52 protein-coding genes and 1 pseudogene are annotated in these 56,439 nt (G+C 72.8%); 30 read left to right on the forward strand and 23 right to left on the reverse strand.

The genetic code is table 11. From position 1 onward, the window contains the following. Positions 1-125: 125 nt before the first annotated feature. Positions 126-2,144: an NPCBM/NEW2 domain-containing protein gene (locus tag AB0472_RS27160; protein WP_366359896.1), complete on the reverse strand. Its 2,019-nt coding sequence runs from the start codon at positions 2,142-2,144 to the stop codon at positions 126-128. Positions 2,145-2,412: 268 nt separating this feature from the next. On the opposite strand from AB0472_RS27160, the gene AB0472_RS27165 reads away from it, so the two are divergent. From AB0472_RS27165 to AB0472_RS27195, 7 genes are all read left to right on the forward strand, one after another. Beyond that, positions 2,413-2,604: a hypothetical protein gene (locus AB0472_RS27165; RefSeq protein WP_366359898.1), complete on the forward strand. Its 192-nt coding sequence runs from the start codon at positions 2,413-2,415 to the stop codon at positions 2,602-2,604. Positions 2,605-2,749: 145 nt separating this feature from the next. Further along, the gene (locus tag AB0472_RS27170) at positions 2,750-3,790 is read left to right on the forward strand and encodes an NUDIX domain-containing protein (protein WP_366359900.1); all 1,041 of its coding nucleotides are present in this window, start codon (positions 2,750-2,752) and stop codon (positions 3,788-3,790) included. A gap of 256 nt (positions 3,791-4,046) precedes the next feature. Then, a complete protein-coding gene (locus AB0472_RS27175) occupies positions 4,047-5,864 on the forward strand; it encodes an ABC transporter family substrate-binding protein (protein WP_366359902.1) in 1,818 nt (605 codons plus the stop codon). A gap of 72 nt (positions 5,865-5,936) precedes the next feature. Continuing rightward, a complete protein-coding gene (locus AB0472_RS27180) occupies positions 5,937-6,923 on the forward strand; it encodes an ABC transporter permease (protein WP_366359904.1) in 987 nt (328 codons plus the stop codon). Continuing rightward, the gene (locus tag AB0472_RS27185) at positions 6,916-7,836 is read left to right on the forward strand and encodes an ABC transporter permease (protein WP_366359906.1); all 921 of its coding nucleotides are present in this window, start codon (positions 6,916-6,918) and stop codon (positions 7,834-7,836) included. The genes AB0472_RS27180 and AB0472_RS27185 overlap by 8 nt, the downstream gene beginning before the upstream one ends. Then, on the forward strand, positions 7,833-8,954 hold the full coding sequence (locus AB0472_RS27190; protein ID WP_366359908.1) for an ABC transporter ATP-binding protein: 1,122 nt from the start codon (positions 7,833-7,835) through the stop codon (positions 8,952-8,954). Before AB0472_RS27185 ends, AB0472_RS27190 begins: the two co-directional genes overlap by 4 nt. After that, the gene (locus AB0472_RS27195; protein ID WP_366359910.1) at positions 8,951-10,003 is read left to right on the forward strand and encodes an oligopeptide/dipeptide ABC transporter ATP-binding protein; all 1,053 of its coding nucleotides are present in this window, start codon (positions 8,951-8,953) and stop codon (positions 10,001-10,003) included. The genes AB0472_RS27190 and AB0472_RS27195 overlap by 4 nt, the downstream gene beginning before the upstream one ends. Here the strand turns inward: AB0472_RS27195 and AB0472_RS27200 are convergent. Next, on the reverse strand, positions 9,976-11,031 hold the full coding sequence (locus AB0472_RS27200) for a protein kinase family protein (protein ID WP_366359911.1): 1,056 nt from the start codon (positions 11,029-11,031) through the stop codon (positions 9,976-9,978). The genes AB0472_RS27195 and AB0472_RS27200 overlap by 28 nt on opposite strands. Positions 11,032-11,176: 145 nt before the next feature. Continuing rightward, a complete protein-coding gene (locus AB0472_RS27205) occupies positions 11,177-12,532 on the reverse strand; it encodes a dipeptidase (RefSeq protein WP_366359913.1) in 1,356 nt (451 codons plus the stop codon). Between the two features lie 220 nt (positions 12,533-12,752). Between AB0472_RS27205 and AB0472_RS27210 the strand changes: the two genes are divergently transcribed. Both AB0472_RS27210 and AB0472_RS27215 read left to right on the forward strand, forming a co-directional pair. Further along, the gene (locus tag AB0472_RS27210) at positions 12,753-14,039 is read left to right on the forward strand and encodes a geranylgeranyl reductase family protein (RefSeq protein WP_366359915.1); all 1,287 of its coding nucleotides are present in this window, start codon (positions 12,753-12,755) and stop codon (positions 14,037-14,039) included. A 189-nt stretch (positions 14,040-14,228) separates the two neighbouring features. Beyond that, positions 14,229-14,471, forward strand: a pseudogene (locus AB0472_RS27215) (WHG domain-containing protein); the annotation flags it as partial. A 37-nt stretch (positions 14,472-14,508) separates the two neighbouring features. Here the strand turns inward: AB0472_RS27215 and AB0472_RS27220 are convergent. Beyond that, positions 14,509-15,003: an FBP domain-containing protein gene (locus AB0472_RS27220; protein ID WP_366359917.1), complete on the reverse strand. Its 495-nt coding sequence runs from the start codon at positions 15,001-15,003 to the stop codon at positions 14,509-14,511. 88 nt (positions 15,004-15,091) lie between these two features. Here AB0472_RS27220 and AB0472_RS27225 point away from each other — a divergent pair, with 88 nt between their 5' ends. Both AB0472_RS27225 and AB0472_RS27230 read left to right on the forward strand, forming a co-directional pair. After that, positions 15,092-15,664 (forward strand): WHG domain-containing protein, encoded by a 573-nt coding sequence (locus tag AB0472_RS27225; RefSeq protein ID WP_366359919.1) that lies wholly within the window; start codon positions 15,092-15,094, stop codon positions 15,662-15,664. A 49-nt stretch (positions 15,665-15,713) separates the two neighbouring features. Beyond that, positions 15,714-16,919: a GDSL-type esterase/lipase family protein gene (locus AB0472_RS27230; RefSeq protein ID WP_366359921.1), complete on the forward strand. Its 1,206-nt coding sequence runs from the start codon at positions 15,714-15,716 to the stop codon at positions 16,917-16,919. A gap of 136 nt (positions 16,920-17,055) precedes the next feature. On the opposite strand, the gene AB0472_RS27235 is transcribed toward AB0472_RS27230, so the two are convergent. Continuing rightward, positions 17,056-18,192 carry a medium chain dehydrogenase/reductase family protein gene (locus AB0472_RS27235; protein WP_366359923.1) on the reverse strand — a complete coding sequence of 379 codons (1,137 nt, stop codon included), beginning with the start codon at positions 18,190-18,192 and terminating at the stop codon, positions 17,056-17,058. Positions 18,193-18,391: 199 nt separating this feature from the next. On the opposite strand from AB0472_RS27235, the gene AB0472_RS27240 reads away from it, so the two are divergent. From AB0472_RS27240 to AB0472_RS27250, 3 genes are all read left to right on the forward strand, one after another. Beyond that, positions 18,392-19,054 (forward strand): TetR/AcrR family transcriptional regulator, encoded by a 663-nt coding sequence (locus AB0472_RS27240; RefSeq protein ID WP_366359925.1) that lies wholly within the window; start codon positions 18,392-18,394, stop codon positions 19,052-19,054. 131 nt (positions 19,055-19,185) lie between these two features. Beyond that, a complete protein-coding gene (locus AB0472_RS27245; protein ID WP_366359927.1) occupies positions 19,186-20,622 on the forward strand; it encodes a sensor histidine kinase in 1,437 nt (478 codons plus the stop codon). Continuing rightward, on the forward strand, positions 20,619-21,284 hold the full coding sequence (locus AB0472_RS27250; protein WP_366359929.1) for a response regulator transcription factor: 666 nt from the start codon (positions 20,619-20,621) through the stop codon (positions 21,282-21,284). The genes AB0472_RS27245 and AB0472_RS27250 overlap by 4 nt, the downstream gene beginning before the upstream one ends. A 196-nt stretch (positions 21,285-21,480) precedes the next feature. Here the strand turns inward: AB0472_RS27250 and AB0472_RS27255 are convergent, their stop codons facing one another. Next, on the reverse strand, positions 21,481-22,956 hold the full coding sequence (locus AB0472_RS27255; protein ID WP_366359931.1) for an MFS transporter: 1,476 nt from the start codon (positions 22,954-22,956) through the stop codon (positions 21,481-21,483). Positions 22,957-23,042: 86 nt separating this feature from the next. On the opposite strand from AB0472_RS27255, the gene AB0472_RS27260 reads away from it, so the two are divergent. Then, positions 23,043-23,444: a MarR family transcriptional regulator gene (locus AB0472_RS27260; protein ID WP_366359932.1), complete on the forward strand. Its 402-nt coding sequence runs from the start codon at positions 23,043-23,045 to the stop codon at positions 23,442-23,444. 36 nt (positions 23,445-23,480) lie between these two features. Here AB0472_RS27260 and AB0472_RS27265 read toward each other — a convergent pair whose 3' ends face one another. The 3 genes from AB0472_RS27265 to AB0472_RS27275 all read right to left on the reverse strand — a co-directional run bounded on the left by AB0472_RS27265 (position 23,481) and on the right by AB0472_RS27275 (position 25,300). Beyond that, positions 23,481-24,215: a maleylpyruvate isomerase family mycothiol-dependent enzyme gene (locus tag AB0472_RS27265; protein WP_366359934.1), complete on the reverse strand. Its 735-nt coding sequence runs from the start codon at positions 24,213-24,215 to the stop codon at positions 23,481-23,483. A gap of 133 nt (positions 24,216-24,348) precedes the next feature. After that, complete coding sequence (locus AB0472_RS27270; protein ID WP_366359936.1) at positions 24,349-25,062, reverse strand: CPBP family intramembrane glutamic endopeptidase; 714 nt, start codon at positions 25,060-25,062, stop codon at positions 24,349-24,351. Positions 25,063-25,075: 13 nt separating this feature from the next. Continuing rightward, on the reverse strand, positions 25,076-25,300 hold the full coding sequence (locus tag AB0472_RS27275; RefSeq protein WP_366359938.1) for a hypothetical protein: 225 nt from the start codon (positions 25,298-25,300) through the stop codon (positions 25,076-25,078). Between the two features lie 91 nt (positions 25,301-25,391). Here AB0472_RS27275 and AB0472_RS27280 point away from each other — a divergent pair, with 91 nt between their 5' ends. Next, positions 25,392-27,137: an alpha/beta hydrolase gene (locus AB0472_RS27280; RefSeq protein WP_366359940.1), complete on the forward strand. Its 1,746-nt coding sequence runs from the start codon at positions 25,392-25,394 to the stop codon at positions 27,135-27,137. Between the two features lie 8 nt (positions 27,138-27,145). Here the strand turns inward: AB0472_RS27280 and AB0472_RS27285 are convergent, their stop codons facing one another. Beyond that, positions 27,146-28,312, reverse strand: a complete 1,167-nt coding sequence (locus tag AB0472_RS27285) for an MFS transporter (protein ID WP_366360206.1) — start codon at positions 28,310-28,312, stop codon at positions 27,146-27,148. A 533-nt stretch (positions 28,313-28,845) separates the two neighbouring features. Here AB0472_RS27285 and AB0472_RS27290 point away from each other — a divergent pair. After that, a complete protein-coding gene (locus tag AB0472_RS27290; protein WP_366359942.1) occupies positions 28,846-29,100 on the forward strand; it encodes a hypothetical protein in 255 nt (84 codons plus the stop codon). A 354-nt stretch (positions 29,101-29,454) separates the two neighbouring features. Here AB0472_RS27290 and AB0472_RS27295 read toward each other — a convergent pair whose 3' ends face one another. Further along, on the reverse strand, positions 29,455-30,177 hold the full coding sequence (locus AB0472_RS27295; RefSeq protein WP_366359944.1) for a TetR/AcrR family transcriptional regulator: 723 nt from the start codon (positions 30,175-30,177) through the stop codon (positions 29,455-29,457). Positions 30,178-30,235: 58 nt separating this feature from the next. Here AB0472_RS27295 and AB0472_RS27300 point away from each other — a divergent pair, with 58 nt between their 5' ends. From AB0472_RS27300 to AB0472_RS27310, 3 genes are all read left to right on the forward strand, one after another. Further along, a complete protein-coding gene (locus tag AB0472_RS27300) occupies positions 30,236-30,913 on the forward strand; it encodes a class II aldolase/adducin family protein (protein WP_366359946.1) in 678 nt (225 codons plus the stop codon). Beyond that, positions 30,910-31,839, forward strand: a complete 930-nt coding sequence (locus tag AB0472_RS27305) for a carbohydrate kinase family protein (protein WP_366359948.1) — start codon at positions 30,910-30,912, stop codon at positions 31,837-31,839. Before AB0472_RS27300 ends, AB0472_RS27305 begins: the two co-directional genes overlap by 4 nt. Positions 31,840-32,043: 204 nt before the next feature. Then, a complete protein-coding gene (locus tag AB0472_RS27310; protein WP_366359950.1) occupies positions 32,044-32,439 on the forward strand; it encodes a luciferase family protein in 396 nt (131 codons plus the stop codon). 36 nt (positions 32,440-32,475) lie between these two features. Here AB0472_RS27310 and AB0472_RS27315 read toward each other — a convergent pair whose 3' ends face one another. Both AB0472_RS27315 and AB0472_RS27320 read right to left on the reverse strand, forming a co-directional pair. Further along, entirely contained in the window at positions 32,476-33,255 is a 780-nt protein-coding gene (locus AB0472_RS27315) for a DeoR/GlpR family DNA-binding transcription regulator (RefSeq protein WP_366359952.1), read from the reverse strand. 204 nt (positions 33,256-33,459) lie between these two features. Further along, positions 33,460-34,590 (reverse strand): methyltransferase, encoded by a 1,131-nt coding sequence (locus AB0472_RS27320; RefSeq protein WP_366359954.1) that lies wholly within the window; start codon positions 34,588-34,590, stop codon positions 33,460-33,462. A 67-nt stretch (positions 34,591-34,657) separates the two neighbouring features. Between AB0472_RS27320 and AB0472_RS27325 the strand changes: the two genes are divergently transcribed. The 3 genes from AB0472_RS27325 (at position 34,658) to AB0472_RS27335 (ending at position 37,146) form a co-directional block, all read left to right on the forward strand. Further along, positions 34,658-35,308, forward strand: coding sequence for an alpha-ketoglutarate-dependent dioxygenase AlkB (locus tag AB0472_RS27325; RefSeq protein ID WP_366359956.1), 651 nt, complete (start codon positions 34,658-34,660; stop codon positions 35,306-35,308). Positions 35,309-35,410: 102 nt separating this feature from the next. After that, on the forward strand, positions 35,411-36,646 hold the full coding sequence (locus tag AB0472_RS27330; RefSeq protein ID WP_366359958.1) for an ROK family protein: 1,236 nt from the start codon (positions 35,411-35,413) through the stop codon (positions 36,644-36,646). A gap of 209 nt (positions 36,647-36,855) precedes the next feature. Further along, a complete protein-coding gene (locus tag AB0472_RS27335) occupies positions 36,856-37,146 on the forward strand; it encodes an SHOCT domain-containing protein (RefSeq protein ID WP_366359960.1) in 291 nt (96 codons plus the stop codon). Positions 37,147-37,195: 49 nt separating this feature from the next. Here AB0472_RS27335 and AB0472_RS27340 read toward each other — a convergent pair whose 3' ends face one another. Together AB0472_RS27340 and AB0472_RS27345 are read right to left on the reverse strand one after the other, a co-directional pair. Further along, on the reverse strand, positions 37,196-37,798 hold the full coding sequence (locus tag AB0472_RS27340) for an ATP-binding protein (protein ID WP_366359962.1): 603 nt from the start codon (positions 37,796-37,798) through the stop codon (positions 37,196-37,198). A 214-nt stretch (positions 37,799-38,012) separates the two neighbouring features. Beyond that, positions 38,013-38,336, reverse strand: a complete 324-nt coding sequence (locus AB0472_RS27345; RefSeq protein ID WP_366359964.1) for a hypothetical protein — start codon at positions 38,334-38,336, stop codon at positions 38,013-38,015. A gap of 368 nt (positions 38,337-38,704) precedes the next feature. Here AB0472_RS27345 and AB0472_RS27350 point away from each other — a divergent pair, with 368 nt between their 5' ends. Then, a complete protein-coding gene (locus AB0472_RS27350) occupies positions 38,705-39,829 on the forward strand; it encodes a PLP-dependent cysteine synthase family protein (RefSeq protein WP_366359965.1) in 1,125 nt (374 codons plus the stop codon). Between the two features lie 4 nt (positions 39,830-39,833). Here AB0472_RS27350 and AB0472_RS27355 read toward each other — a convergent pair whose 3' ends face one another. Both AB0472_RS27355 and AB0472_RS27360 read right to left on the reverse strand, forming a co-directional pair. Then, on the reverse strand, positions 39,834-40,304 hold the full coding sequence (locus AB0472_RS27355; protein WP_366359967.1) for an SRPBCC family protein: 471 nt from the start codon (positions 40,302-40,304) through the stop codon (positions 39,834-39,836). A gap of 88 nt (positions 40,305-40,392) precedes the next feature. Next, complete coding sequence (locus tag AB0472_RS27360; protein ID WP_352362967.1) at positions 40,393-41,211, reverse strand: DeoR/GlpR family DNA-binding transcription regulator; 819 nt, start codon at positions 41,209-41,211, stop codon at positions 40,393-40,395. Positions 41,212-41,600: 389 nt separating this feature from the next. Between AB0472_RS27360 and AB0472_RS27365 the strand changes: the two genes are divergently transcribed. Further along, positions 41,601-43,850 (forward strand): hypothetical protein, encoded by a 2,250-nt coding sequence (locus AB0472_RS27365; protein ID WP_366360208.1) that lies wholly within the window; start codon positions 41,601-41,603, stop codon positions 43,848-43,850. Here AB0472_RS27365 and AB0472_RS27370 read toward each other — a convergent pair whose 3' ends face one another. The 4 genes from AB0472_RS27370 to AB0472_RS27385 all read right to left on the reverse strand — a co-directional run bounded on the left by AB0472_RS27370 (position 43,851) and on the right by AB0472_RS27385 (position 48,601). Beyond that, a complete protein-coding gene (locus tag AB0472_RS27370; protein WP_366359969.1) occupies positions 43,851-46,289 on the reverse strand; it encodes a right-handed parallel beta-helix repeat-containing protein in 2,439 nt (812 codons plus the stop codon). It abuts the gene before it with no gap. Between the two features lie 175 nt (positions 46,290-46,464). Continuing rightward, positions 46,465-47,070, reverse strand: coding sequence for a hypothetical protein (locus AB0472_RS27375; RefSeq protein WP_366359971.1), 606 nt, complete (start codon positions 47,068-47,070; stop codon positions 46,465-46,467). Positions 47,071-47,275: 205 nt separating this feature from the next. Beyond that, complete coding sequence (locus tag AB0472_RS27380) at positions 47,276-48,100, reverse strand: MOSC N-terminal beta barrel domain-containing protein (RefSeq protein ID WP_366359973.1); 825 nt, start codon at positions 48,098-48,100, stop codon at positions 47,276-47,278. Positions 48,101-48,142: 42 nt separating this feature from the next. Further along, entirely contained in the window at positions 48,143-48,601 is a 459-nt protein-coding gene (locus tag AB0472_RS27385; RefSeq protein WP_366359975.1) for a DUF6643 family protein, read from the reverse strand. A 279-nt stretch (positions 48,602-48,880) separates the two neighbouring features. Here AB0472_RS27385 and AB0472_RS27390 point away from each other — a divergent pair, with 279 nt between their 5' ends. Further along, complete coding sequence (locus tag AB0472_RS27390) at positions 48,881-50,203, forward strand: TerD family protein (RefSeq protein ID WP_366360210.1); 1,323 nt, start codon at positions 48,881-48,883, stop codon at positions 50,201-50,203. A gap of 13 nt (positions 50,204-50,216) precedes the next feature. On the opposite strand, the gene AB0472_RS27395 is transcribed toward AB0472_RS27390, so the two are convergent. Further along, positions 50,217-51,410: a glycosyltransferase gene (locus AB0472_RS27395; protein WP_366359977.1), complete on the reverse strand. Its 1,194-nt coding sequence runs from the start codon at positions 51,408-51,410 to the stop codon at positions 50,217-50,219. A gap of 39 nt (positions 51,411-51,449) precedes the next feature. On the opposite strand from AB0472_RS27395, the gene AB0472_RS27400 reads away from it, so the two are divergent. Both AB0472_RS27400 and AB0472_RS27405 read left to right on the forward strand, forming a co-directional pair. Further along, on the forward strand, positions 51,450-52,241 hold the full coding sequence (locus tag AB0472_RS27400; RefSeq protein WP_366359979.1) for an aspartate/glutamate racemase family protein: 792 nt from the start codon (positions 51,450-51,452) through the stop codon (positions 52,239-52,241). A gap of 89 nt (positions 52,242-52,330) precedes the next feature. Then, positions 52,331-52,888: a hypothetical protein gene (locus tag AB0472_RS27405; RefSeq protein WP_366359981.1), complete on the forward strand. Its 558-nt coding sequence runs from the start codon at positions 52,331-52,333 to the stop codon at positions 52,886-52,888. Positions 52,889-53,032: 144 nt separating this feature from the next. Here AB0472_RS27405 and AB0472_RS27410 read toward each other — a convergent pair whose 3' ends face one another. Next, a complete protein-coding gene (locus tag AB0472_RS27410; protein ID WP_366359983.1) occupies positions 53,033-54,058 on the reverse strand; it encodes an O-antigen ligase family protein in 1,026 nt (341 codons plus the stop codon). Positions 54,059-54,264: 206 nt separating this feature from the next. Here AB0472_RS27410 and lnt point away from each other — a divergent pair, with 206 nt between their 5' ends. Continuing rightward, the gene (gene lnt / locus AB0472_RS27415; RefSeq protein WP_366359985.1) at positions 54,265-55,878 is read left to right on the forward strand and encodes an apolipoprotein N-acyltransferase; all 1,614 of its coding nucleotides are present in this window, start codon (positions 54,265-54,267) and stop codon (positions 55,876-55,878) included. Positions 55,879-55,945: 67 nt separating this feature from the next. Then, entirely contained in the window at positions 55,946-56,425 is a 480-nt protein-coding gene (locus AB0472_RS27420; protein WP_366359987.1) for an NUDIX domain-containing protein, read from the forward strand. Positions 56,426-56,439: the final 14 nt, after the last annotated feature.

Below are 56,439 nucleotides of genomic sequence, written 5' to 3' on the forward strand. Positions count from 1 at the left end.
GGGGGGGGGGGGGGGGGCGGGGGGTTGGGGGGGCGGGGGGGGGCGGGCGCGGCCGGCCCCTGGGGGCCCGCCCCCCCCCCCCGCGGCCCCGCCCCCCCCGGGCGGGGGGGCGGACGCGCGGGGACTCAGCAGGTGATCCGCGCGTCCGCCCAGTCCCCGTGGTCGGAGGTGATGCCGTCGCCGCCGTCGGTGACGACGAGACGGACCACCTCGGCGCCGGTCACGTCCGCGCTGAGCGGCTGGGCGGCCATGTCGGTGGTGAGCACGCCGGTCGAGGCGACCTTCGTGCCGTCCGCCCAGACCTCGAAGGAGACGGTGCCGTTGGCGGCTTCCTCGTCGTCCACCCCGACCTCCGCGGTGACCTTCTCGCACGCCTTCCCGGCGTAGTAGTCGACCTCGCTCTGCGCATGGGTGCCGAGCCCCTTGGCGTACACCACCCCGCCGACGGTGATCGGATGTCCGTCGCCCGCGGCGGTCTCCCCGTTGCTCGTGTCGCGCTCCACCGGCCCCCAGCCGTTGCTGGTCGACAGCCAGGGCAGGTCGCTGAGGTAGGAGCTTCCGGCCGGCGGTGGGTCCGCGACGGTCAGCGTGAGTGTCGCCGTGCTCTCGGCCCGCACTCCGGCCGGCGACCGGTAACTCGCCTTCAGGGTGAGGTCGTACGCCCCCCGCGGTGTCCCCGCGGGCGCGCTCACCCTCCAACCGGTGCGCAGGGCGCGGCCGGTCGTCAGTGCGCGGGCCTTCGTCGGCGAGGCCGCCCGGACGCTCCAGCCCGCGGGGCCGGTGAGGGACACCGACACCTTCCCGGCCGTGGTACGGCCGAGGTCGGTGACCGACGTGGTGAGTGCGGACGTGCTGCCCGGCTCGGTGAACGGGCTGCCGTCCAGGCCGAGTTCGACGGCCGGCGGGTTGGCGGCCCAGCGCCGGTCGGCGGCGACCCGCACCAGGACCGTGCCGTGCGCCGGGACCAGCGCGGAGACGGTGCCCGCGGTGTTGTAGCTCCGGTGCTGCCACAGATCGCGCAGGGTGTAGGCGGGGGCCTTCGGCAGGCCGACGGCCGTCGCCGAGGTCGCGATGCGCCGGGGTGAGCCGTTCTCGTTGAACAGGGCCACCGCGCGACTGCCGTCGCTCATCTCCTTGGCGACCACCCAGCTCCCGTCCTCCGCGGAGACCACCGTGCCCTGCTTGCCCAGCGGGTCCTGGTCGACGGCGATGACCTCCTTGTTGTCCAGGATGTCGAAGGTCGCCGCGGACGCTTTGCGCAGGTCGGTGCCGATGAGCAGCGGGGCGGCCATGACCGACCACATCGAGAAGTGCGAGCGGTACTCGGTGTCGGTCATCCCGCCGTTGCCGACCTCCAGCATGTCGGGGTCGTTCCAGTGCCCGGGGCCCGCGTACGGGGCGAGCGGCAGGTTCTGCTTCAGGATCGACACCATCGAGCCCCAGCTGTCGCTGATGTCCCCGGTGGTCCGCCACAGCTGGCCGACGTCGGCGGCCCACTCCCAGGGCTTGTTCTCGCCCCATTCGCAGATGCTGAGGACGATGGGGCGGCCGGTCGCCCGGAGCGCGTCGCGCATGGTGGTGTACCGCTGCCTGGCGTCCACGCCCTGGTTGTTGCAGTTGTCGTACTTGAGGTAGTCGACGCCCCAGTCGGCGAACTGCTGTGCGTCGCTGTACTCGTGCCCCAGGGCGCCGGGGAAGCCCGCGTCGTTGCAGGTTTTGGTGCCGGCGCTGGTGTAGATGCCGAGCTTGAGGCCCTTGGCGTGCACGTAGTCGGCGACGGCCTTGATCCCGTTCGGGAACCGGGCCGGATCCGGGACGAGCTTGCCGTCCGCGTCCCGGTCGGGCAGGGCCCAGCAGTCGTCGAGGTTGACGTACCGGTAGCCGGCGTCCTTGAGGCCCTTCGCCACGAAGAGGTCGGCGATGCCCTTGACCATGGCCTCGTCGAAGTCCGCACCGCAGTGCGTGGAGTTCCAGTTGTTGAAGCCCATCGGCGGGGTCGGCGCGAGGCCGTCGGCCGGGGCGGGGGACACCGGCTTCGGTTCGGCGACGGCGGGTGCGGCGAGGCCGGCCGTGCACAGCAGGGCCGCGGCCAGTGCTCCGATCACTCTTCGGCGGGTCGTGCGGGTGTGAGGGTGACGCGTCATTACGTTCCTCCGACTCGCGCATGGTGCGATGACGGCATGTACGTGTCATCGCTCTGTGTGTTTACGTTAGAACCCGTCTGACTGTGTTGGAAAGAGAGCGGTGGTGATGGTTCGATGTTTCGTCGGGAGCAGGCTTGGTCCGGACCCGCGCGAGAGGGGTGGTCCGATGTCCAACCGGTCGGCCACCGGGGTCCCGCCGGGGCGTACCGCGTTGCTCCCCTCGCGGGTACGCCCGTGACCCCCGGCCGTCGGCGCAGTTGAAACGGGCATGAAGAAGCGCAGCATGCTCGCCATCGCCAGCCTGGCCACCGGATTCGTCGTGGCCGCCATCACCCCGTCCCACGCGGCCGACGAAGGCCCGCTCGGCGACCTGTACGTGTCGGACGTCGTGGAGCACGTCGGCCACGTCGTCGGGGAGGACAGCTTCCAGACCGACCCGGACTTCCTGGGTCAGGAATAGCCCGGCGGAGCCCGAGCGGACGACAGTGCCGGTGTTCCGGGCAGCGGACACCGGCACCGTCGTCTGCGCGCCCTCAACGGGAACTGGTTTCCGTGGCAGTGTGGAGCGGGCAAGCCACAGGGGGCCAACAGAAGAGGGGGAGTCCGTGATCGTCTGGGTCAACGGCGCGTTCGGTGCGGGTAAGACCACCACCGCACGTGAACTGATCGAACTGATCCCGAACAGCACGCTCTTCGACCCCGAGCTCATCGGCGGGGCGCTGACGGACCTGCTGCCGGCCAAGCATCTCGCCGAGGCCGGCGACTTCCAGGATCTGCCGATCTGGCGCCGGCTGGTGATCGACACCGCGGCCGCGCTGCTCGCGGAGCTGGGCGGAACCCTGGTGGTACCCATGACACTGCTGCGTCAGGAGTACCGCGACGAGATCTTCGGCGGCCTCGCCGCCCGCCGGATCGCGGTCCGGCACCTGTGCCTCACGCCGGCGGAAACGATCCTGCGCGAGCGAATAGCCGGCCGCGAGATCCCGCCCGGCCTGCCCGACGGGGAGATGCGGATCCGCCAGTGGTCGTACGACCGGATCGAGCCCTACCGCGCCGCCCTCGCCTCCTGGATCAGTGCCGACGCCCATCTCGTCGACACCAGCGCGCTCAGCCCGTACGAGACGGCGGTGCGGGTCGCGGCGGCCGTGGGCAGTGGCGAAGCCGCGGTATGTGACATCGTGCAAACCCCCGAACCCACCGCCGAGACCGTCGCCGCAGGCGTCCTCCTCTTCGACGAGCACGACCGCGTCCTCCTGGTGGACCCCACCTACAAGGCCGGCTGGGAGTTCCCCGGCGGCGTCGTCGAGCCTGGTGAGGCCCCCGCCCGGGCGGGCGTGCGGGAGGTCGAGGAGGAGACCGGGATACGGCTGGAGGAACTGCCGGGGCTGCTGGTCGTCGACTGGGAGCAGCCCGCGCCGCCCCGCTACGGCGGCCTGCGCCTGCTCTTCGACGGCGGCCGGCTCGACTCCGCCGAGGCGCGGCGGCTGGTGCTGCCGGGGCCGGAGCTGCGGGACTGGCGGTTCGTCACCGAGCAGGAGGCCGCCGACCTGCTGCCGCCGGTGCGTTACGAGCGGCTGCGCTGGGCGCTGCGGGCCCGCGAGCGCGGTGCCGCGCTCTATCTGGAGGCCGGGGTCCCGGTCGGTTGACGATTCCTGAAAGTCCGTCAAGTCCCCGTCACATCAATGATGTTGGCGGGACCTTGGCATTCCGGGGCCGTGTCTGGGGGACTTTGCGCGGGGCGGAAGGTTCCTAGGGGGAAACGAGGGTGAATTGTCGCCGTCCCGGTATGAACAAGAACGTGAAGGAGGTACACAGACGTTCTACCGTCGGTGCGCAGCTCAACTTCCTCGCGGCCGCTGGCCGCCGTGCACAGGCCGGGCAACGACCGGCTGAAGGAGGGACATGCGCGCGCACTCTTCGGCCCTCACGAGGGGCCTCGCACTGACCGCCGGGCTCGTCCTGGCGCTCGCCGCCTGCAGCAGCGGGGGAGGCGGCGGGGGCAGCGGCGGCAAGAGCACCTCCGCCGGTCTCACGTCCTGCGCCACCCAGGGCAAGGCGGACACCTGCAACGCCGGCACCACCAAGGCAGGCGGCACGTTCACCTACGTCATCGAGAAGAACGTCCAGCAGTGGAACGTGCAGGACACCAACGGCAACACCTTCGAGAACGCCGAGGCGCTGAGCCCCGTGCTGCCCCAGGTCTACGTCCCGCAGCCGGACTTCGGCGTCAAGCTCAACACCGACCTGGTGGCCTCGGCGACCCAGACGAGCGCCTCCCCGCAGACCCTCGTCTACAAGATCAACCCCAACGCGTCCTGGAACGACGGCACCCCGATCACCGCCGACGACTTCGTCTACTACTGGCGCACCAACGACGGCAAGGACTGCCCGCCACCGCCGGCCAGCGACTCCACCCAGACCAAGGGCTGCCTGCCGGAGAGCACCGCCGGCTACGACCGGATCAAGTCGGTGACCGGTTCCGACAACGGCAAGACCGTCACCGTCGTGATGGCCAGGCCCTACGCCGACTGGAAGTCCCTGTTCGGTGCGGGCTACCCGTTCTACCCGGCGCACGTCGCCGAGAAGGTCGCCGGCGCCAAGGCGGGCGACGCGGCCCACATGACGGCCGCCCAGATGACCCAGGGCTGGCAGTACTTCCAGAAGAACCCGCCCACCAAGTACGCGACCGCGGGACCGTACAGGATGACCGAGTGGGTCGACAACGACCACGCCACCTACGAGCCCGACCCGAAGTGGACGGGTCGGAAGGCCACCCTGCAGCGGCTGATCTTCAAGGTGATCTCGGACGCCACCCAGGAGCCGATCGCGCTGCGCAACAACGAGGTCCAGGGCATCTACCCGCAGCCCGAGGTCGACCTCGTCAACCAGGTCAAGGCCATCCCCAACGTCACCTACACCATCGGCAGCGGGCTGACCTGGGAGCACTTCGATCTCAACCTGCACAACCCGGTGATCGGCAAGTACCTGGCCCTCAGGCAGGCGATGTTCACGGCGATCAGCGTCAAGGACATCATGGCCAAGACGGTCGCCCAGTTCGACCCCGGCGTGAAGCAGCTCTACAACCACAACTTCGTCCCCGGAACAGCCGGTTACAAGGACGTGGTCAGCGCCAGCGGCCAGGGCTCGGGTGACCTCACCAAGTCCAAGAAGTACCTCACCGACGCCAAGTTCACCGGAGTCGGCACCGCCCTCAAGACCCCGGACGGCAAGGCGGTCGGGCCCTTCGACTGCCGCTACACCACGGGCAACCAGATCCGGCAGAGCGAGTGCCAGATCCTCCAGAGCGACCTCGCCGGCCTCGGGATCAAGGTCACGATCAAGCCGATCGGCGCCGCCGACCTCGGCACGGTCCTGGCCGGCCACCAGTACGACATCATCGTCTTCGCCTGGGTCGCCTCACCGTTCGCGATCAGCGGCGCCCAGCAGCTGTGGACGACCGGAGCAGGCGGCAACTACGGCGGCTACAGCAACAAGCAGGTGGACTCCCTGATCAGCACCGCCATCGGCGAGACCGACCAGACCAAGGCCGCCGCCCTGCTCAACCAGGCCGACCAGATCATGGTCAACGACGCCTACGTGCTGCCGCTCTACCAGAAACCCACTTTCCTCGCGGTACAGACCCGGTTCGTGAACATGCGCAACAACTCCACCAACGTCGGACCGCCGTACAACGTCGGTGAATGGGGCCTCAAGAAGTAGCCCCAGCGACCACTCGGATCCGCATCCCGGCCCTGGCGACCCCGGGGCCGGGCCTCCGCGAGAGAAGATCGCATGCTCGCCTACACCGTGCGCCGCATCCTCGTCTCCATACCCGTCCTCATCGTCTCGACGTTCATCGTCTTCCTGGTCGTCGTCAACTCCGGGGACCCGGTGGCCAACTTCGCCACCTCCCGGCAGCCGCCGCCCAGCAAGGCCGCCGTGACCGCCTTCGCCCGGCACATCCACGCCGACGAACCGGTCGCGGAACGCTACTGGAACTGGATCACCGGCGTCCTGCACGGCGACTGGGGGCCGTCCGTCCAGTCCAACCTGGACATCGGCCACGACCTGTTCACCCGCTTCCGGGTCACCGTCACCCTGGTCGCCGCCGCCATGCTGCTCGCCCTCGTGATGGCCATCGTCTTCGGCGTGTTCAGCGCGATCCGCCAGTACAGCGTCGCCGACTACACCATCACCTTCCTCGGTTTCCTCTTCCTCGCCATGCCCGTGTTCTGGTTCGCGGTCCTGCTCAAGCAGGCCGGGATCTGGTTCAACCAGGAGACCGGCAGCCAGTTCCTCGGCACCATCGGCGAGAAGTCCCCGTACCTGGACGTCGACACCACCTGGAACGAGTTCACCGACCGCGTCGGCCACCTCGTCCTGCCCACCATCACCCTGGCCCTGGTCTCCTTCGCGTCCTGGACCCGCTACACCCGCGCCGCCATGCTCGAAGTCCTGGACAGCGACTACGTGCGGCTCGCCCGTGCCAAGGGGCTGCGCCGCGGCCGGGTGCTCACCCGGCACGCCCTGCGCACCGCGCTGATCCCGCTCGCCACCGTCACCGCCCTCGACGTCGCGATCATCCTCGGCGGCGCGGTCATCACCGAGACGATCTTCCAGTGGCACGGCATGGGCGAGATGCTCGTCCAGGCCGCCACCACCCTCGACGTCTACCGGACCATGGCCTGGCTGCTGCTGTCCGCGGTCGTCGTCATCGTCTTCAACCTGTTCGCCGACCTGCTCTACGCCGTACTCGACCCGAGGATCCGCTATGACTGACGTCGGAGCAGTCGGGCCGGCCGGCACCCGGGCGCCGGGCGACGACCACGAGTTCACCGTCGTGCAGCGCTCCCAGACGCAGCTGGTCCTGCGCCGCTTCCTGCGCCACCGGGCCGCGATGATCAGCCTGGTCGTCTTCGTGCTGATCGTGCTGTGGGCGTTCATCGGCCCGCACTTCTGGCACTACTCGTACGCCAAGTTCACGCCGGACAACTCCCAGCCGCCGTCCTGGAAGCACCCGTTCGGCACCGACTCCTCGGGGTACGACGCCTACGCCCAGGTGATGCGCGGCACCCAGACCTCACTGAAGATCGCCATCCTCATCGCCCTCGGCTCCACCCTGGTCGGAGCCGTGTGGGGAGCCGTCGCCGGCTTCTACCGCGGATTCGTCGACGCGCTGATGATGCGTGTCGCCGACCTCGTGCTGACGCTCCCGCTGTTCGCGATCGCGCTGGTCATCTCCTCCCGCAGCGGCGGCTCCTGGTACTGGATCGCCGTGGTGATCGCAGGGCTGACCTGGGCGTACGTGTCGAGGGTGGTGCGCTCGACCGTACTGTCGCTGCGCGAGAAGGAGTTCGTGGAGGCCGCCCGGGCGCTCGGCGCCTCCGACCCCCGGATCATCTTCCGGCACCTGCTGCCCAACGCGCTCGGCCCGATCATCGTGAACGCCACGATCCTGGTCGCCACCGGCATCCTCACCGAGACCGCCCTGTCCTTCCTCGGGTTCGGCGTCCAGCCGCCGGACACCTCCCTCGGACTGCTGGTCGCCCAGGCACAGACCGCGGTCGACACCCGGCCCTGGCTCTTCTACATCCCCGGCGCCTTCATCATCGCCATCGCCCTCACCATCAACTTCATCGGCGACGGACTGCGTGACGCCTTCGACCCCCGGCAGCAAAGGGTGCGACAGTGACCGACACCGGCAACGGCAAGGGCGGCATCGACAGGGTCGTGGGGAAGGGCGAGGAGTCCGGCGCGGTGCTCGAAGTCGAGGACCTGAGCGTGGAGTTCCCGACCGAGGACGGTGCCGTACGCGCGGTGCGCGGCGTCGGCTACCGGCTGGAGCGCGGCGAGGCGCTGGGCATCGTCGGCGAGTCCGGCTCCGGCAAGTCCGTGACCGCGCTCGCCGTGATGGGGCTGCTGCCCGGCTCGGCCCGGGTGCGCGGCTCGGTCCGGTTCGAGGGCGCGGAGCTGCTCGGGATGTCCGACGCCCGGCTCTCGGACGTACGCGGCAGCGGTATCGCCATGGTCTTCCAGGACCCGATGACCTCCCTCAACCCCGTCTACACGGTCGGCTACCAGATCGCCGAGACCCTGCTGCGGCACAACCCGCGGCTCGGCAGACGCCCGGCCCGGGCCCGCGCCGTCGAACTCCTCGGCACGGTCGGGATCCCGAGCCCCGAACGGCGCGTCGACAGCTACCCGCACGAACTCTCCGGCGGCATGCGGCAGCGGGTCGTCATCGCCATCGCGATCGCCAACGACCCCGACGTGATCATCGCCGACGAGCCCACCACCGCCCTCGACGTCACCGTGCAGGCGCAGATCCTGGAGGCGCTGGAGGCCGCCCGCGCCGAGACCGGCGCCGCGCTCGTCCTGATCACCCACGACCTGGGCGTGGTCGCGGGACACACCGACCGCGTCGCCGTCATGTACGCCGGGCGGATCGTGGAGACCGGCTCCGTCGAGGAGATCTTCTACACCCCGCGCATGCCCTACACCCTGGGCCTGCTCGGCTCCCTGCCCCGCCTCGACCGCGAGGAGGACCGCCTGACCCCCATCACCGGCTCCCCGCCCTCGCTGCTCAACCTGCCCCCGGGCTGCCCCTTCGCGCCCCGCTGCCCGATGCGCCGGGAAACCTGCGACAGCACCGAACCCGCCCTGCGCCCGGTCGGATCCGACGGCCACCGCAGCGCCTGCCACTTCGCCGACGAACTCGTGGACGCGGCGGCCGGCGAGGTCTTCGACGCCGTCGGCGCCGACACCGAGGCCCTGGCCCGGTTCGCGGACCTGGAGGACGATGCCCGATGACCGATCCGCTGCCCTCGCTGCCCGGTCACGGCGGCACCGGCGACCCCGTCCTCCAGGTCCGCGACCTGGTCAAACACTTCCCGGTCATGTCGCGGGGCGTGGTCCGGCGCCGGGTCGGCGACGTGCACGCCGTCTGCGGGGTCTCCTTCGACCTGCACGAGAACGAGACGCTCGGGCTGGTCGGCGAGTCCGGCTCCGGCAAGACGACCGTCTCCCGGACCCTGCTCAACCTGGAGGCGGCCACCTCCGGCACCGTCCACTACCGCGGCCGGCTGCTGACCGACCTGAGCAGACGTCAGATGCAGCCGCTGCGCCGGGAGTTGCAGATCGTCTTCCAGGACCCGTACGCCTCCCTGGACCCCAGGATCTCCGTCCACGAGATCGTCGCCGAGCCCCTGCGCATCCACGGCCGCTACGGAGCCGGCGGCGCCGACGAGGTACGCGAACTGCTGCGCCTGGTCGGCCTCAACCCCGAGCACGGCAACCGGTTCGCACACGAGTTCTCCGGTGGCCAGCGCCAACGCATCGGCATCGCACGGGCGCTGGCGCTGCGCCCCAAGGTGATCGTCCTCGACGAGCCGGTCTCCGCCCTCGACGTGTCGATCCAGGCGGGCGTCCTCAACCTGCTGATGGACCTGCAGGGCGAACTGGGCCTGTCCTTCCTGTTCGTGGCGCACGACCTCTCCGTGATGCGGCACGTCGCCGGCCGGGTGGCGGTGATGTACCTGGGCCGCCTGGTGGAGATCGCCCCCGCCCGGCAGCTCTTCGCCCGGCCCGCCCACCCCTACACCCAGGCCCTGGTCTCGGCGATCCCGCTGCCCGACCCGCGCAAGGAACGCGCCCGGAGACGGATCACGGTCCAGGGCGACGTCCCGAGCCCGGTCCGCCCGCCCAGCGGCTGCCGCTTCCGCACCCGCTGCCCCAAGTTCGCGAACCAGCTCACCGACAGCGAGCGCACCGCCTGCGTCGAGCAGGTGCCCGACCTGGTCGACCGGGGCGGCGGCAACCCGGTCGCCTGCCACTACGCGGAGAGCGTGCAACTGCTGTGACCGTCCGGGTACGGGAACGGCGTCAGCCGGCTCTCCCGCTCCAGCCGTCGGCAGAAGACCTCCATGCCGGCGGCGAGCGGGGCGTGCCGGACAAGGAGCTCGGCGGCGGCCCGTGGGACGCCCTCGGGCCGCGTCCCGCCGGCACAGGCCCGCACGAACTCCGCGCGTTCCTCGCCCCGGTACCCGTACAGGGCGGTGACCAGCCAGAACACCAGACAGTAGGCCGCGTACGCGCGGTCGTAGTGCCGGTGCCGCCGGAAGAAGCCCGCCTCGTCCGGGTCCAGCCGGAAGCCTGAGCCGAGGGAGAGCCCGAAGTCCGTGAGGTACAGCCGGCTGCCGTCGGTGAGGATGTTGCGGAAGTGGGCGTCGAGGTGCAGGAGACGGCTGCCCGAGAGGAACGCGGTGAGTTCCTCCAGCCCCTGGGCCGCGAAGACACAGGCCGAGTCCGCGCGGTCGGTGCGCAGTTCGGCGTCCAGCCAGTCGTGCAGGGTGTGCGGGAGGTGCTCCAGGAACAGGGTGAGGCTCGCGGAGGCGTCCCGCAGCGCCTCGATGCGCTCCCGTACGCCCGCGGAGCCGCCCCAGTACGCCACCGCCCCCTCGACGTCGGCGAGTTCGCCGGGCAGCGGGGCGGGCGGCTCGGGCAGCACCCGCCAGTGGTGCAGCAGCGGGAAACCGGGGAACCGGCCCGCCAGCACCCAGTCCGTCGTCACCTCGTGCACGGCCAGCTCCCGCCAGGCCCCGAACCCCGGGGCGCCGATCGCCCCGATGCCGTAATGGCAGTACGACGGCAGGCCGAAGAGGTTCTCGGTGGAGCGGGCGTGCCGCGGTTCGCGTTCCCGGTCGGTCAGGGGGATCCGCTTCACGAACACCGGCCTGCCGTCCACCGTGAGCCGCACCGCTCTGCCGCCGATCCCGGCCCCGAGCGGTGCGCCGGCCGCGACCAGCTCGGCCAGTTCCGCATCGCCCAGCAGGGCCAGGCTGGTCGCGATACCGGTGTGGGCGGCGACGCGCCGCGCGGTGTCGGTCATCCCCCCATGGTCACCGCGGCGGGCCGTGCTGTCCGGGGAATCCCGCAGCGACCGTGGCGACCGTGCCGAGCCGGGGAGCGGTCCGACGACGTCCCTGTCCCAGCCGGAGGGCGGCGGACCAAGGATGCCCGCCGCCCCGGGTGTGTCAGCCCGCCGCGTAGTTCCGCAGGAACAGCGCCTCCGCCACCGACAGCCGCTCCAGTTCCTCGGGCGACACGCTCTCGTTGACTGCGTGGATCTGCGCCTCGGGCTCGCTCAGGCCGATCAGCAGGATCTCGGCCTGCGGGTAGAGGCCCGCGAGGGTGTTGCACAGCGGGATGGAGCCACCCTGGCCGGCGTACTGCATCGTCTCGTCCGGGTAGGCGACCGCCATCGCGTCCGCCATCGCCCGGTAGGCCGGGCTGGTGGTGTCCGCGCGGAACGGCTGGCCGTGGCCGACCACCTCGGTCCGCACCCGGGCGCCCCACGGCGTGTGCGCCTCCAGGTGGGCCTGCAGCAGCTTGCCGGCCTCGGCCGCGTCCACGCCCGGCGGCACCCGGAGGCTGACCAGGGCGCGGGCGCCTGCCTGCACCGACGGGGTGGCGCCGACCACCGGCGGGCAGTCGATGCCCAGCACCGTGACCGCCGGACGCGCCCAGACGCGGTCCGCGACCGAACCGTCACCGATCAGCCCGACACCGTCCAGCACCTTGGCGTCCTCGCGGAACTGCTCCTCGTCGTACGCCAGACCCTCCCACCGCGACTCCGGGACGAGCCCGTCGACCGTCGTGGAACCGTCCTCGGCGCGCAGCGAGTCGAGGACGCGGATCAGCGCGGCCAGGGCGTCGGGGGCGGCACCGCCGAACTGACCGGAGTGCAGATTGCCCCGGAGCGTGTCGATCTGGATGCGGACCATGGTCATGCCCCGCAGCGTCGTGGTCACCGTGGGCAGCCCGACCCGGAAGTTGCCCGTGTCGCCGATGACGATCGCGTCCGCCGTCAGCAGCCCGGGGTGCTGCTCGGCGTACCGCTCCAGGCCGCCGGTGCCCATCTCCTCCGAGCCCTCGGCGATCACCTTGATGTTGACAGGGACGCCGCCGTTCGCCTTCAGTGCGCGCAGCGCCAGCAGGTGCATGATCACGCCGCCCTTGCAGTCGGCGGCACCGCGCCCGTACCAGCGGCCGTCCCGCTCGGTCAGCTCGAAGGGCGGGGTGGTCCAGGCGGCCTCGTCCAGCGGCGGCTGCACGTCGTAGTGCGCGTACAGCAGGACCGTTTTGGCACCCTCGGGGCCTGGCAGGTAGCCGTACACCGACTGCGTGCCGTCCGGGGTGTCCAGTACGGCGACGTCCGTGAAGTCCTCGGCGCGCAGCGCGTCGGCCAGCCAGTTCGCGGCGCCCTCGCTCTCGCTCTTCGGGAACTGGGCGAAGTCCGCCACCGACTTGAAGGCCACCAGCTCGGCGAGCTCCGCCTTGGCCCTGGGCAGCAGGGCGGCGACGGTCTCGGCGACCGGATTGGACGACATGGGCACGCTCCTCGTGGGTGCGACGTTGAACTGGTGAGTGGACCGATCCTCCCACAGCGGCCTACGGCGATCTCCGCCGTAGGATGCGGGGGGACAGGTCACAGGTGTCGGCCCACGGGCCGACGGATCCTGACCCACGGCTTTACAGGGCCCTTACGGCTTGATACGGCCTCTACGGCTTGATATGGCTTCTACGGCTTGATCGGAGCAGCGGACCATCGTGAGCGGCGAGAATTCTTCGGCGGACGACGTGCAGGCGGACGACGCGCAGCGGGTGTGGGACGTCGTCGTGGTGGGCGCGGGACCCGCGGGGGCCTCGGCCGCCTACGCGGCGGCGGTCGCCGGACGGCGCGTGCTGTTGCTGGAGAAGGCCGAGCTGCCCCGCTACAAGACCTGCGGCGGCGGCATCATCGGCCCCTCGCGGGACGCGCTGCCGCCGGGCTTCGAGCTGCCCCTCAAGGACCGGGTGCACGCGGTCACCTTCTCCAACAACGGACGGTTCACCCGCACCCGCCGCTCCAAGCAGATGATGTTCGGGCTCATCAACCGGCCCGAGTTCGATCAGCAGCTGGTCGAGCACGCCCAGAAGGCGGGTGCCGAGCTGCGCACCGGCGCGGCCGTGCAGCGCGTCGAGCAGCACGGCTCGGCGGTCCCGGACCGGCGGACGGTCGCGGTCGTGCTCCAGGGCGGCGAGACCCTGCTGGCCCGCGCGGTGGTCGGCGCCGACGGCAGCGCCAGCCGCATAGGCGCCCACGTCGGGGTGAAGGTCGACCAGGTCGACCTCGGCCTGGAAGCGGAGATCCCGGTGCCCGAGACGGTCGCCGAGGACTGGAAGGGCCGGGTCCTCATCGACTGGGGCCCGATGCCAGGCAGTTACGGCTGGGTCTTCCCCAAGGGCGACACGCTGACCGTGGGCGTCATCTCGGCCCGTGGCGAAGGCGCCGCCACCAAGCGGTACCTGGAGGACTTCGTCGCCCGGCTCGGCCTGGCCGGCTTCGAGCCGAGCATCTCCTCCGGCCACCTGACCCGCTGCCGCGCCGACGACTCCCCGCTGTCCCGGGGCCGGGTGCTGGTCTGCGGCGACGCGGCGGGCCTGCTCGAACCGTGGACCCGCGAGGGCATCTCCTTCGCGCTGCGCTCGGGGCGGCTCGCGGGGGAGTGGGCGGTACGGATCGCCGAGGCCCACGACGCCGTCGACACCCGCCGCCAGGCGCTCAACTACGCCTTCGCCGTCAAGGCGGGCCTCGGCGTCGAGATGAGCGTCGGCAAGCGGATGCTCGCGGTGTTCGAGCGCCGCCCCGGCCTGTTCCACGCGGCGCTGACCGGGTTCCGTCCCGCCTGGCGGGCGTTCAAGGAGATCACCCAGGGCCGCACCTCCCTCGGCGAGCTCATCCGCTCCCACCCGCTCGCCCAGCGCGCCCTCACCGCCTTCGGCCCGGAGCCGGCGGCGAAGGAGAACGCGCCGGCGGAGGAGGGCGCGGCCGACGAGGAAGCCGTCATCTCGTGAACGGGGATGCCGTCATCTCGTGAACGGGGATGCCGTCATCTCGTGAACGGGGATGCCGTCATCTCGTGACCGGGGATGCGGAAGACGGGGTGATCGGCGCCGGCGGCGAGGAGCTCGTCGTCGCCGGACCCGGCCGTTACCCCGGGGAAGTAACTGCTTGACCTCCCAGCCCCACCTCTCCAGGTAGGCGGCCTGGCCCGCACCCCCGTGCCCGCCGAGCTCGCGCCGGAAGCCCGCCGGATGGCCGACGAACTGGTGCCCGGCCCGCCGCCGGAGATGGCGGTCGCCATGGCCGCGGCGTGTACCCAGCTGTTCGGCCTGGTCGGGTTCGAGCTGTTCGGCCAGTTCCAGGGGATCGTCGAGGACCGGGAGCGGTTCTTCCGGCATGCGGCCGCCCAACTCGCCCACGGCGTCGGGCTGGTCTTCCCCTGACGGTGCCCGGTCGCTCCGGTCACTCGGGTCGCTCCGGTCAGCCGGTCACCTTCGCCAGGAACGCGGCGAGGTTCCCGACCGTCCGCCGTACCTTCTCCTCCAGCGTGAGCGACTCCGGCATCCGGCCGCCCACGCCCGCGTCCCGCTTCCCCCGCACGTACAGCGAACAGGCCAGGTCGCTGCAGAGGTAGGCGCCCACGGAGTTGCCCTGCTGCCCGGCCTTGCCCGCCTTGGCGGCGACCATCAGGGAGACGCCTCCGGTGTGCGTGGTCAGGCAGATCGAGCACATGCTGCGCCGGGTCTGCCAGGAGGCCGGGCTCGGGCAGCGCAGCGCCACCGCCCGCGGGTGACCGTCGTCCAGTTCGGTCACCAGGTAGGCGCGGTCGGGTGCCTGGGGGTCGCGCCAGCCGAAGTAGTCCAGGTCGGCCCACGGCCGTTCGGCCAGGTCGTGCGGGATGTTCAGGCGCTTCGCCGCGCCCTTGGTGCAGTTCACGAAGGCGGCACGGATCTCTTGCTCGGTCAGCTGTCGCATGTGACGCACGCTAATTTGCCTAAAGCTTTTAGGCAAATGCATAATCGTTTCACGGCAGCAGGCGAGAGATGAAGGATGAGGAGCGGGCGTGGCGCGAGCGGGACTGAGCACGGAGCGGCTGGTCCGGGCCGGAGCCGAGCTGGCCGACGAGGCCGGCTTCGACCAGGTGACCGTCTCGGCCCTGGCCAGACGGTTCGACGTGAAGGTCGCCAGCCTGTACTCGCACGTCAAGAGCTCCCAGGACCTGAAGACGAGGATCGCGCTGCTGGCGCTGGAGGAACTCGCCGACCGGGCCGCCGACGCGCTGGCCGGCCGGGCCGGCAAGGACGCCCTCGTCGCGTTCGCCGACGTCTTCCGCGACTACGCCCGCGACCATCCGGGCCGCTACACGGCGGCGCGGCTGCGCCTCGACCCGGAGACCGCGGCGGCCAGTGCCGGTGTCCGGCACGCCCAGATGACCAGGGCGATCCTGCGCGGCTACGACCTGGCGGAGCCGGAGGAGACCCACGCGGTCCGGATGATCGGCAGTGTCTTCCACGGCTACGTCGACCTGGAACTGAGCGGCGGCTTCAGCCACAGCGCCCCCGACAGCCAGCAGTCCTGGACCCGCGTCCTCGACGCACTCGACACACTGCTGCGCAACTGGCCCACCCCCACCTGACCCCGACCTGCCCCCCCTCGTACGGAACGTGAGACGGAACGCAGAGGCGATGAACACCGACCCCCGCTGGATCACCACGCCGATCACCGCCGACCTCCTGCGCGGCGCACTCGATCTGGAGCGCATGGAACACGGTGTCCTGCCGCACCGGCTCCCGGCCCGGGCCCGCGCCCAGTGCGACGACCCGCAGCTCGCCATGGTCGAGTCGCAGCCCTCGGGCGTACGACTGGTGTTCCGCACCCGCGCCACCGCCGTGGAACTGGACGCCCTCCCCACCAAGCGGCTCTACGTCGGCGCGCCGCCCCGTCCGGACGGCGTCTACGACCTGCTCGTCGACGGCATCCTGGCCGGTCAGGGCAGCATCCCCGGCGGCACGGTCCAGGTCGTCGACATGAGCGCCGGAACCACGGAACTGCGGCCCGGACCGCCCGGCACCCTGCGGTTCCCCGGGCTGCCCGGGCACGAGAAGACCGTCGAGATCTGGTTGCCGCACAACGAGACCACCGAACTGGTCGCACTGCGCACCGACGCCCCGCTCGCCGCCGCGCCCGGCCACGGCCGAAGGGTCTGGCTGCACCACGGCAGCTCGATCAGCCACGGCTCCGACGCCGCGAGCCCCACCGCCATCTGGCCGGTGCTCGCGGCCGCGCGCGCCGGAGTGGAACTGGTCAACCTGGGGCTGGGCGGCAGCGCCCTGCTCGACCCGTTCACCGCCCGCGCCGTCCGGGACACTCCCGCCGACCTGATCAGCCTCAAGCTCGGCATCAACGTCGTCAACGCGGACCTGATGCGGCTGCGCGCCTTCGGCCCCGCCGTGCACGGCTTCCTCGACACCGTCCGGGAGGGGCACCCCACCACCCCGCTACTGGTCGTCTCGCCGATCCTGTGCCCCATGCACGAGGACACGCCGGGCCCCACCGCCATGGACCTGAGCGCCTTCGGCGCCGGCCGGCTCACCTTCGTCGCCACCGGCGACCCCGCCGAGCGCGCGAGCGGCAAGCTCACCCTGAACATCGTCCGCGACGAGCTGTCCCGGATCGTCGCCCAGCGTGCGGCCGAGGACCCGCACCTGCACTACCTCGACGGCCGTGCCCTCTACGGCGAGGCCGACGCCGCCGAACTCCCGCTGCCCGACGGGCTCCACCCGGACGCCGCCACCCACCGCCGGATCGGCGAACGCTTCGCCGGGCTGGCCTTCGCGGACGGCGGTGCGTTCGCGGGGAGCGACGGCGACCGCCGGGCGGGCGGCCGCTGAGCCGGCGGCCGCTGATCGCCGAGGCGCTGAGGCGGGTCCGCCGAGCCGTCGGCCGCCGAGCCGTCGGCCGTTGATCGCGGGGGCGCTGGGCGGGCGGCCGCGGGATCGGCGGTCGCCGGGCCTGCGGTCCTGGTCCTCATCGGGACGAGTCGGTCGATGTCGCGTCGCCGGTGTCCGGGACCAGTACCACCTTGCCCGCGACGGTCCCCGACTCGGCGAGCCGCAGGGCCTCGGCGGCCCGGGTCAGCGGCAGCCGGGCGGCGATGCGCGCGGTGACCTCGCCACGCCGGAAGGCCTCGAACACCTGGGTGAGGTCGGCGCGCAGCCGGGCCCGGAAGCGGTCCTTGCCGAGGGCGCGGCCCTCCCAGACGTTGAAGAAGCAGGCGTGCCGGCCGTTGGGCAGCACGTTCCACAGCCAGACCCGGCCGAGGATCTTCAGCACCGGGAGCTGCTTGGAGCCGGAGTCGTCCTTGGTGGTGGCGCTGCCGTAGGCGACGAGCGTGCCGCCCGGGGCGAGGAGCCGCCAGGAGTCGACGACGCTGCGGCCGCCGAGGTGGTCGAAGACGGCGTCGACGCCGCCGGGGGCCAGTTCCCGGACCCGGGTGGGCACGTCCTCGGTGCGGTAGTCGACCGGCGTGACGCCCAGCTCCCGCAGCGCGGCGTGATGACGGGCGGAGGCCGTGCCGATGACCTGAAGGCCGGCCGCCCTGGCGAGCTGGACGAGCACCGTGCCGACGCCGCCGTTGGCGCCGTGCACCAGGATCGTGCCACCGGCGCGCACCCTCGCCTTGCGGTGCAGCATCTGCCAGGCCGTGATCCCGTTGACGACCAGGGTCTCCGCCTCCGCGGCCCCGACGCCGGCGGGCACCGGCACGGCGTCGGCCGCGTCGAGCACGACGTGACTGGCCCAGCCGCCGACCTTCACCAGCGACGCCACCCGCTTGCCGACGAGATCCGGCGCGACGCCCGCCCCGGCCGTCTGCACGGTGCCGACCAGGTCGTAACCGGGAACGAAGGGGAAGGGCGGCTGGTCGTAGTACCGGCCGCGGCGCATCTGCTGCTCGGCGAAGGAGACGCCGGTCGCCTCCATGCGGACGACGATCTGGCCGGCGGCGGGGGCCGGGATCTCCCGGCGCTCGATGCGGAGGCCCTCCGGCTCCACGACGCCGGGCAGGACGACCTCGACGAGCCGGCTGCTTCCGGTGCCGGCACTTTCGACACTTCCGGTGCTTCCTGCGGTTCCTGCGGTTCCTGCGGTCTCTGCGATTCCCATGACGACGGCCTCCGCGTGCAGACGGTGTATAGATGGACTCGCAAGCGAGATGCCTTATCGCTTGCGTTAGACGCTATAACAAACATGACCCCTACTTGCCGAAGTGTCAAGGCGTCACTGGGTGGTGGCGCGCGGCGGTTAGAGCCACTCTCGAAAGTGATAACTTGCAACAGGAACGTGTGAGAGGAGCGTGACGGCCATGGCGGCGGACCCGGACGCGATGAGCCCCCGCGAGCGGTACCGGAGCCAGGTGCGAGCCGACATCAAGGCGCGCGCCTGGGAGCAGATCGCCAGGTCAGGCGCGTCAGGCCTGTCCCTCAACGCGATCGCCAGGGAAGTGGGCATGACCGGTCCCGCCCTCTACCGCTACTTCGGCAGCCGCGACGCGCTGATCACCGAGCTGATCCGAGACGCCTACCGCAGCCTGGCCGACACCTTCGGGGCCGCCGCCGGGTCCGGAGCCGACATCGGCGGCCTCGCCCACGCCCTGCGCCGCTGGGCACTCGACGATCCCCAGCGGTACTTCCTCGTCTACGGCACGCCGGTCCCCGGCTACCAGGCGCCCGACGACGTCACCGGCATCGCCCGGGAGATCATGGCGGCGCTGCTCGACGTCTGTGCGGCGGCCGAGCCCGCGGCGCCCCCGCCGGCCTCCGCCGGGTTCACCGCGCACCTGTCCCAGCACCGCGAATGGGCCGGCGGCCACCCCGCGCCGCCGGGCGTGCTGCGCCGGGCGCTGGCCTTCTGGACCCGGATGCACGGGGTGCTCTCCCTCGAACTCGCCGGTCACTTCAACGGCATGGGCTTCGACCCGGACCGGCTGTTCGACGCCGAGGTGGCCGAACTGACAGCGGTTCGCTGACACCCTGTCGCCGCGCCCCCGGCCCGCCGACCTGGCCCGACGGACCGCCACCACCTACTACCGGGGGAGTACGCGTGATCACCTCGCCGGGCTGACGCTCGCGCGCGGCGGCGGCGTCTAGCGTGGCGGTCATGGACGAGCAGCGGGCACGGGAGCGCGGCCCCGCCCAGTGGTGGCACTCCGGGCCCCCGTGGTGGAACCACCCGGAAGCCACCACCACCGGCTCCGACACTGGCACCGGCTCCGACACTGGCACCGGCTCCGACACTGGCACCGGCTCCGACACGGGCAAGCGCTCCGACACGGGCACGCGCGCGGGCCCGGTCACCGGCACCCGCTCCGGCAGCGACCCCGGCTCAGGCCCCGGCACGGGGATCCGTCGCCCCCGCCTGCCCTGGCGCTCCACCCTCCCCCTCACCGTCCTCGTGCTGGTGGGCTCGAACTTCGCCGCCCACACCCAGCCCCACCGCGAGCACCTCGACGCCTACGCCCGCCTGCTGCTCCTCGCCACCTGTGCCCTGCTGCTGTGGCGGCACCGGCAGCCGGTGACCGTGGCGTTCGGCACGGCCGCGCTCGCCCTGGCCTACCTCGCCGCCGGCTACCCGTACGGACCGGTCTTCGCGACCGTCGCCGTGGCCTGCTTCAGTGCCGTCGTCGCCGGGCACCGACGGGCCGCCTGGGCGGCGCTCGGGATGCTGTGGGCCGGGCATCTGCTGGTCTCGCTCTGGCTGTACCGGTGGCTGCCACCGCCGGGCGACAGGGCTGCCGACCTCGGCCAGGAGATGATCATCGCCACCTGGGTGCTGATCATCGTCTCGCTGGCCGAGCTGGTCCGGCTGCGGCGTGAGCAGTGGGCGCGGGAGCGGGCCGACCGCGCCCAGGCGGCCCGGCGGCGGGCGGACGAGGAACGGCTGCGCATCGCCCGGGAGCTGCACGACGTCCTGGCGCACAGCATCTCGGTCATCAACGTCCAGGCCGGCATGGGACTCGCGCTCCTCGACTCCGATCCCGAGCAGGCCAGGTCGGCACTCACCACCATCAAGGCGGCCAGCAAGGAGGCCCTCGGCGAGGTGCGCCAGGTGCTCGACACCCTGCGCGCGCCGGGAGACGTGCCGCGGACGCCCGCGCCCGGTCTCGGGCGGCTGCCGGAACTGGTGGAACAGGCGGCGAGCGCCGGACTCACCGTGGACGTGACGGGCCGGCCGCCGCGCCTGGCGCCCGGCGCCGACCTGGCTGCCTTCCGCATCGTGCAGGAGGCCCTCACCAATGTCGTACGGCACTCGGGGTCGCGGCACGCGCGCGTGCGGCTCGAACGCGGTGACGGTGAGCTGCGGTTGCGGATCGACGACGACGGTCCCGCGACCGGTGCGGACGCGGGCGGCAGCGGGAACGGGCTGGCCGGGATGCGGGAGCGGGCGGCTGCCCTGGGTGGCACGATCGAGGCGGGGCCGCGCGCCGACGGGGGCTTCAGGGTGCTCGCCGTACTGCCTTTGAGTGACCGAAACGGCAGGGAGGACAAGGACGACAGGGGCGACAGGGGCGACAGGGACGACAGGGAGGGCCGATGATCCGGGTACTGCTCGCCGACGACCAGTCGCTGGTGCGGGCCGGTTTCCGGGCGTTGCTCGACGCGCAGCCGGACATCGAGGTGGTCGGTGAGGCGGCGGACGGCGAGGAGGCGCTGCGCGAGGTGCGTGAACTGCGCCCCGACGTGGTTCTGATGGACATCCGCATGCCGCGTCTGGACGGCCTGGCGGCGACCCGCCGGGTCACCGGCGAACCGGAGCTGGCGGACGTCAGGGTGGTCATGCTGACGACGTTCGAGCTCGACGAGTACGTCTTCGAGGCGATCCGGTCGGGCGCCTCCGGCTTCCTGGTCAAGGACACCGAGCCGGACGAACTGGTGCGCGCGGTCAGGGCGGTGGTGGCCGGCGACGCGCTGCTGTCGCCGGGGGTGACGCGGCGGCTGATCGCGGAGTTCGCGGCCCGTTCCAAGGAGCCGGCCGCCCCCGACGTCCTCGCCCGGCTCACCGAGCGGGAGCGGGAGGTGATGGCCCTGGTGGGTATCGGCCTGTCCAACGAGGAGATCGCCCGGCGCCTGGTCGTCAGCCCCCTCACCGCCAAGACGCACGTGAGCCGCACGATGGTCAAGCTGGGCGCCCGCGACCGCGCCCAACTGGTCGTTCTGGCCTACGAGTCGGGGCTGGTACGGCCGGGCTGGCTGGGCTGATCGGGGCGCTGGGAACGGGCCGGTACGCCGACGGGTCCGAGTTCGGCGTCGGCGGTCCGAGCTCGGCGGTGATCGCGTCCCGTCCGGCCCGGCCGCGCGGTCCTGCCGTGCGGCGTCGTCCCGTCGGCTGCACAGGCGTGTGCCCGGCGGGGGGGCGACCGGCCCCCGCCGGGCACTCGTTCGCACGCGTCCTCGTTCAGTCACGTGCGGGCACGCGCTCCGCCTCCAGGGAGGTGGACTTGGCGATCACGACGGTCTGCTGCGGGCGCCGGGTGCGCAGGCCCGTGAGGGTGATCAGCAGCCCGGCGAGGGCCACGACCGCGACCACCAGGAAGCCGGGTCGGTAGCTGTCGAGCACCGCCTGCGGCGTCGCGTGGGCGGGCGCGCCCGCGGTGACCACGGCCGTGACGATCGCCAGGAAGATGGCGCCGCCCACCTGTACCGAGGTGTTGAGGAGCCCGGAGACCATGCCCTGCTCGTGGTCGTCGACACCGTTGGTGGCCTGGATGTTGAGGGAGGGGAAGACCAGGGCGCAGGCCGCGCCGATCAGGAGCATCGACGGCAGGATCGCCGCGGCGTAGGCCGGGCTCAGGTCGACGCGGAGGAACAGGGCGTATCCGACGACCATGAAGGCGAAGCCCGCCACGATCAGCCGCGGGGTGCCGAAACGGTCCACGATCGCGCCGACCTTGGTCGACGACACCGCCACCAGCGCGCCCGCCGGCAGGAAGGCCAGCGCGGTGTGCAGGGCGGACCAGCCGAGCAGGGACTGCATGTAGAGGGTGGTCAGGAACTGGAAGCCGACGTACGAGCCGAAGAAGGCGATTGCGCCGAGCTGGGCGCGGACCTGGTTGCCCGAGCGCAGCACGCCGAGGCGGACGAGCGGTCCGGGGGAACGGCGTTCGACCTGGACGAAGACGGTCAGCAGGACGGCGACCGCGAGGAAGGAGAGCAGGGTGCGGGCCGTCGCCCAGCCCACCTGCGGGGCCTCCACGACGGTGAACACCAGGAGCAGCATGGAGGCGGTGCCGAGGATCGCGCCGGGGATGTCGTAGCCGTTGTGGTCGCGTTCGCGGGAGCTGCGCGGCAGCAGCTTGAGGCCGACGAGGAGCGCGATCAGGGCGATCGGCGCGGGCAGCAGCATGGTGAAGCGCCAGCTGGCCTCGGTGAGCAGGCCCGACAGCACCAGGCCCATGGAGAAGCCGGTGGCCGCGCAGGTGGTGTAGATGGAGAGGGCGCGGTTGCGCAGCGGGCCCTCCGGGAACGTCGTCGTGATGATCGAGAGGCCGGCCGGCGCGGTGAACGCCGCGCTCAGGCCCTTGATGAAGCGGCTGGCGATCAGCAGCGGGCCCGAGTCGACGAGGCCGCCGAGCAGCGAGGCGAGCGCGAAGATGCCGAGGGCCACGAGGAACACCTGGCGTCGGCCGAGCAGGTCCGCGGTGCGGCCGCCGAGCAGCAGCAGGCCGCCGTATCCGAGGATGTAGCCGCTGACGATCCATTGCAGCGTCGAGGTGGACAGGTGCAGGTCGGAGCCGATCGACGGCAGGGCGACGCCGACCATCGACACGTCCAGCGCGTCCAGGAACATGGCGGCGCAGAGCACCAGGAGGGTGCCCCAGAGCCGGGGGGTCCAGCGTCCCTCGGCAGCGGGGACGGTGAGCGGAGAGGTCATGGACCCAGACACTACATGCACATGCATCGAATGCAAATGCATTTAATTACGATGCAACAATCCCGGTTCTCTGCTACGGTGCCCGGATGGCGGCGACGAAGCCTGAACAGGCACTCGTGGAGCAATGGCGGGACATCCTGTCCCTGCACGCCCGCACCCAGTGCGAGCTGGACCGTGCCCTGCACGGACACGGCCTGTGCGGCAGTGACTTCGAGGTGCTCGACCTGCTCTCCGACGGCCCGGCGGCGGACGGCGTCTGCAGCTTCCGGGTGCAGGAGATCGCCGAGCGGGTGCACCTGAGCCAGAGCGCGCTGTCCCGGCTGATCGCCCGCCTGGAGAAGGACGGCCTGGTCGAGCGGGCCATGTGCCCGGAGGACCGGCGGGGCGTGCGGGTGGCGCTCACCGGCAAGGGGCGCGCGCTGCACGGCGAGGTACTGCCGGTGCAGCGCGCGGTGCTCACCCGAATGCTGGCCGCCGGGGCGGCCTGAGCCCGCCGGGCCCGGCCGCTCGCGGTCGGGGGCCGGTCAGATCCCTGAGTTCGTGACCCACAGGTCGGCCAGGTCCGGGTCGCCGATCACCTTCGGCACCGGCACCCGGTTCCACAGGGCCAGGTACAACTGATCGGCGGGACCGGCGAGTTCGGCCACCGCGTCATGGGACGCGCCGGGTTCCGCGACGGGCGGCCGCTCCGACAGCCGTACGGTCCAGGCCGCGTCCGTGTCCACCGCGCGCACCCCCAGCACCCGCGGCCGCTCGCTGCGCACCCGGCTGCGCGTGCGGGCGTGGAAGCCGCGCAGCAGTTCGTCGATGCCGTCGACCGCGAAGCCGGTGCCGACCGGCGAGGCCGGGCCGCCCCGCGCCGCCTCGGCGTCGTACCGGTGGACGGTCGTCTCGTGGGCCTGCCGGCGGAGCCAGAACGCCAGCGGTGAGGAGACGGGGGCCGGGTGGAAGGTCCAGCACGTCACGTCCCGCGGTGCGGCGCCCAGGGTGCCGACGAGCCGGCGGTGGCCGTCCCGGTACCAGTCCGTCAGTTCCGCGCCGTCGATGTCCGGGGGCACGGGGATCGGGCGCGGCGAGGTCTCGGCGTCGGCGACGACACCGGCGGCCCACCGGTGGATGGTGCCCGTGTGCCGCAGCAGGTCGCGCACCTGCCACTCCGGGCAGGCGGGCACCGGGGCGTCGAGCCCCGCCTCGTCGGCGGCCGTGGCCAGCAGGCGGCCCTCCCGGTCGAGGATCTCGAGAAACTCAGCAGTCTCCATGCCGCGAGTCTGCCGGATGCTCGGCGGCCCCTGCCGCCGGTACCCCGGCCGAAGGCCGGGGAGGAACCGCGCGACCGGTCACGACGGCACCGCGGCCGGCGGAAGGCACACCGCGGTACTTCCGGCGCAGCGCTCAGCGCAGCAGGAACCCCACCGCGTACCCCAGGGCGTTGACCGCCCAGTGCAGGGCCATCGGTGCCAGCAGGGAGCCGCTGCGGTCGCGCAGCCAGCACAGCAGGCAGCCCGCCACGGCCGTGAAGAGCACGGCGCCGACGTCCACCAGGACCGCCCCGGCGGCCGAGTGCCCGAAGAGCGAACCCAGCGTCGGCTTGTCCTTGTTGAGGTTCAGCGAGGGGAGGATGTGCCAGAGCCCGAAGAGCACGGAGGAGAGAACGGCGGCCGTGGTGGCCGTGCGCAGACGGCACAGCAGCGCGAACAGCACCCCGCGGAAGGCGGTCTCCTCCAGCAGGACCGTCCCCACGGGCACCGCGACCAGCACCTTGAAGGCGATCTCGGCACCGCTCAGCGCGTTGGTCCGCTGGTCCGCGAACAGCCCGCGGGTGACCGGCAGCAGGGCCGCGCACAGGTAGACCGCCGCTACGATCCCGATCAGGGTCGCCCCCCAACGCGCCCCTTCCCCAAGGGTGTTCCGTTCGAGTCCCAGCTCCGCCCAGCCACCCCCGGCCCAGAACAGCAGACCCACCAGGACGGCCGAGGTGAGCACCGCGGTGAGCAGGATCCAGGACCCGGCCCAGCGGTTGTCCAGCAGGTTCGCGCACACCAGCACGGCCACCACCGCCACCACGGCGATACGGGTGGGGAGCCGGGGGATCCGAGGGAGCGGCATGGCGGGCGGGGTGTCAGAACCCGGCCGGAGCACGACGCGGCAACCGGGTCGCGCGGAGCCCGCCGCCACGACCCCGGCCCGGCACGGCGCCGAGGCCGGTGACGACCCCGGTACCTGCACTCCGCGGCGGCTTTCCGGTATCGATGGCACGGGCGGTGACCACGCCCGTCGCGGCCGCGACCCCGTCGGCGGGCGCGGTGGCGTGCTCGGCAGTCCGGGCCAGGGCCATGCCCACCACGATGGGACACCTCCTGCGGCTGCGCACCTTTTCCCGATCTTCCGGATGCGGTCGCGGGTGCGGTGACCGATCGTGGTCCGGAGGTGACGAAGTGAGTGGTGCGGGCAGGGCTCTGAATCGTACGAAGGACTGGACCCGGCGGACGGCGGCGCGGGTGCGCCGGCACCTGGGCCCCGACCGGGTGGTCCGGCGGCGGCCGTGCTGGGGCGGGATCGCGGTGGCGCTGCTGTGCTACTGCCTGTCCCTCACCCCGTCCCTGCTCCCGCGGGCCTGGTGGCTGCAGGGACTCGCGGCCGGTGTCTCGGCGGCCGTCGGCTACGCCGTCGGGGCCGTGGCGGAGACGCTTGCCCGGCTGCTGCTCCGCTGGGCCGGCGTCCGCGTCCGGCGGCGGGTCCGGCGTGCCCTGTGGGCGGCCCTGGCCGTGCTCGGCGCCGCCGCCGTGGTCACGGCCACCGCCTGGAGCGTCCGCTGGGAGGGCCAGGTCCGCCGGGCGGTGAACCTGCCCCCGCACCTCGTCCGGTGGCAGTGGGCGCTCGTCCCCGTCGTGGCCGCACTCGTCGCCACGCTGCTGCTCCTGGCCGCCCGGACGGTACGCCTCGGCACCCGCGTCGTCGCCCACGCGTTCGGCGCCCTCGTCCCGCGCTCCGTCGCCTACGCCACCGGGGTCGTCCTCACCGCCTTCGTGATCGTCGGAGTCGTCCAGGGCTTCCTGCTGCGCGCCGCACTGGACGCGATCGAGAGCGCCGCGTCCCTCGCCGACCAGGGCACCACCAAGGGCGTCCACCGGCCGGGGCTGCCCACCCTCTCCGGCAGCCCCGAGTCCGCCGCTCCGTGGGACACCCTGGGGGCCAAGGGCCGTGACTTCGTCGGCACCGCCACGTCCCGCGCCGACATCGCCGCCTTCACCGGGCGCCCGGCCGAGGATCCGGTACGGGTCTACGTCGGCCTGCGCTCCGCCGACACCCTCGACGAACGCGCCGCCCTCGCCGTACGCGAACTCGAACGCACCGGCGGCTTCTCCCGCAGGATCCTCGCCGTCATGGGCACCACGGGCACCGGCTGGATCAACGACCAGGGCAGCAAACCCCTGGAGTACCTGTGGGGCGGCGACACGGCCATGGTCGCCATGCAGTACTCCTACCTCCCCAGCTGGGTCTCCGCGCTCACCGAGGACGAGGCCGCCGCCACCGGACGAGCCCTCTTCGACGCCGTCTACGCCAAGTGGCGGACCCTCCCCGCCGCCTCCCGGCCCCGGCTGCTCGTCTACGGCGAGAGCCTCGGCTCCTTCTCCATGGAGTCCGCCCTGAACGGCTCCCTGCCCACGCTCGTCGCGGAGACCGGCGGCGCGCTGTTCGTCGGGCCGACCTACGACAACCCGCTGTGGAAGTCGGTCACCGCGAAACGGCAGCCGGGCAGCCCCGAGTGGCGGCCGGTGGTCGCCGACGGGGCACATGTGCGCTTCGCGCAGGTACCGGCGGACTACGCCGTCCCGGACGCGCCGTGGGGCGAGCCGCGCGCGGTCTACCTCCAGAACGGCTCCGACCCCGTCGTCTGGTGGTCGCCCGACCTCGCCCTCCACCGGCCGGACTGGCTGGACCGGCCGCGCGCCCGGGACGTCTCACCGGCGATGCAGTGGTATCCGCTGCTGACCTTCTGGCAGGTGGCCTGCGACCTGGCCGGCGCCGACAGCGTCCCGGACGGCTTCGGCCACCGGTACGGCACCCTGCCGACGAGCGCCTGGGCCGAGATCACCAGCCCACCGGAGTGGACGTCCGCCGACACGGTGCGGCTGGCCGGGATGCTGGAGTCGGTGCGGGAACCGGGCCTGCTGGACTGACGGCCCGCTCAGTGCCCCGCCGTGCGCCGGGTCAGGAGCGCGATGGCCGCGGCGGTGGCGGCGAGGGCGGCGACCGTGGTGAGGGCGGTGGGCAGGGAGAGCCAGTCCGCCATGAAGCCGATGGCGGGCGGCCCCAGCAGCATGCCGCCGTAGCCGAAGGTGGAGGCGATGGCGACGCCGTCGGGGCCGGCCAGCCGACCCGCGCGTTCGACGGCGACGGGGAAGAGGTTGGCGAGGCCGAGCCCGGTGATCGCGAACCCGGTCAGGGCCGCCCACAGGGCCGGGGCGAGCGCGCCGAGCAGCATGCCGGTCGCGGCGGTCAGGCCGCCGAACACCAGGGTGCGCGTCTGGCCCAGGGCTTCGAGCAGCCTTGTCCCGCTGAGCCGGCCGACCGTCATGGCGAGCGCGAAGCAGGAGAAGCCGATCGCGGCCGCGCCGGGTGCGGCACCCAGGTCCTGCTCCAGGTGCAGGGCGCTCCAGTCGGCCATGGCCCCCTCGCCGTAGGCCGTGCACAGGGCGATCAGACCGAACGTGACGACGAGCAGCCGGGTGCGGGGTGCCAGGCGGCGCGGTGCGGAGGTGCCCTGCGGCACGTCGTCCCCGGGGGTGGCCGGCGGGGGAGTGCGAAGCAGGGTGCGGCCCGCGACAAGGGTGACGAGGAGGCCGACGGCGGTGAGGGAGAGCAGGTGCTGCGTGGGGGTCAGCGCGCCCGCGATCAGTGAGCCCAGACCGGAGCCGAGCATGCCGCCCAGGCTGTAGGCGGCGTGGAAGCTGGGCATGATCGGCCGCCGCAGGGCTCGTACCAGGTCGACCGCGGCGCTGTTGAACGCGACGTTGATGCCGCCGTAGGCGCTGCCGAAGACGAGCAGTACGGCGCCGAGGGCGGGAACCGAGTGGGTGAGCGGGGGCAGGGCGACGCTGAGGGAGAGCAGGACGGCGCAGACGACGGTCACCGGGTGCGAGCCGTAGCGGCGGCACAGCCGTCCGGTGAACATCATCGTGATCACGGCCCCGGCCGACACACCGAGCAGGGCGAGCCCCAGGGCACTGGCCGAGGCGCCGGTCTGTTCCTTGATGGCAGGGATACGGACGACCCATCCCGCGAAGACGAAGCCGTCCATGGCGAAGAAGACGGTCAGGGCGACACGGAGCCGGGCGAGGGAGCTGCCGGGCACGACGTTGTGCATCCGGGTTTTGTTTATTAGCGGCACAAACGCAGGCTAGGTGAGGGACGCCGATCGGGACAAGGCGTTGCCCGGATGCCGCATCCACGCGCGTGAGCGAGCCCACGATCCGGCCGGCCGGCTTCCGCGCTCGACCATCCGGTGTCGTTGTCGCCACAGACCCTGGAATCGAACCGGAAGGGAGCACACTGGCCCTTCCGGAGCAGACCTGACGGAGCCCCGACCGCGGCTGCCGTCGGATGTCGGCCTCGGGCCGGCGGGCGTTGCGGGGTGCGTCCGGGGCCGTCGGCGGCACAGGGTCCGTGACGACGGGGAGGCGCAGTGCTGACGCGGAGGGCGGTGGGTGTGCCGGCGTCCGGGGCGACGGGTGTGCCGCTCCGCAGGAACTGGCGGTTCCAGGTCTTCTGGGCAGGGGCCGTCAGCTCTCTGCCGGGTCTCCGGACGGCAGGGCTCGCGTATCCGCTGCTCGTCCTGGCGCTCCCCGGCTCCCCGGCTCCCCGGCGACCGCGGGCGCGTTCGGGGCGGTGCAGACCGGCACCATGCTCGTGCCGGCCGTGCCCGGCGGGGTCGTCGCCGACCGGGCGGATCGCAGGGTGGTTCTGGTGGGTGCGCTGGGGCTCCAGGCGGCCGCGGTCGCCGGCGTGCCGGTCGCGATGGCGCTGCACGGCCTCACCGTCGCCCAGTTCATGTCCGCCGCGGTCCTCCTCGGCGCCGGCATCGCCTTCGGCGGCCCGTCCGCATGCTCGCGCTGCGCTCCCTGGTCCCGCCCGAGCAGCTGAGCCGGGCGCTGGTGCAGGAGGAGGTGCGTACCAGCGGCGGCAACCTGATGGGCGCGCCGCTCGGCGGTGCCCCGTTCGCACTCGGCGACAGCCTGCCCTTCGTCGCCTCGGCGGTCGGTTGTGTGCTCGCGGACCATGGACAAGGAACTGAGGGGCGCCGTGTGGCCCGTCGACCGACCGGGCCCGGAGAGCGGCGAGTGACCGGCCCCGGAGACCGGCGAGGACCTCGGCCGCGGCGAACCGGGACCTCTTATTCCGTAAGGGCGGCAGCCGTACGGAGGTGCGGTGCCCGCGGCGCGGAGCGAGCCGGACCCGCGGCGGGCGTCGACCGGGCCCCGCGTGAACTGGCCGGCTTCAGGGCGCCCGCTCCGGGCGTCCGGCCGGTCCGGGAACGGGTCCGCCGAGGGGGCCGGCGCCCGTCCCGCCGCCGTCCCGCCGTGCATGCCTGTCGGCCAGGGCCGTGAGGTAGCCGCGCAGCATGACCTTGGCCTCGTCGAGGAGGGCGGCGTCACCCTCGGCGTCGCGGCGGAAGGCCTCCTGGGCGAGCGCGTCGGCGGCGAGGACGGCGGCATGGCAGGCCGGGCCGAGCCCCGCCGTGTCACCGGCGATGCCGAGCGCGAGCAGCACCCGGCGCACCCCGTCGGCCATCCGGCGCTTGTGCTCCCGGTCCGCCGCCCGGGTCCGGTCGGTCAGACCGCTGCCGAACCACAGGGCCCGGAAGCCCTGTTCGGCGCGGTAGAGCCCGGCGTAGGTGTCGATCAGCACGCCGACCGGGTCGGACCAGCGCTCGGTCGCGGCGTCGCGCACGAACTCCTCCATCACCGCTTCGAGCTGGGCGAAGTAGGTCGCGGCCAGCGCGTCGATGATCGCGTCCCGGTCCGGCAGGTATTGGTACAGCGAGCCGACCGAGACCCCGGCCTCCGCCGCGACCCGGGTGGTGGTCAGCCCCGGCACGCCCTCGGCGATCAGCACGCGCTCGGCCGCCTTCAGTACCCGCGCCAACCGGGCTCTGCTGCGGGCCTGTTGGGGAGTGCGGCGCAGCACAGCCCCGGTCTCCCCGGCGGCCGGGTCGGTCACAGGACCACCCCTGAATCTGAACGTGACTTTGTTTCAGGTTTACGTTACCGTCGCGGCCATGACGGACTCAAGCTCCGCGCTGGTTCAGGAACGGGCCGCGGTGGCGGACGTCTGCCGTCGCCTGGGAGCGGCGGGCCTGCTGGTCGGAACGGCGGGCAACGTCAGCGTGCGGGTGGGCGACCGGGTCGCGGTCACCGCGACCGGCGCCGTGCTCGCCCAACTCACCGCGGGCCAGGTGACGGTGGTCGACCTCGACGGCGAGGTCGTCGCCGGGACCCTGGAGCCGACCTCCGAACTCGACCTGCACCTCGGGGTCTACCGCCGTTTCGGCGCCGGCGCGGTCGTCCACACCCACGCGCCGATGGCCACCGCCCTCTCCTGCGTCCTGGACGAACTTCCCTGTGTGCACTACCAGTTGCTCGCCCTCGGCGGCACCGTGCGAGTGGCGCCGTACGCCACCTTCGGCACCCCGGAACTCGCCGAGTCGGTGCTCGCCGCGCTCGACGGCCGCAGCGCCGCGCTGATGGCCAACCACGGCTCGGTCACCGTCGGCCCCACCCTCGACAAGGCCGTCGAGAACGCCCTGTTGCTCGAATGGGCCTGCGGTGTCTACCAGCACGCGGCGGCCCTCGGAACGCCCCGGGTCCTGGACGAACGGCAGCAGCTCGCGGTGATCGAGGCCGCGATCGCCCGGAACTACGGCACCACCCGATCCCTGCAGGAGGGCAAGCCATGAGAGTCGTCACGATGGGCGTGCACGTGCTGGACGTCCTGGTCCGGCCGGTGGACGCGATACCCGAGGGCCAGGGCGCCACCCTGGTCGAGGACATCAGGATGACCGCGGCCGGGACCGCCGGCGGCACCGCACTGAGCCTCGCCAAGCTCGGCGCCACCGTGCGCAGCGCCGGGGCCGTCGGCGCCGACGCGACCGGCGACATGCTCGTGCAGTTGCTCCACAAGGCCGGGATCGACACCGGGTTCCTCGTCCGCCGTACCGACACCGCCACCTCGGCGAGCGTCCTGCCCATCCGTCCCAACGGCGACAGGCCCTCCCTGCACCTGCTCGGCGCCAACATCACCTACGGCGTCGGCGACGTGCCCTGGGACGCCCTCGCCGAGGCCGACCATCTCCACCTCGGCGGCCCGGAGTTGATCGGCGTCGAGGCCGCGGCGCGCATCCTGCACTTCGCCAGGGAGCACGGCGTGACGACCTCCGTCGACCTGCTCGCGCCCGGCGTGCTCGGCAGCTTCGAGCAGATCGCGGCCGCGCTGCCGTACGTCGACCACCTCCTGCCCAACGACGACCAGGTGCTGGGCTTCTCCGGCGAGGACGACCTGCTGGCGGGCGCGAAGAAACTGGTCGGCGCCGGCGCCGGGCTGGTCGCGGTCACCCGCGGCGGCGACGGCGCACTGCTGGTCACCGCCGAGGGCGCCGAACCGGTGCCCGCCTTCGAGATCGACGTCGTGGACACCACCGGCTGCGGCGACGCCTTCTCGGCCGGATTCGTCTACGGCATCGGCCTGGGCCGCACCCCGCACGACGCCGCCGTCCTCGGCAACGCGGTGGCCGCCCTGGTCGCCCAGGGCCTCGGCAGCGACCACGGGGACTTCGACCTCGCCGCCGCCGACGCGTTCGCGGCGGCGGGTACCAGGCGCGTGTAGACCGGGTGTCGGACCCGCACAACGCGTGCCGCCGACCGGGGTCGTCCCGGACGCCCGAGAGGTACCTCCCGTCCCTCGAACCACTGAATTCCTGCGGATGTCCACTCGTCCCGGGCGCCTGTGTTCGGGCCGGCTCCGGCAACAGCTCGGTTAATAACTGCTCGCTGGTTGGTTACCGGAGAGTGAGCGGGCCATGATGGCCTCATGACGTTGGCCTTGCGCGCTCTGGCGCAACTGGCGACCTGGCCCGACCTGACCCAGGCCGTACCGAGCTGCGGCCTGGGTCAGGGCGTGAGTTCGGCGCAGGGCGAGATCGCGCACTTCCACTCCGACCGCGATGTGGACCTGCGTCTCACCGCGCATGCCATCCGGCACTTCGCCAAGAACCTGAAGAACACCGGAGCGATCCGGATCGTGCCGGGCTCGCAGTGGGTGACCATACGTCTCGACGCCGCGAGCGACGTCGACCTGCTGCTGACCCTGGTGAGCGTCGCCCTCCAGGCCCAGCAGAGTTGGCCCGACCCGGCCGACCGGCCCGTGTTCGGCTGCAACGACCAGCGGGGTGCGGGATTCGTCAGCGCGGACACCAGCGGGATGTGACCAGGCGGCGACTGCCGGGCCGGTGCCGGGTCGCGCTCACACGGTCAGGACCCGGATCCCCGCCTCCTCGAACCGGCCTACCGTCTCCGGCGCCGCCGCCGTGTCCGTGACCAGGACGTCCACCAGCTCCGCCGCGCAGATCCGGGCGAACGCCCGCCCGCCCAGCTTGCTGGAATCCGCGGCGACCACCACGCGGGCCGCCCGCTCGCACAGCAGCCTGTTGACGGCGGCCTCCCCCTCGTCGTGGGCCGCGGCCCCGTGGACGAGGTCGAAGGCGACCACGCCGAGCACCGCCACATCGAGGGTGATCTGGCCCAGCACCCCGGCCGCGAGCGGTCCGATGAGCTCGTACGACTGCGGGCGCGCCACCCCGCCCGTCACCACGATCTTGAACTGGGGCCGCACCGCGAGCTCGTTGGCGATGTTGAGCGCGTTCGTGACGACCGTCAGCGCCGGCGTGCCGGTGGTGAGGTCTCCGCGTACGGCCAGGGCGCGGGCCACCTCCGTGGTGGTCGTACCGCCCGTCAGTCCCACCGCCTCGCCCGGCTCGACCAGGTCCGCCACCGCCTTGGCGATCCGCTGCTTCTCCGAGGCCTGCCGCGCCGTCTTGTAGCGCAACGGCAGCTCGTACGACACCCCGTGCACCACCGCCCCGCCCCGGGTGCGCACCAGCATCTGCTGCTCGGCGAGCTGGTCGAGGTCCCGCCGGATGGTGGCCGCGGAGACCGCGAGCTCCGCCGCCGCCTCCTCGACCTCGAGGCGACCGCGCTCGACCAGCAATTCGAGCAGCGCCTGCCAGCGGGCGTCGCGCGACATCCGCCGCCTCCGTTCCTCGGCATTTCGGTGGCTGCCGGTGACCCTAGCGCACCTGAATGTCGAACCGATGCTTGGTTGTGCTTGAAAGATGGCTCTACCGTGCAGGAACAATCACGATGGGCCGCCACCATCAAGTCCTGGAAACGGACGCGGAGTCGGGTGACGTCGGCGGTCAGTACGGCGGACCGGCGCCCGCCGCCCGGACTACCCGCGCCTGACCGCCTTCAGCACCACGAACTTCGGGTCGCTCGCCACCAGTTGGCTGTTGCCGAACAGGCGGCGCAGCGTCACGTGGTAGCCCAGGTGCCGGTTGCCGACCACCCACAGCTCGCCGCCCGGCCGCAGCGCCCGCTTCGCGCCGCTGAACATCCGCCACGCCGTCGCGTCGGTGGTCGCCTGGTGGGAGTGGAACGGCGGGTTGTTCAGCACCACGTCCACGCTGCCGTCCGCGACCCCGGCCAGCCCGTCGCCCACCCGGAACTCGGCGTGCCCGGGGACCCCGTTCGCCTTGTAGGTGGCCTCTGCCGAGGCCACCGCCTGGAACGACTCGTCCACGAACAGCACCTCGGCCGTGGGATCGGCCAGTGCCACCGCCGTACCCACGACCCCGTTCCCGCACCCCAGGTCCACGATCCGGCGGCCGTCCCGGGGCAGATGCGCCAGGAAGAACCGCGTCCCGATGTCGAGCCGGTCGGCGCAGAAGACCCCCGCGTGGTTGACGACCGTACGACCGGAGACCGCGCCGATGCCGTCGGGAAGCGGGTAGCTGTACGGCCACGGATTCGACGGGCGGTCGAGCGCCGGATCGGGCGTGCAGTGGATCAGCCGGGCCTTCTGCTCGGCGAGCGAGGTCCGGGTCGGCCCGAGGATCCGCTCGAACAACCGGAGCGTGGACGTGTGGATCTCCTTGACCATGCCGGTCCCGATCACGACCGTGCCCGCGTGCACGGCGGGCGCCAGCCGCAGCAGCTGGTCCTCGAGGAGCGCGAGGCTCTTCGGCACCCGCACCAGCAGCACGTCCACCCGGTCCGGCGGCGGATCCTGCGTGGTCAGCAATTGCACGGTCCCCGGCTCGACACCCGCGCGCGCCAGGTTCGCGCGGGTCGCCTCCTGGCTCAGGTACGAGTCGGTGATCTGCACCGGCCGGTGCGCCGCCAGTGCCGTGACCAGCGCGCCCCAGCGGTCGCCGAGCACTACGACCGTGCCGGACAGCCCGGTGCGCTCCCGGTCCAGATGCCGCAGCAGGTACGCGTCGGAGGCGTCCCAGGCACGCAGCCGGTCGCGCGGGTCGTCCGGGAAGCGGGACAGCTCGAACTCGCCCCAGGCAGTCGTCATACGGTCGCTCATCGTGCCTCCAGGCTAGCGGAGCCGCAGCTCAGGCCCGGTCGGGCAGGATGGGGGCATGGAGGATGAACTGTTCCCGAGGGCGCGCGCCCGCATCGCGCCGGGCGCCGTGCACGTCCCCGACTGGCTGGACACGGACCGGCAGCGCGCGCTGCTCGCCGCCTGCCGCGACTGGGCCCGGCCGCCGGCGGGCCTGCGCACGGTCCGCACGCCCGGCGGCGGCACGATGAGCGCCCGCCAGGTCTGCCTGGGCTGGCACTGGTACCCGTACGCCTACGCCCGCACGGCCGTTGACGGCGACGGCAGCCCCGTCAAGCCGTTCCCGGGCCGGCTCGGCGAACTGGGCCGCCGCGCGGTGACCGACGTCCTGGGCCCGGCGGCGGTCGGCGGATTGTCGTACGACATCGCACTGATCAACTTCTACGACGCCGACGCCCGTATGGGCATGCACCGCGACGCCGACGAGAAGTCGGACGCGCCGGTGGTGTCGCTGAGCCTCGGGGACACCTGCGTCTTCCGCTTCGGCAACACGGAGAGCAGGGGCAGGCCCTACACGGACGTGGAGCTGCGGTCGGGAGATCTGTTCGTCTTCGGTGGCGTGAGCAGGCTCGCGTATCACGGAGTGCCGAAGGTGTATCCGGGGACGGGCCCTGTCGACCTGGCACTGTCCGGACGGCTGAACATCACTCTGCGCGTCAGCGGCCTCTGACGCGCTTGGCCCGGAGCCTCCTGTCAGGGGTGCGGGGACCGCACGACCAGCCTCGACGCACCGGCACTGTCCAACACTAGGGATCATGGCAGACTCCCTCCCATGAGCGGAAACGCGGCCCCCGGCCCGACGGGGAACGGAACCTCGAAACCCCGGTTGGACCGAGGGCGCGGCGCACTCGGCCCCGCCCTGGAACTCGTGCACACCGGCCGCGCCCCCACCCGCGCGGTGCTCACCGCCGAACTCGGCGTCACCCGGGCCACGGCCGGCGCCGTCGCCGCCGAACTGGAGTCGCTCGGCCTGATCAGGGTCGACGCCCACCCGGGCGCCGCCGCGGGTTCGCAGGGCCGCCCCTCGCACCGCCTGGAGGTCGCCGAGAACGGCCCCGTCGCACTCGCCGCGCAGGTCCACGCCGACGGTTTCCGCGCGGCGTTGGTCGGCCTGGGGGGCCGGATCGTCGCGACCGCGCCCGGCTGCGAGACCGTCGACGCCGACCCCGCGAAGGTGCTCGGCTCGGTGGTCGAGGCGGGCGCCGACCTGCTGCGCGGCACCGGCCTCCGCTGTGTCGGCGCAGGTCTCGCCGTGCCGTCCGCCGTCGCCGAACCGGAGGGCCTCGCCCTCAACCCCCTCCATCTGGCCTGGCCGGTGGGGGCGCCGGTACGCCGGATCTTCGCGGAGTGCGTGCGCGCGGCCGGCATCACCGGCCCCGCGTTCGCCGGCAACGACGTGAACCTGGCCGCGCTCGCCGAGCACCGGCACGGCGCGGGCCGGGGTGCCCGGGACCTGCTCTGCGTGGCCACCGGGCACCGGGGCGTCGGCGGCGCGCTGGTCCTGGACGGCCGCCTGCACACGGGGAGTTCCGGCCTCGCCCTGGAGGTCGGCCACGTACCCGTGAACCCGGAGGGCCGCCCCTGCCACTGCGGCAGCCGGGGCTGTCTGGACGTGGAGGCCGATCCCCTGGCGCTGCTGATCGAGGCGGGCCGCGATCCCGGCCCCGAGGTGTCGCTGCTGCGGCAGGCCGAGGACCTGGTCCGCGCCCACTACGCCGACCCGACCGTCCGCCGGGCCACCGAGGCCCTGATCGACCGCCTCGGCCTCGGACTGGCGGGACTGGTCAACATCCTCAACCCCGACCGCATCATCCTCGGCGGCCTGCACCGCACCCTCCTGGACGCCGACCCGGAGCGGCTGCGCGCCGTCGTCGCCGACCGCAGCCTGTGGGGCCAGAGCGGCAGCGTGCCGATCCTGCCGTGCACGCTGAGCCACAACAGCCTGGTGGGAGCGGCTGAGTTGGCCTGGCAGCCGGTACTGGACGACCCACTCGGGGCGCTTCGGTAGCGGCCGACCGCGCGGCCCGGTCACCACCGCGCCGTCGGACCCGACCATCCGGTGGACCCCCCCGTACCGCAGCAAGGGCGAACGCAGGGATCACGCCGCGGTGTACTCCCCGGGAGGTACGTGCGGTGCCGTCGGCCGCAGGACGACGCGGCCCCCTCCCGGCGGTCAGTCTCGTTGCATCACACCGAGACTCCGGGGAGTTGACCGACATGCACAACATGGCGAACTGGAACGGCGGGCCCGGCCCGTGGATTCTGTTCCTCCCGCTGATCTGGGCGGCCGTCGTGATCGGCGCCGTCACGTTCCTGCGCCGCACCGTGTGGCGCGGCCGCGGTGGACCCTGGCGCCCGATGGACGCCGGTCGTCCGGCCGGCGACTCGCCGCTCGCGGTGCTCGGCCGTCGCTTCGCCTCCGGCGAGATCGACGAGGACGAGTACTGGCGCCGGCTGTCCGTCCTGGAGGAGCAGTTCGGCCGTGTCGGCAAGGGGGGCGCGGTATGACGGAGCGGTAGTGCCGGGGTGAGACTCGGCGAGGAGACTCACCGCCCGCTCAACTGGCGACAGCCGAGCGGGCGGGAGCGTGTGCGGCGCCCGGGACCGCGGCGGTCACGTGCGCGTGGGCCGGGGCCCCGGCCGGCGCGTGCGCGACGGTGGGTGCGGCGGCGGTCCCGGGGTCCGGGTCGACGATCAGGCGGGGTGCCGCCGGTTCGGCGGCGCGGCGCTGCGGACGGGCGGCGGCCACCGGGGTCACCGTCGGTGCCGGCAGGGTGAACCACACGACCTTGCCGTCGTCGTGCGGCCGTACCCCCCAGCTCTCACTGACGGCGGCCACCATCGCGAGGCCTCGCCCGCAGGTGGCCATCGGCGCGATCTCCGTGCCGTCCTCGACCACCGGAAGGCGCGGATCGTGGTCACGGACCGACACCGTGAGGCGGTCGAGCTGGAGCTCGATCTCCACGGTGCAGTTCTTGTCGGTCCGGGCGTGCCGGTGGACGTTGGTGAGCAACTCCGTCACGCCGAGCGCCGCCCGGTCGATCAACGGGTCGAGATGCCAGTAACGCAACTGCGCAGATACGATTCTGCGGACCTGACCGATCCGCGACGGCAAGGCTTGGAGCTCCACCGAGCAGTGTCTGCTTGGGTGTTCGATCACGACTGCGACTCCCCGACGTGAGGTCCGGAAGAACACGGAGAACGGATCCAGCAGGGCGCCGCCGTCCATGGGGCCGCCTGCTGTCGTGGCCGGCGGGCTGGTTCGCAGCGTTATCGCCGGTAAACCCAGAGTGACGTGAGACAAGCGTGACCCAGTGCGTCCGGTCCCGCAACTCGCCGTGGTCCGGTGGTCACGCTCCGCAGCTCCGCGTGGTTCAGTGGTCGCGCCCGGCGGCCCGCCGTACCGCCTCGATGAAGCGGCGCGCCGCCGGCGGACCCGGCTCGCCCGGCGCCGGGTCGTGGTCACCCAGGGTGAGTGAGTAGCGCTGGCCGTTGAGGTCGGCCAGGGCCCGGTCCTCCGACGCGAACCACGGCTTCGAGGCCCGTACCGCCTGGACGGGCGCGCTGTCGATCTCGCTGCCGTAGCTCGTGAGCAACTGCAGCCTGCCGTCCGTTATCCGGACCTGCCCGGCCCGGGTGAGCGATCGCAGCCGCTTGTCGATCCGCACGCCCGTCGCCGTGAACTCCGGCTCCGCCATCCTGCCCCGCCCCTTTTCGAGTACGTCGGCCGCCGTCCGCGGGCTTGTGGCCTCGGCCCGGCGCGCTCCGGCTCGTGTCGTGGTCCAGTGTGCGCCCCCGTTCGGGACGTTCGTCCCGTCCGGTGGCAGTCTGCCCGCCCCCGGCGTGGAGCACCAGTGCGCACGGGCCGCCGGGCGGGGGGCGCTCGGAGCATTCGCCGCCGTGCGCCCCCGAAGGGTTCGGGCCACGGTCCGGCGCTGTTCCCCAGGGGGGCCTTTGAGGCGCTCAAAGATGCGTTTATGCAGGTGAGAAGCGTGTGGAAGGTGTCTATGATCGGGGCGTCGGCCGCGTTCGGGCGCCGTCGGCGCGAAGCCTAAGGAGTCCTGCCGTGAGCACCACCCCGCAGATCCGGACCGGCGCCACCCTCGACGTCGACCGCAGCGACGCCGTCTACCGCGACTGGCTCAAAGAGGCCGTCCGCAAGGTCCAGGCGGACGCGAACCGCTCGGCGGACACGCACCTGCTGCGCTTCCCGCTGCCCGAGGCCTGGGGCATCGACCTCTACCTCAAGGACGAGTCGACGCACCCGACGGGAAGCCTCAAGCACCGGCTGGCCCGCTCGCTCTTCCTGTACGGCCTGTGCAATGGCTGGATCCGGCCGGAGCGCCCGGTGATCGAGGCGTCCAGCGGTTCGACGGCCGTCTCCGAGGCGTACTTCGCCAAGCTCATCGGCGTGCCCTTCATCGCCGTCGTGCCGCGCACCACCAGCGCCGAGAAGTGCCGCCTCATCGAATTCCACGGCGGACAGTGCCACTTCGTGGACGACCCCCGGAAGGTGTACGAGGAGTCCGCGCGTCTCGCGGCGGAGTCCGGCGGCCACTACATGGACCAGTTCACCTACGCCGAACGGGCCACGGACTGGCGCGGCAACAACAACATCGCCGAATCCATCTTCCGCCAGCTGGAGTTGGAGCGGTTCCCGGAGCCGGCCTGGATCGTCGCCACGGCGGGGACCGGCGGCACGTCGGCGACGCTCGCGCGCTATGTCCACTACACCCAGCGCGACACCCGGATCTGTGTCGCCGACCCCGACAACTCCTGCTTCTTCGAGGGCTGGACCACCGGCGATCCGGACGTCACCTGCGACTGCGGGTCCCGCATCGAGGGCATCGGGCGGCCGCGGATGGAGCCGAGCTTCGTGATGGGGGCCGTCGACCGCATGATGAAGGTGCCGGACGCGGCGAGCGTGGCCGCGGTGCGGGCGCTGGAGAGCGCGATCGGGCGGAAGGCCGGCGGGTCGACCGGGACCGGGCTGTGGAGCGCACTGAAGATCGTCGCCGAGATGGTGGCCGAGGGGCGGCAGGGCAGCGTGGTGACCCTGCTGTGCGACCCGGGGGACCGGTACCTCGACAAGTACTACTCGGACACCTGGCTCGCCGAACAGGGCCTGGACATCGCGCCGTACGCGGCGGCGATCGGGTCGCTGCTGGAGACCGGGGTCTGGCCCGGCTGAGGCACTACCGCGACAGGCGCTGGTCCAGCTCGACGACCGCGCCCCGGAAGGCCCGGCCGAGCCCGGTGCGTGCCGCCCTGACCACGAGACGGAACGCTGCCGTGCCGTCCACGGCGAAGGTCCACTGCACGCGGGTGCCGCCGCCGGAGGGGACGAGCCGCCACTCCTCCGCGATGGCGCGCGCGCCGGGCGCGTTGGTCAGGTCCACCCGGTAGGCGTACACCTCGGGCTCCTTGGCCGCGATGATCGTCTCCCGGAACCGCCCGCCGCCCTTGAGCCGGATGTCGCGCCCGGCGCCGTCGTCGACCGACTCGGCGTGGGTCACCGCGTCGAACCACTCCGCCCAGCCCGGTACGTCGTCGTTGAGCGCGTGGAAGACCCGCTCGGGCGGTGCGGACATCTCCTGCGCGAAGACCAGACGTACGGGTGCGGTCTCGACGAAGTCGAGCCCGACGGGGCGCAGACGGCGTGCCATGGACGAGAACCCCCTTGGCCGGAAAGGCAGTTGACCCTCTCCGGCACGATAACTGGCGGCTCGTCAGATGTCTGCACCGCCGACGTGATCAGGCCTCCGGCTCGCCCGCCACCACCAGCCGGCGCAGGTGCTCCGAGATCTCCGCACGTGCGTCGGAGGGCAGCCCCGCGTCCGTGACCAGCGTGTCGACCTGCTCCAGCTTGGCGAACGAACTCAGGCCCACCGTGCCCCACTTGGTGTGGTCGGCGACCACCACGACCCGCCGGGCCGACTGCACCAGGCGCCGGTTGGTCTCGGCCTCCGCGAGGTTCGGCGTGGAGAGGCCGGCCTCCGTCGATATGCCGTGCACGCCGAGGAAGAGCAGATCGAAGTGGAGCGCCGCGATCGCCTGGTCGGCCACCGGGCCCACGAGGGAGTCGGACGGGGTGCGCACCCCGCCGGTCAGGACCACCGTCGCGGCGCCCTGGCGCTGGCCGGCGACGCGCTGGGCCGCGTGGAAGACGTCCGCGACCCGCACCGAGTTCGTCACCACGGTCAGGTCGGGGACCTCCAGGAGGTGATGCGCCAGCGCGTACGTCGTCGTACCGCCCGACAGGGCGATCGCCGTACCCGGCACGACCAGTTCGGCGGCGGCCCGGGCGATGTCCTCCTTGGCGGTCAGCTCCAGCCCCGACTTGGCCTCGAATCCCGGCTCGTGCGTGCTCGCCTCGACCACCGGCACCGCACCGCCGTGCACCTTCTCCAGCACACCCTGCCGGGCCAGCGCGTCCAGGTCCCGGCGTACCGTCATGTCCGACACACCGAGCTTGCGGGTCAGTTCGTTGACGCGTACGCCGCCCCGGCGCCGGACCTCGTCCAGGATCAGGGCGCGGCGCTGCTCCGCGAGGAGGTTCTGGTTCTCACTCACGTACGCTCCGGTCCTCTCGCCTCAAGCCGTCCGACACGCCCCGCGCACCAGCTCCGACCTGGACATTCCGTCCGGCTCCGGTGCACGGGCGCCCCATCCTTTCACGGGACCGCACGGGTTGCGCCACTCCCTGTGTCGCCGCACACATGTCATTTGGTCACCACGTGTTGCACTGGGCGTCACACGCAACGGGGAGATTCCGTGACGAGTGGTGTGCGTCACACCGGAATCGGCGATCCTGAGACCCGCACGGACACAGACCATCGGCGCGGCACGGGGGAAGTGCGAGAAGAGTGGAACGCGCGCAGGACAGCGCCACCGGCGGCGACCCCGCCGAGCGGCCCAAGACCGGGGAGCCCGCACCGGCCGGCCATCCCGCCGCACCGGAGATCGACCTGGAGCTCCTGGTCCACGGGGTCGGCGGCAGCACGCCCCAGAAGATGCTCGACGATCCGCGCACGGTGCGGATCACCGGAGACGACACCGCCGCCGTCTTCCGGCGCGCCGAGGACGTCGACGCCGAGTCCCGGCCCGGCGACTACCGCGACCGCACGGTTCCCGAGGCCTACGTCTGGTGCAACCTCACCTCGGGCAACGCCTCCCGCGCACTGTGGCTGCTGCTTCTGCCGTTCATGGTGGTCAACCTCGCCCACTGGATGCGCCCCGCCGCCGAGGACCGGCCGCGCACCGTGCGCTTCTACGGCCTGGTGGTCCGGCTCGCCGGGCTCACCCTGACCGTGCTGCTGGTCGCCGCGGCCTGCGAGGTCGCCCTGGACCTCGCCGCCTGGCAGTGCGCGGGCGTCACGGCCTGCGCCCGCCGGCACACCTGGCTCGGTTTCCTCTCGCCGGCCGGCTCCACCGGCGGCTGGTGGAGCGCCCCCGGACGCCGGCTAGCCCTGGCCGCCCTGGTCCCGGCCGCGCTCACCGGCCTGCTCTGGTACCTCTCGCACCGCACCTGGAGCGCCTACGAGTCCACCCGGCCCCTGGCCAACGACCCCGAGCCCGGCCACACCTCCCTCGCCAGTCCCGGCTTCTGGTACGGGCGCCGGCTGGTCGCCCGGCTGCGTGCCGCCCACACCGCGGCCGGCCTGCTCACCGTCACCGCCGCGGTCCTCGCACCTGCGGCCGCCTTCGACCGCGGGCCGGGCGGGACCGCCGTACTGGACACCACCGGGTGGCTGCTGACCGGTGCCCTGGTCGCCGGTGCCCTCGCCGTGGTGTGGGCGGTCTGCCGCCGGGGCCGCAGCGAGAACATCCTCGACCAGGAACTCGACCGGCACCTGGTACGGCGCCTGCCGCTCGGCGCGCTCGCCCTGCTGCTGCTCGTGCTGGCGTACGCCGGCTGGTCCCGGCCGGGGTGGCACTCCGCGGGGCGGCTCGCCGGGGACGCCACCTTCGGCGGACTGGCCCTGATCCAGGGCGCGCTGGTGATCGTCCTCGCGGCCGTCGCCCACGACCTGCACCGCCGGCTGCCCGATGCGCGCGCCGCGATGCGCGGCCTCGGCGGGCCCGCGGTCGCCCTGCTCGCCTGCGCGCTCGGCGGGGTGATCTCGGGCGGGGTCGCCCAACGGGTCTTCGACTGGCTGGACGGCACCGGCACCTCCATCGTGGGGCCTCCGGTCCTGCTGACCTGGCAGGCGTCGGTGATCCCGCCGGTGCTCGTGGTGCTGCTCGCCGCGGTCGCCCGGCTGTCCTGGACCACCTCGCGGCACGGCCGCACCGAACGCGCGGCTGTCGGCCTCGGCCACCCCGGGGAGCCTGAGGCCGCGGCCCGCAGCCGACGTGTCGCCCGGGTCCGGGCCATGGCCGGGCTGACCGACCGGACGCCGTTCCTCGTCACCGTGCTGTGTGCCGCCACGCTGGTGCTGGGCGCCGGGGCGCTGGCGGGCGCGCTGGCCACCGGAGAGACCCCGGACGCGGCGGCCGACGGGACGTACGCCCTGGTGCACGGCGCGGCCCAGACCTCGCAGGCGCTCGGCTCCTGGCTGGTCGGGCTCGGCTTCATACTCTTCGTCACCTGGGGCCGGCGCGCCTACAAGGACGCCTCCGCGCGGCGCACCATCGGCATCCTCTGGGATGTCGGCACCTTCTGGCCGCGCGCCGCCCACCCCTTCGCGCCGCCCTGCTACGCCGAGCGCGCCGTCCCCGACCTGACCTGGCGGATGGCCACCTGGACCCGCCGCACCGGCGGCCGGCTGGTCATCTCCGGCCACTCCCAGGGCAGCGTCCTCGCCGCCGCGGCCGCCTGGCAGCTGACCCCGTCGGTCCGCAGCCGGGTCGCCCTGCTGACGTACGGCTCGCCGCTGGAACGGCTGTACGGCCGCTGGTTCCCGGCCCACTTCGGCCCCGCCGAACTCGGCTCCCTGCACCGCGAGGTCGCCTGCTGGCGCAACCTCTACCGCCTCACCGACCCCATCGGCGGCCCCGTCCGGATCCCCGACGGCGACGGCCCCGAGGTCGACCACGCGCCCCTGAGAGACCCCCTCTCGTACGGCCGCACCCCGGGCCACCCGCTTCCGGCGCCGATCCTGGGCCACTCCGACTACCAGGCGGACCCGGCCTTCGCCGAGGAACGCAGGCGGCTGCTGGCCCGGCTGCGCCCGGAGCTGCCCGGCCAGCGGCCGCAACCGGGCCGCTGATCAACCGAGTTCGGGAAGGTCCTCCGGGTACAGCAGGGTGAGGTCGTCGGTGGTCGGGTCGGCGAGCTGGGCGACCCGGCTCGCGTGCCGCTCCACCATCGCCTCGAAGGTCTGCCGGGCGGTACGGCCGTTGCCGAACGCGGGGCCCTTCGGGAGCACCGTGAAGTACTTCAGCAGCGCGTCCGGGGCACCCGGAGCCAGCCGGTACTCGTGCTCGTCGGCCTGCTGCTCCACGATCCGCAGCAGTTCGTCCGGGCCGTAGTCGCTGAACGTGATGGTCCGGGAGAAACGCGACGCCACACCGGGGTTGACCGAAAGGAAGCGCTCCATCTCCTCGGTGTAGCCCGCGACGATCACCACCACGGCGTCCCGGTGGTCCTCCATCAGCTTCACCAGGGTGTCGATGGCCTCCTTGCCGAAGTCCCGCCCCGCGTCCTGCGGCGACAGCGCGTACGCCTCGTCGATGAACAGCACCCCGCCGTGCGCCCGCTGGAACGCCTCCTGGGTGCGGATCGCCGTGGATCCGATGTGCTCGCCGACCAGGTCGACGCGGGACACCTCGACCAGATGGCCCTTCTCCAGCACCCCGAGGGAGGCGAGGATCTCGCCGTAGAGCCGGGCGACCGTCGTCTTGCCGGTGCCGGGGGAGCCCGTGAACACCAGGTGCCGCTTGACCGAGGCGGCCTTCAGCCCGGCCTGCTGGCGGCGCCGGCCGACCTCGATCATGTCGGTCAGCGCACGGACCTCGCGCTTGACGCTGTCCAGGCCCACCAGCGCGTCGAGCTCACCGAGCACGGCCTTGGAGCTGCGCACCGGCTCCTCGGGCGCGGCGGGGGTGAGGAGCGGTTCCTGCTCGGTGCTGCGCTGGCCGGGGATCGCGCCCAGCAGGCCGGAGGACTGCTGCGAGGTCTGTACGACCGTTTCGAGCGCCGTGGGCGGGCGCAGGCTGCCGCTCTCGTCGCTGGTGCAGTCCTCCACCACGGGGCCGGTGCCCGACCCCGTGTCCGGACCGCCGTCCGCGAACTCGTAGCCACCGCGCGCGCACCGCTCCGTGCGGCATTTGCGCAGCGTCGTACGGCAGCCGTCGATCACGTGGAAGCCGTAGCCGCCGCTGCCGGTGACCCGGCAGTTCTGGAAGGTGCCCCGGCCGCCGGCCGACACGTAGAAGCCCGCCTCCGCCGGGGAGTCGACCGTGCAGCGCTCGATGACCGGGTCGGCGCCCTTGGTGACGATCACTCCGGTCTGGGTGCCGTCCACCGTGCAGTTGTTGAGGGTGCCGCCGCTGCCGTGGTCCCGGAACCAGGCACCGGTGGCCGCGTCCCGGATCCGGCAGTCGTCGAGCTGCGCGGTGGCGCCGTCGCTCACCGACACCGCCGTGTTGCGCACCTGGGAGAGGTCGCTGTCGACGACGTCCGCGCGGGAGCCGCGGTCCAGCACGAACAGGGCGTCCGGCACGTCGTGCACCCGGCAGGAGTCGAGGACCACGGTGGCGCCGTCGCTGACCCACACCGCCGGATAGTCGCCCGTGCTGTCGAAGATCTCGCACTGGTTGGCGTCCACGCGGGTGCCCGGGTCCCACACCGACAGCCCGTTGCGCCCGAACTGACGCACGGTCGTCCGGGTCAGCGTCAGCACCGACCGCGAGCGCAGGTCGACCGCGTTCTCCGGGATGTCGTGGATGCGGCAGTCGGCGAGGGTGAGCACCGCGTCGGTGTCGAGGGTGACCCCGTCGGCGGTGGTGCGGTGCACGTCGCAGTCGGTGAGGTGGGCCGTGGCCCGGGCGGTGACCTGCACGCCGGAGCCGCGCACCTCGTAGATCTCGCAACCCACCGCTTCCAGCGCGGAGTTCTCCCCGGTCGCCGTCATGCCGGTGCCCGAGGCGTGGTGCACCCGGCAGCGGTCGAACCGCGGACGGCCGCCGCCGCGCACCGCCACGCCCGCCTGGCCGGCCGCCACCACCTCGCACTCCTCGAACACCCCGCCGCCGCCGTCGAGTACGGCGATGCCGATGCCCGCCGGGTTGTCCACGGTGCACCGCCGTACCGTCGGCCGGGCTCCGCCGCGCACCTCGATCCCGGCGGCGGACCGGGTGACGATCCGCACGTCCAGCAGCTCGGGGGTGCCGTCCTCCACCAGCAACGCGGGCGCGGCGGCGTCCTGTCCCTCGACGTGCAGGTCCTGTACGACCGCCGAGGCGCGCACGGTGAGCGGGACCCCGTCCACGGGGGCGATGCGCACCGAGCCGGGCGAGCCCTCGGGCCCGCGCAGTGTCACCGACCGCTGGACGACGAGGTTCTCCCGGTAGGTGCCGGGCGCGACCGTGAGGACGTCGCCGTCGGCGGCGGCCTCCAGGGCGGCGGCGAGCGACGCGTACTCACCCGTGCGGCGCCGCCACCTCGATGTGCCGGTGTGCGTCACCTGGACCGTGCCCTGTGCCATGGCGTTGCCGTGCCCCCACCTCGTCGTACAGATCGCTCGCTCGCCGTGCGGGCGGCACCACGGACGGTGCCCGGCCCCTGCGGTCCGCTCGCGCGCGGGTCGATGCCGAATGCCCTTCGGCCGGTCCACCGTAGCGTGCGCCGGGGTGGTGGGTTGACCAGAGACGGAAAGGCCGTCAGCTGCCCGTCCCGGCCTTGCCCCAGTCCGGGCCCGCCCGGTCCCAGGCCTGGTCCCACCGCGCGTACCTGCGACGGACCATACGCCAGACGATCATCCGTCTGACGCCGTCGACCAGCCCCGCGGTCAGCAGGGCCGCGCCGAACCCGGCCAGCACGGCGTGCGTCGTCGCCGTCACGGCGTCCAGCGGACGGGCGGTGACGACACCCTGCTGGTCGGTCCAGACGTCGAAGTGGTCGCCCTTGTGCGGGGATTTGAGGGTCGTCAGGACCGGGCCGTGCCGCCGGGTGCCGTCGGGTGCGATCCAGTCGGCGAGGACGCGGCTGCGGGGGTCGTGCGCGCTGGTGGCGTCGGGGTCGGGCTCCACCGGGGCGTCGCCCAGCTTGCGCACCACCGTGGCCAGGACGAGATGCCGGTCGTGCTGCTCCTGCCGGACCGACCGCTGGAGGCTGTCCTCGGCGGCGGCTCCGACGACCGAGCCGAGCACCGGCGCGGCCACCACGATCAGCACCAGTGCCGCCAGGGCCACCCATGCCTCGGCCAGGTCGGTCGCGCGGCGCAGCGGATTGCGCCGCCAGCGCCACAGGCCGCGGATCGCTCGCACCGACCACCACCCCCCTTCCCGCTCCGTGATAACCCCCGCCCGGTCCGTTCACCTGAGCCGCCGGCCGAAGAGAGAGCGAAATCACCCCCGGCCGGGGCTCTCATGAACTTCTCACGACCCCCAACGACCGGGCCGCTGGCTCGGGTTCCCGGAGCGCGACGCAGATCGCCCGGAGCGCGGTCACGGCCGCCCGGCTCCCGGAACCTCAGCCGAGGACCCGGACCGGGTCCCCCACCCGGATCGTGCCGGGGGAGTGCGGTACCAGGTTCTGGCCGAAGACCAGCCGGCCGCCGAACCTGCGGTGCCGCGCGAGCGTCCACAGCGGCTCCCGGCCACGCTCGGCGGTGAACTGGTCGGTGGTGGTCACGACGCACCGGCCGCACATCTTCGCGACCCTGAACTCGACCTCGCCGATGACGATCCGCCCCCAGCCGTCCTCCGCCCAGGGCGGGGTGCCCCGCACGACCACGTTCGGCCGGAACCGGTTCATGGGCAGCGGGCCCTCGTCGGCGTGCTCGCCCCCCGAGACCAGGGAATTGAGGGCGTCCAGCGAGGCCTGCGTGGTGACCAGCAGGGGATAGCCGTCGGCGAAGCTCACGGTCTCGCCCGGCAGCGCGTGGTCCGGGTCGATCGGGCGGCGGGTCGCGGGGTCGTCCATGTGGGCGAGGCGGACGTCGGCCTCCAGATAGGCGCCGCACCAGGCATGGGCTGCCTGCGTGGCGAGGACCGCCTCGACCTTCGTACCGAAGATGTCCACCGGTACCGTGCTCCCCGGCTCGGGGACCGGCACCGTCAGGGGTGCGCGCCCGGGCGCGGACAGGCGTACGCCGCCGCCGGGCAGCGGCTCGGCAGCGGCACGCGCGAGGCGCGGCTGTACCCGCTGGGTGACGACCTTTCCCCCGTCGTCGATGAGAACCCAGCGTCGGTCACCGGCCAGCCCCCAGGGCTCCACGACGGCCTCCCGGGGCGAGAAGCCCCGGAGCGACTTGACCGGGTGAACGTGGATCGACTGCAGTTCGGCCATCCCCATGACGCCATCGTGCCAGGCGGCACGGACATCCGGGGACGCCGGTCAGTACCCGCGGTACTGCTGCTGTTGCTGGTTGTTGTACGGGTCCTGGTACGGAGCCGGCTGCGCGGGGCGCGGAGCCGCCGGGCGCATCGCCTCGTAACCCGTGCCGCCCATCATCGGACGGGGCGGCTGCGGCTGCTGCGCGGGGTAGCCGCGCGGTCCCGTCGCCTGCTGCGGGATGTATGCCGTCGGCGCCTGCTGCAGCGGAGCGGGCTGCTGCATCTGCTGCGGGTAGCCGTAGCCCGGGGCCGGCTGGGAGGGACCGGCCGGGAGGGCGGGCAGTGCCGACGGCAGCGCGGGCAGGTTGCTGAAGCTGCTGGGCGCGTCGTAGGCGGGAGGAACCCGGATCGGGGCGATCTGAGGGGTGCCCCGTTCGGCCACGAGCGAGTCGTAGATCGGAGTGTCCGGGAAGGAGGCGGAGTAGTAGCCGCCGCCATAGGTGGAGCGGGGGGAGGTCATGGCACATAAGTTAAGCCCACGATGTGCTGGTTGGGGAGACCGATAAGAGGGTTGTTTTCCGTGTCGGCAGTGACGCTGGATCCCCAATCCGAGCGAACTCGGCAAAAAAGGACGGCAATCAGCGTTTGGATCGTGTAAAGGCCGAGTTCCGAGCCGGTTACCGGCAGTTGGCCAGGGATCTTCCTGTGCCGCTCATGGGAGATCCCTGGCCCCGGGAATAGGTTGTGAGGGTAGGGATGATCTGGGGCGGCCGGGGCGTGCCCGGCGTGCCGACACATGATGGGGGCGGACATGTCAATGTCGAAAGGATCGAATACGCCGGTACCGACCACGGCACTGCGTGTCGAATTGGGCTGGCGCTCCGGCCCGGGCGCCCCCGACGCGGACGCGTCGGCGCTGCTGCTGGTCGCCGGGAAAGTGCGCTCCGACGGTGACTTCGTCTTCTACAACCAGCCCGTGCACGCCTCGGGTGCGGTCCGGCACGAGGGCAAGCGGCGCTCCGGCGACCTGGTCACCGACACCCTTTTCGTCGACCTCGCGCGCGTGGAGACCCCGATCGAGCGGATCGTCCTCGCGGCCTCGGCCGACGGCGGCTCGTTCGGGCAGGTCCCCGGCCTCTACGTCGAGGTCGGGAACGCGGCCGACGGAAGTGTTCTCGCCCGGTTCGACAGCACGGGCGCCACCGTGGAAACCGCTTTCGTGCTCGGTGAGTTGTATCGCCGGCAGGGCGGCTGGAAGTTCCGCGCGGTGGGACAGGGATACAGCAGCGGGCTGGAGGGGCTCGCCACCGACTTCGGGATCACGGTGGACGAGCCGCAGCACTCGGCGCAGCCCTCCGTGCCGCAGGGGCCCTCGCCGTCCTCGTATCCGCTCGCTCCGCCGGCCCCTGCTCCGGCCCCCGCCCCGGCTCCGGTCCCTGCTCCAGCACCGGCCCCGGCCCCTGCTCCAGCGCCGGTCGCCCCGCCGGCCGCGCCGGTTCGGCTGTCCAAGGTGACGCTCACCAAGGCGGCCCCCTCCGTGTCGCTCGCCAAACAGGGCGGTACCTCGGGCGCGCTCCGGGTCAACCTCAACTGGCAGGTCCGCAAACAGCTCCCGGGCTGGGGCGGCCGGCGCGGCGGGGCGGGCGACCTCGACCTCGACCTGTGTGCCCTGTACGAGCTCGCCGACGGCCGCAAGGGCGTCGTCCAGGCGCTGGGCAACGCGTTCGGCTCGGTGCACCGGCCCCCGTACATCCATCTCGACGGGGACGACCGCACCGGCGCCGTGTCCAGCGGCGAGAACCTCACCGTCAACCTCGATCACCGCCAGGACTTCCGCCGCATCCTGGTCTTCGTGACCATCTACCAGGGCGCCACGTCCTTCGCCGACCTGCACGCCACGGTCACCCTCCAGCCCCAGCACGGCGCCCCGGTCGACTTCTCCCTGGACGAGTGCACGGTTCCCTCGACCGTGTGCGCGCTCGCCCTGCTCACCAACACCGGCGGTGACCTCGTCGTACAGCGCGAGGCCCGCTACCTGGTCCCCGAGCGCGGGGTGAGCCCGCAGCGGACCGTCGACCGCGCCTACGGCTGGGGCATGAACTGGACGCCCGGCCGCAAGTGACGGGCGCGGACGGTCAGCCCTCGTCGGTGACGGCGCCGGGGCGCGCGTACGTGCGCCCCTTCCAGGCCGCCCCACGCCCCCGGTAGTGCTGCACCGCCGAGTCGACCGTCATCAGGAGATAGAGGAACGCGGTGAACGGCAGCAGCGGGGCGAGCCACAGCGGCTGCCGGTAGTAGCGGAGCATCGGCAGGTACGTCGCGGTCATCACCAGCCAGGCCGCGGCACCGGCGAGCAGCGTCGGCGTGCTGCCGGCGACCGCCCCGGCCAGGACCGCGGCCGGCGGCACCAGGTAGACCAGTGCGAGACCGGCGACCGTACCGAGGAGCAGCAGCGGGTTGTGGCGCAGCTGTGCGTACGCGCTGCGGGAGACCATCCGCCACAGGTCGTGCAGGCCCGGATAGGGGCGCACGCTGTCCACCCGGTCGGCGAGCCCCAGCCAGACGTGCCCTCCGGCGCCCTTCACCGCGCGGGCGAGCGCCACGTCGTCGATCACGGCGTGCCGGATGGCGTCCGGGATGCGTGCCCGTTCCGCCGTGTCGGCGCGCAGCAGGACGCAGCCACCCGCGGCTGCCGCCGTGCGCGACCCCTTCCTGCCGATCCGGCGGAAGGGGTAGAGCTGCGCGAAGAAGTAGACGAAGGCGGGGACCACGAGCCGTTCCCACAGGCTCGCCACCCGCAGCCGGGCCATCTGCGAGACGACGTCGAAGCCGCCGGTGCGGGCGGCCGCCACCAGCAGCCGCAGGCTGTCCTGCTCGTGCGCGATGTCGGCGTCCGTCAGCAGCAGGTACTCGGGGCCACGCGCGCGTGCCAGCGTGATGCCGTGCCGCACCGCCCACAGCTTGCCCGTCCAGCCCGCCGGCGGCTCACCGGGCGAGGTCACCGTCAGCGGCAGCCCGCCATGGCGCGCGGCCAGCTCCCGGGCCAGTTCCCCGGTGCCGTCCGTACTGCCGTCGTCGACCAGGAACACCTCCGCCCGCCCCGGATAGTCCTGCGCCAGCAACGACGGCAGACTCAGCGGCAGTACGGCGGCCTCGTCCCGGGCGGGGACGACCACGCACACGTGCGGCCACCGGGCCGGCTCCCCCCGGGGCGGCAGCCGGACGTCGGTGCGCCAGAAGAAGCCCTGGCAGAGCAGCAGCCACAGCCAGGCGGCCAGGGACACGGCGGCGGTCCACGTGAAGACGCTCACGCGCGCAGTCTGCCCCATCCGGCCTGCCCCCAACGGCCCATCGTCTATCGTGGCCGGGTGAAGATCGCGCTCATCGACTCCGGAATCGGCCTGCTGGCGGCCACCGCAGCGGTACGGCGGCTGCGCCCCGATGCCGATCTCGTCCTCTCCTTCGACCCCGCGGGCATGCCCTGGGGCCCCCGTACCCCCGAGGGTGTCACCGAGCGCGCCCTGGCCGTCGCCGAGGCCGCCGCCGCCCGCCGGCCCGACGCGCTGATCATCGGCTGCAACACGGCGACCGTGCACTCCCTGCCCGCGCTGCGCGCGCGTCTCGAACCCGGCATTCCGGTGATCGGCACGGTCCCGGCGATCAAGCCGGCCGCCGCCGCCGGCGGCCACGTCGCCATCTGGGCGACCCCCGCCACCACGGGCAGTGCGTACCAGCGGGGACTCATCGAGAACTTCGCGGACGGCGTACCGGTCACCGAGGTGCCCTGCTGGGGACTGGCGGAGGCCGTCGAGCACGCCGACCGGGCCGCCATCGACGCCGCCGTGGCCGCGGCGGCGGCGCTCACTCCCGGCCACGTGACGACCGTCGTCCTGGGCTGCACCCATTACGAGCTCCTGGCGGAACGTATCCGCGCCGCTGTCCAGCGCCCCGGCGCCGCCCCCCTCGTGCTGCACGGCTCCGCGGGTGCCGTGGCCGCCCAGGCGCTGCGCCGGATCGGTGCGGAGCCGGCCCCCGACGCGCCGGTCACCGGCACGGTGACCGTGCTGCTGAACGGCCGGGAGGGCGAACTGCCCGAGGCCGCACTCGACTACGCCGAGGCCAGGCTGCTCCGCACGGCCAGCCCTGTCGTGTCCCGGTGAACCCTCCGGAGTCGGCGATACCCACGATGTGAGCAGTCACCCTCCGCAACGCGGTACCCGCGCAGCGAAACCTGGGTAATCTCGTAGGCATGAGGGACCACCTCCGCGACCACTCGCCGGACGAGGACGCCTCGCACCCGGATGTCTGGACGGGGCGCGCCACGAACCGGGTCCAGTGGCTGCTGGCGCTGGTCGGGGCGGCCTGCCTGGCGCTCGGTATCGAACTGGCCGTGGACTCCGCCTGGACCTCGGGTGTCACCGCGCTGGTGATGGCCGTCGTCGGCTGTATCGCCGCCGGGCTGCTGGTCCTCTTCGGGACCCTTGCCTTCGTGCACGTCGACCTGAGACTCGACAGGGAGTGTCTCGAAGTCCGCTGCGGTCATATAGGAGTACCGCGCCGTCGCATTCCGCTCTCCCATGTGGCCGGCGCCGACTTCTCCCCGCAGATCACCCCGCGCCACTGGGGCGGCTGGGGCTACCGCTGGCGGCCCGAGAAGGGCACGGCCGTGGTCGTCCGCCGCGGCGAGGGCATCGTCCTGCGCCTGTGGGACGGCCACACCTTCACGATCACCGTGGACAACGCGGAGTCCGCGGTGCGTGTCATCAGGGAGCGCCTGCGGACGATCACCCCGGGCACCGCGCACTGAGGCCGCAGGCCGTACAGAGGGCTGCTCTTTTTCGTCACCTATGGCCGGACCACGTGTGGCGTGATCACATGTGGCTCGGTCGCCCCCCTACGGCGGCACCTGTAGGGCCAGGTGACCCACCGCCGGCCCGCACAGTCGTACGCCTCAGGCGCCAGGTGCCCCCGCCACAGGTGCCCCCGCCACCCAGGGGCGTGCCGTCGCCAGACCCGCCAGCAGGCCCGCGCCCACCGACACCGTGGTGAAGCTCAGCGCGTCGCCGACGGCGGCGATCGCGGCCAGGGCGGTGAGTGCCCCGCCCGCCGTGAGGGCGACCGGCGTCGAGCGCGGGGACCGCCACAGGACGTACAGGAGCCAGCAGAACGCGGTGGCCGGCAGCAGGACGCCGACCAGGCCCTGCTCGGCAGCCAGCTGCAGCGTCGCGGAGTGCGGCTTGCCGTCCGGCATCAGGGCCTCGGACGCGGTGCCGCTCAGTTCGCCGAAACGCCCGGGACCGACGCCCACGGCGGAGTTCCGGTGCGCCAGACCCAGGGCGTCCCGCCAGAGGTGCACGCGATGCTCCGTGAGCGGGCCCGCCAGGGCGGAGGCGAGGCCCGCCGGCAGGACATCCGCGGCGACCGCCCAGACCGTGCCCGTCACCAGCGCCGCCGCCAGCGCCAGCCCGGCGACGGCCGGACCCCGCCGGCGCATCCGGCCCGTGGCGAAGGAGCACAGCAGGACGGCGGCACTGGCCGCGCAGCCGGCCGCCGAGCCCACGAACGCGCCGGTCACCGTGATCCCGGCGGCCAGTGCCCGCAGCCCGAACCGCAGCACCGGGACCGCCGTCGCCCACGCGGCGCAGCACGCGGCGCCCGTCGCCAGTACCAGCAGCGCCGCGACGGCGCCCGCCTGGCCGAGCGGGGTCGTGGGCTGGGGGCCCTGCGCCAGCCGCGGCATCGCGAGCGCGAACGCCAGCCCGGCCAGCGCGCCCGCACCCGGCGCGGCCACCGGCAGCAGCGCCCCGGACATCCGGCCCGCGGCGTAACCGGCGGCCACCGCGAGCACCGCCAGCAGCACCCCCTCGGGCCGTCCGTCCCGGCCGGCCGCCGAGATCAGCGGCCACGCGGCGCACGCCCCGAGCACCACGACGCCCACCACATCAGAAACGTTTCGTCTGTCGCTGTCCGCATCCATGTCGGCAGCGGACGTCGTCGTCCCGGTCGACCCCACCGTCGCCCCCCGTACCCCGGTCCCCCGACCTGCGGCAGGCCCCGCCGCCCGCCTCGGCACACCGTAACCGGTGATGCCCGCTTTGTGGACGACTTGCGCGGGAACGGAGCGATTCCTGCCCGCCGGGACCGTGCTGTCGGCCGCAAGGTCAACCGCCGTACACTCCCGGGGTGACCGTCACCGCAACTTCCGTGGACCAGTCGGACCAGCTCACGCCGCGCCCCGCGCCCCGCGCCCGCGCGCTCCGGCTGCTCCGTCGCCTGGTCCCGGCCGCCGCCTCCGCGCTCAGCGGAGTGCTGCTCTACGTCAGCTTCCCGCCGCGCACCCTGTGGTGGCTGGCGCTGCCCGCCTTCGCTGGATTCGGGTGGGTGCTGCGCGGCCGTTCCTGGAAGGCGGCCCTCGGCCTCGGTTACGTCTTCGGGCTCGGCTTCCTGCTGCCCCTGCTGGTGTGGACCGGTGTCGAGGTCGGCCCCGGGCCGTGGCTCGCGCTGGTGGCCATCGAGGCGATCTTCATCGCGCTGGTGGGTGTGGGGGTGGCCGCGGTCTCCAGGCTGCCGGCCTGGCCGGTGTGGGCGGCCGCCCTGTGGATCGCGGCCGAGGCGGCACGCGCGCGTGTCCCCTTCCGCGGCTTCCCCTGGGGCAAGATCGCCTTCGGCCAGGCGGACGGCGTCTTCCTGCCGCTGGCCGCGGTGGGCGGCACCCCGGTGCTCGGTTTCGCCGTCGTCCTGTGCGGGTTCGGTCTGTACGAGGCGGGACGGCTGGCCGTCGAGTTCCGGCGCACCCGTGAGGTCCGGCGCGGGGCGGCCGCGGTGGCCCTGCTGAGCGTCGCCGTGCCCGTGGTGGGCGCGGTCGCCGCGCAGGGACTGGTGAGCGACAGGGCCGAGGACGGTTCGGTCACCGTCGCCGTCATCCAGGGCAACGTCCCGCGGGCCGGACTGGACTTCGCGTCGCAGCGGCAGGCCGTGCTCGACTACCACGTGAAGGAGACGCTCAAGCTGGCCGCCGACGTCAAGGCGGGCAAGGTCGCCAAGCCGGACTTCGTGCTGTGGCCGGAGAACTCCTCCGACGTCGATCCGTTCGCCGACGCCGACGCGGCCGCCGTGATCGACGGCGCCGCCAAGTCGATGGGCGTGCCCATCTCGGTCGGCGGGGTCGTCGAGCGGGACGGCAAGCTGCTCAACGAGCAGATCCTGTGGGACCCGGTCAAGGGCCCGACCTCGACCTACGACAAGCGGCAGATCCAGCCCTTCGGCGAGTACCTCCCGCTGCGCGGACTGGTCGGCGCGATCAACAAGGACTGGACCAGCATGGTCCGCCAGGACTTCAGCCGGGGCACCAAGCCCGGTGTGTTCGACATCGACGGCACCAAGGTCGGCCTCGCCACCTGCTACGAGGCCGCCTTCGACTGGGACGTGCGGGACACCGTCACGCACGGCGCCGAGATGATCTCCGTGCCGAGCAACAACGCCACCTTCGACCGCAGCGAGATGACCTACCAGCAGCTCGCCATGTCCCGGATCCGCGCGGTCGAGCACAGCCGGACCGTCACCGTGCCGGTGACCAGCGGCGTCAGCGCGGTCATCATGCCGGACGGGAGGATCACCCAGAGGACCGGCATGTTCGTGCCGGCCTACCTGGTGCAGAAGGTGCCGCTGCGTACCTCGGAGACGCCCGCGACCAGGCTGGGCATCCTCCCCGAGATCGCGTTGGTGCTGGTCGCGGCGGGCGGGGTCGGCTGGGCGATCGGGGCCGGGATGCGCGGCCGGCGCGCCGGTGACGCGTAGCCGTACGCCCGCTGTACGCCCCGTGGCTTCGGCCGGGGGCGCGGAACCCGGCCGTTAGGGTCGGTCCATGGCTACTCCTGACTTCATCCGCACGATCCGGGCCGCCGCCGGGCACCAGCTCCTGTGGCTGCCCGGGATCACCGCCATCGTCTTCGACGACGCGGGCAGAGTGCTGCTCGGCCGCCGCACCGACACCCGCAGGTGGTCGGTTATCGGCGGCATTCCGGAGCCGGGGGAGCAGCCGGCGGCCTGCGCCGTGCGGGAGGTCTTCGAGGAGACGGCGGTGCGCTGCGTCGCCGAGCGGGTGGTCCTCGTCCAGGCGCTGAACCCCGTCACCTACCCGAACGGCGACGTCTGCCAGTACATGGACATCACCTTCCGCTGCCGGGCCGTCGGCGGCGAGGCCCGCGTGAACGACGACGAGTCGCTGGAGGTGGCCTGGTTCGACGTGGACGCCCTGCCGGAGCTGAACGAGTTCGGGGTGTTCCGGATCAAGCAGGCCATGTCGGATGCACCCACATGGTTCGACGCTACGGCTTTCAGCTGAAATATGTGCGCTGA

This window comes from Streptomyces sp. NPDC086777, assembly GCF_040702065.1.
Lineage (GTDB): Bacteria > Actinomycetota > Actinomycetes > Streptomycetales > Streptomycetaceae > Streptomyces.

Coding starts and splice junctions, on each gene's coding strand:
- AB0472_RS27160 (WP_366359896.1), bottom strand. CDS start 2,144: ATGACGCGTCACCCTCACACCCGCACGACCCGCCGAAGAGTGATCGGA.
- AB0472_RS27165 (WP_366359898.1), top strand. CDS start 2,413: ATGAAGAAGCGCAGCATGCTCGCCATCGCCAGCCTGGCCACCGGATTC.
- AB0472_RS27175 (WP_366359902.1), top strand. CDS start 4,047: ATGCGCGCGCACTCTTCGGCCCTCACGAGGGGCCTCGCACTGACCGCC.
- AB0472_RS27180 (WP_366359904.1), top strand. CDS start 5,937: ATGCTCGCCTACACCGTGCGCCGCATCCTCGTCTCCATACCCGTCCTC.
- AB0472_RS27185 (WP_366359906.1), top strand. CDS start 6,916: ATGACTGACGTCGGAGCAGTCGGGCCGGCCGGCACCCGGGCGCCGGGC.
- AB0472_RS27195 (WP_366359910.1), top strand. CDS start 8,951: ATGACCGATCCGCTGCCCTCGCTGCCCGGTCACGGCGGCACCGGCGAC.
- AB0472_RS27200 (WP_366359911.1), bottom strand. CDS start 11,031: ATGACCGACACCGCGCGGCGCGTCGCCGCCCACACCGGTATCGCGACC.
- AB0472_RS27205 (WP_366359913.1), bottom strand. CDS start 12,532: ATGTCGTCCAATCCGGTCGCCGAGACCGTCGCCGCCCTGCTGCCCAGG.
- AB0472_RS27220 (WP_366359917.1), bottom strand. CDS start 15,003: ATGCGACAGCTGACCGAGCAAGAGATCCGTGCCGCCTTCGTGAACTGC.
- AB0472_RS27230 (WP_366359921.1), top strand. CDS start 15,714: ATGAACACCGACCCCCGCTGGATCACCACGCCGATCACCGCCGACCTC.
- AB0472_RS27235 (WP_366359923.1), bottom strand. CDS start 18,192: ATGGGAATCGCAGAGACCGCAGGAACCGCAGGAACCGCAGGAAGCACC.
- AB0472_RS27240 (WP_366359925.1), top strand. CDS start 18,392: ATGGCGGCGGACCCGGACGCGATGAGCCCCCGCGAGCGGTACCGGAGC.
- AB0472_RS27245 (WP_366359927.1), top strand. CDS start 19,186: ATGGACGAGCAGCGGGCACGGGAGCGCGGCCCCGCCCAGTGGTGGCAC.
- AB0472_RS27250 (WP_366359929.1), top strand. CDS start 20,619: ATGATCCGGGTACTGCTCGCCGACGACCAGTCGCTGGTGCGGGCCGGT.
- AB0472_RS27255 (WP_366359931.1), bottom strand. CDS start 22,956: ATGACCTCTCCGCTCACCGTCCCCGCTGCCGAGGGACGCTGGACCCCC.
- AB0472_RS27260 (WP_366359932.1), top strand. CDS start 23,043: ATGGCGGCGACGAAGCCTGAACAGGCACTCGTGGAGCAATGGCGGGAC.
- AB0472_RS27265 (WP_366359934.1), bottom strand. CDS start 24,215: ATGGAGACTGCTGAGTTTCTCGAGATCCTCGACCGGGAGGGCCGCCTG.
- AB0472_RS27270 (WP_366359936.1), bottom strand. CDS start 25,062: ATGCCGCTCCCTCGGATCCCCCGGCTCCCCACCCGTATCGCCGTGGTG.
- AB0472_RS27300 (WP_366359946.1), top strand. CDS start 30,236: ATGACGGACTCAAGCTCCGCGCTGGTTCAGGAACGGGCCGCGGTGGCG.
- AB0472_RS27305 (WP_366359948.1), top strand. CDS start 30,910: ATGAGAGTCGTCACGATGGGCGTGCACGTGCTGGACGTCCTGGTCCGG.
- AB0472_RS27310 (WP_366359950.1), top strand. CDS start 32,044: ATGACGTTGGCCTTGCGCGCTCTGGCGCAACTGGCGACCTGGCCCGAC.
- AB0472_RS27315 (WP_366359952.1), bottom strand. CDS start 33,255: ATGTCGCGCGACGCCCGCTGGCAGGCGCTGCTCGAATTGCTGGTCGAG.
- AB0472_RS27320 (WP_366359954.1), bottom strand. CDS start 34,590: ATGACGACTGCCTGGGGCGAGTTCGAGCTGTCCCGCTTCCCGGACGAC.
- AB0472_RS27325 (WP_366359956.1), top strand. CDS start 34,658: ATGGAGGATGAACTGTTCCCGAGGGCGCGCGCCCGCATCGCGCCGGGC.
- AB0472_RS27330 (WP_366359958.1), top strand. CDS start 35,411: ATGAGCGGAAACGCGGCCCCCGGCCCGACGGGGAACGGAACCTCGAAA.
- AB0472_RS27335 (WP_366359960.1), top strand. CDS start 36,856: ATGCACAACATGGCGAACTGGAACGGCGGGCCCGGCCCGTGGATTCTG.
- AB0472_RS27345 (WP_366359964.1), bottom strand. CDS start 38,336: ATGGCGGAGCCGGAGTTCACGGCGACGGGCGTGCGGATCGACAAGCGG.
- AB0472_RS27355 (WP_366359967.1), bottom strand. CDS start 40,304: ATGGCACGCCGTCTGCGCCCCGTCGGGCTCGACTTCGTCGAGACCGCA.
- AB0472_RS27370 (WP_366359969.1), bottom strand. CDS start 46,289: ATGGCACAGGGCACGGTCCAGGTGACGCACACCGGCACATCGAGGTGG.
- AB0472_RS27380 (WP_366359973.1), bottom strand. CDS start 48,100: ATGGGGATGGCCGAACTGCAGTCGATCCACGTTCACCCGGTCAAGTCG.
- AB0472_RS27385 (WP_366359975.1), bottom strand. CDS start 48,601: ATGACCTCCCCCCGCTCCACCTATGGCGGCGGCTACTACTCCGCCTCC.
- AB0472_RS27390 (WP_366360210.1), top strand. CDS start 48,881: ATGGGGGCGGACATGTCAATGTCGAAAGGATCGAATACGCCGGTACCG.
- AB0472_RS27395 (WP_366359977.1), bottom strand. CDS start 51,410: ATGGGGCAGACTGCGCGCGTGAGCGTCTTCACGTGGACCGCCGCCGTG.
- AB0472_RS27405 (WP_366359981.1), top strand. CDS start 52,331: ATGAGGGACCACCTCCGCGACCACTCGCCGGACGAGGACGCCTCGCAC.
- AB0472_RS27410 (WP_366359983.1), bottom strand. CDS start 54,058: ATGGATGCGGACAGCGACAGACGAAACGTTTCTGATGTGGTGGGCGTC.
- AB0472_RS27420 (WP_366359987.1), top strand. CDS start 55,946: ATGGCTACTCCTGACTTCATCCGCACGATCCGGGCCGCCGCCGGGCAC.